Below are 57671 nucleotides of genomic sequence, written 5' to 3' on the forward strand. Positions count from 1 at the left end.
GTACGGACCCTTCGTGATGAATACCAGCGAGGAAATCGAACAGGCCATGCGCGATTATCGCGACGGCGTCTTAACCAGCGCCTAGGCGATTCGCTAAGTAAACTTCAGGCATCTTTGCACCGGCATAGATGCCGTTTAGACCATCGCATTCAAAAACCCCCTAATACTGCACTTTTTCAAAAACTGCATGCCATACTCAAAATAAGCGTAAGCTAAAGACCCAAAGCAAGGACAAATCAATTAATAGTAAAAAACTTTTAATATCATTGCTTTTAATATGTTTACGCTATGAATTAAGGCGAGCTATATTCGCCATTCAACACCTGCAGCTAATACTGCATCGCAAGGTGGGCTAAAACTTGCACCCCACCTTGCACTACAACTACGGAGTGATTTATGACTACATCAATGTTAGTACGCGACGTCATGAAATCGCCGTCGCCAGCGGTTAAACAGGGCACCGATCTCGGCGAAGTAGTAGAAACCCTACTAAAATTCGGCGTGTTTGGACTACCGGTTATTAATGACCAGCGTGAGTTGGTTGGCTTTGTCTCGGAGCAAGACTGCATTCACTCAGTGCTCGTTAGCAGCTACCACTGCGAGGGCGCGCCACTGGTAGATGACGTGATGAGCCGCGAAGTATTAGCCGTGGAAGCAGACTCATCGATTATAGACCTGGCCCAGCAAATGGGTAAGCTCAAGCCCAAGTCTTATCCGGTCACCGAAGACGGCAAGCTGATTGGCCTAATTACCCGCAGCGCCATATTGGCCTCACTCTGGGCCAACCGCGCGAGCTGCGATCTGCCGAACGACAAACTTTAAGACCTAAGCCCTGCGCCGGCCGTGGCGCAACCACAGCGGCGCAATAGCAAGGAAGTCGACCATGACCAGCCAGTTTTGGGCCGCAGCACTGCTTTGCCTAGGCCTATTTAGCCAAGCCGCGCACAGCAACACCCTTAGCAACCTCCATTACGGCCCAGACCCAGCGCAGGTGCTAGACGTGTATTTACCGGCCGCCCCCCCAAACTGGACGGCCGGTTATCTTTATGGTGCACGGCGGTGCCTGGCGCATTGGCGACAAAACCAATCACAGCGTAGTAAAAACTAAAGTGCGGCGCTGGCTGAAGCAGGGCTGGGTGTTTATATCTACTAATTACCGGCTATTGCCCACCGCCGATCCCTATACCCAAGCCGCCGACGTTGCCAAGGCACTAGCATACGCCCAGAGCCACAGCGCAGAGTGGGGCGCCGATGCCAGTAAATTTATTCTTATGGGCCACTCCTCTGGGGCGCATTTGGTGTCTTTGTTGGCGACCGACAGCACCCTTAGCGACCATCTTCAGCTCAGCCCAATTTTAGGCAGCGTATGGCTAGACAGCGCCGCCCTCGACGTTAGCCTTATTATGCAGCAAACCCACTCGCGGTTTTACGACAAAGCCTTTGGCACCTCACCCGCGTATTGGCAAAAAGTCTCCGCCCTTGAACACCTGAACAAAGACGTAAAACCCATCGCGCTCATCTGTTCCACCCAGCGCGACGACAGCTGCCCCCAAGCGCAAAGCCTAGCGATCAAGGCCGAGCAGCTCGGGGTATCGGCAACGTTAATTCGCGCAAACCTTAGTCACCATCAAATTAACGCCACCCTTGGCGACAACAACACTTACACTCATCAAGTAGAGGCGTTTATGCGCGGGCTAAATCCCGCACTCGGCGCCTTTCTCAAACCTGCAAAATAAATATATGCCGAGTCTTAGCCAAATAATCTTACTCACCGCCGCCGGTGGCGCCTGCATTCCACTAGGCGGCTATATTGCCAGCCATAGCAATATTCGGCGGCGCTGGCTGGCGAAGGAATTTAGGCACGCCATTATTGCGCTGGGGGCGGGTATTTTACTCGGCGCGGTGGCCATGGTACTGGTGCCTGAGGCATTGAAACACATGAACTATTCCATCTGGGCGACCGCCTTACTACTGGGCGGCGGCCTGCTGTTTTACGGTTTAGAGCGCTACCTAGACATACATCGCCACGCCGCACCGCAATTTACCGGCATGCTCCTCGATTTTATACCCGAGTCACTCGCGCTGGGCGGGCTCGCCGCAGCAGACGCCGACAGCACGGTATTGCTCGCAGTACTGATTGGTATGCAAAATTTACCTGAGGGCTTTAACGCTTACCAAGAATTGTGTGATGCCGGCTCCTCGCGGAAAAAAGTACTGTGGATGATGCTCGCACTCATTCCGTTGGGGCCGCTCTTTGGGGCGACGGGCTATTATTTTCTCGGTGAATTACCAAACATTTTGGGCGCTATTCTGCTCATTGCCAGCGGCGGAATTTTATACCTGATTTTTCAAGACATCGCCCCGCAGGTTCCACTACGCAAACACCGTAGCCCACCCCTCGCGGCGGTAATCGGGTTTGCGCTGGCCATGCTCGGCACCCTCTTTACGCATTAGCCAGTAGCGCAGAAGAATTTGCAGCCGTGTATGCTGTGTAGTAATCACTATCAACGGCAGGCGACAATGACAGCGCAAGCCGCTCAAAGCTTTGCCAATACCCGTATTTTATAAAGAGGCCAAAAACCTATGCGCTTGTTTTTTCTGCTAATGTCGCTGCTACCCCTAGCAACACTGAGCGCCTGTGGCACCTCACATTACGATCAGTCGCGGGAGTGGCGCCTGCAAGAGTGCGAACGCGTCCTCAACGACGAAGACCGCAGCCAGTGCAAGGCCAATACCCCGCACTACCAATAGGGTATTGCTGTCACTTATAGCCGCCATTCTTAAGAAGCAATGTTGACAGTGAACAAATGGTGCTAAGCTCAAGGCTAAATTCAGACCCAAGTCCGTCACAACGCGCTTTGCGAGCAACGGCTAGCGTTTAACGAGCTATAAGGTCTAACAATAAACCTTCTAACATCAAGAGTGAGATAAGACCAATGGCAGAGTATAAATACGATATCGTGATCTTCGGCGCCAGCAGTTTTGTGGGCGAAATACTCTGTAATTACCTTGCCGGCTGCAAAGAAGAACCCGCACTGCGCTGGGCCATTGCCGGCCGCTCTGCCAGCAAGCTTGAAACCGTTAAAACCAAAATTGGTAAAGCCGACCTCGACATCATCATTGCCGATGCCAGCGACGAAACTGCCTTGCGCAATTTGTGCGGCCAAACTCGGGTAGTTACCACCACCGTTGGTCCCTACGCCCTCTACGGCGAAACCCTGCTTAAAGTCTGCGCCGAAACCGGCACCGATTACTGCGACCTCACCGGCGAAGTACAGTGGATTCGCCAAATGGTAGACCGTTACAACGACACCGCCAAAGCCTCTGGCGCGCGCATCGTCAACTGCTGCGGTTTTGACTCAATTCCTTCAGACCTAGGCGTGTTCTACACCCAGCAACAGAGCCAAGAATTGTTTGGCGAAAGCTGTAATAAAATTCAGATGCGGGTTAAAGCCGCCAAGGGCGGATTGTCTGGCGGCACCTTTGCCAGCCTCATCAATGTAATGAAAGAAGCGGCGGGCAATCCCGCGCTGCGCAAAGAAATGGCCGACCCCTATTCGCTCTGTCCCGGTGAGAGCAACAAGACTCGCCAAATCAACCCCGGTCTCGCCCAGTTTGATACCACCTCAAACTCGTGGACCATTCCCTTTATTATGGCGGCTATAAATACCCGCGTTGTGCAGCGCTCTAACTTCCTGCTTAAACAAGCCTACGCCAAGCCCTTTTTATACGACGAGGCCATGCAAGTCGGCACCGGTATTGGCGGCCGCCTCCGGGCCACCGCCATGGGCGGCGGCTTAGCAGGCTTTATGGTCACCGCTAGCCTCAAACCCGGCCGCTGGTTGTTAGAGCGACTGCTACCCGCACCCGGCGAAGGCCCCAGCCCAGAAGACCAGCAAAATGGCCACTACGATCTGCGCTTTTACGGCAGCACCGCCAAGGGCAAAACCCTCGTCTGCAAAGTTACCGGCGACCGCGACCCAGGCTACGGTTCCACCGCTAAAATGCTTGGTCAAGCCAGTATTTGCCTTGCTCGCGATATTACTAAAAGCGACGTTAGCGGCGGCCTACTAACCCCAGCCAGCTGCTTTGGCGACACCCTAATCGATCGTCTTAAAGCCTACTCCGGCCTCAGCTTTAGCGTAATTGAATAATTAGCGCTGAAGCCTCACCTAAATTCACTCAGTAACTGGCGGCCCTAGCACTTATAAAGTGGCGGGGCTTAGCCGGCAAAAGAGATTTTATATCCACTGAGGCTTTAAGAGATCCCGATACAGCGCAAGAACCAAGTAGCGAAACTGGAAAGCTCGGAAATTATTTAGCGAAGAGTCCGGAGGCGAGCAGGCTATAACAATATTAGTAATTCGGGCGGCATTAGTGATGCGAGAAAGCAGCGCGGCCAGCAATAAACCAGAATGTTTATAAGGCCCGCGCTGCTATCTTTACAGTATTTTGTACTGGCCGTGTTTAGCCAAACGTACCCGCGTCGCGCTCACTCACCCACAGCAGGGCCTCGTCTTTTTGCAGGGGAATGAAGTGTTCAATTTCGATATTGGGGTATACCCGCTTTATTAGCTCAGTGCCTCGATTAAACCAGCGCGGCTCACCAACAATGGCGGTGCGGGTAAGGCGGTTTATATACTTGCTTAAGAATTTAAATTCTTTAAACAGCCCCCGAATTGTGAAGCCGTCGAAATGTTCAAGTTCGATGAGCACACCTAAATACTCTTCGCTGGCAAGCTTGCGCTCAACCTCGGCTAAGATGGTTTCAATATCGGTGTGATTGACCTTGCCGGATACCCTGACACCCACAATATGGGCGAAGGGAAGGGGTAACAACTCCAGCATTTTTATTCCTCCATTAATTCATTACTGCAAGTATAGGCTTGCTGCTTGGAAATGCGTTCCCAAACATGTAATTTTTACCGCTTATCCCTGCACTGGGTGCTAGCCACCATGCAGCAAGGACAATTAATGATCCTTGCGAACTTTGCCTTCGCGGGGGTCGATAAGCGAAACCACGTGTATTTCATCTTCGTGGGCCAGCGCTGGCTCACCCAGTCGCGGGGTGTTCACGCGGGTGGCTGGTTCTTCGATTTTGCCGGTGTCATCGCGAATCGATTCTTTAAAACCGCAGCGCACGCACTCGCGAATTTGCTCAAGATCCGAAATGCGGTACATCACGGTTTTATCCATTTCAGCGCATTTTGGGCACACTGCGCCGGCGATAAACCGGCGTTGGTTAAATACGGTAGCCATTCGCTTAAGCTCCTTTACCGGCAGTAATGCCGGCGTGACGCAGCAGGGCGTCGTTGGCTGGCGCCCGACCCCGGAAGTTTTTAAACAGCACAGCGGCCTCTTCGGAGCCGCCGCGCTCGAGTATTTCTCGGCGGAATTTTTCGCCGACCTGTGGGTTCATCACGCCCTGCTCTTCAAACAGCGAAAACGCATCGGCAGACAAGACTTCTGCCCATTTATAACTGTAGTAGCCCGCCGCGTAGCCGCCCGCAAAAATGTGCGAGAAGCTGTTTTGAAAACGGTTAAATTCTGGAGGCTGGCTCACGGCAACTTGCTTGCGAATGCCGTTGAGCACCGTATCCACTTCGGCTTCGCTGCCAATCTCAGCCTGCATATGCAGGCTAAAATCAAATAATGAGAATTCGATCTGCCGCAGCATTTGCATGCCCGACTGGAAATTTTTGGCGGCGAGCAGCTTATCGAGCATATCAACGGGCAGCGCTTCGCCGCTCTGATAGTGAGCGGAGATATCGGGAATCACCGATTTTTCCCAGCACCAGTTTTCTAGGAACTGACTCGGCAGCTCCACCGCGTCCCAGGCCACGCCGCTAATACCCGACACGCTGAGGCAGTCGATTTGGGTGAGCATATGGTGCAGGCCGTGACCAAATTCGTGAAAGAGGGTGGTCACTTCATTATGGGTAAGCAAGGATGGACGCTCGCTGGTTGGCGGTGAAAAATTGCACACCAAAAACGCCACTGGCTGTTGCACGGTGCCGTCGTCTAGGCTGCGACGCCCCCGCGCATTGGCCATCCACGCGCCGCCACGCTTATTGTTGCGGGCGTATAAGTCTAAATAAAAATGCGCCAGCACCTCGCCGCCGCGCGAGATGCGATAGCACTGACCGTCTTCGTGCCAAAGGTCGACATCCGCTACCGCGGCGATGTCGATATCAAATAACTGGCCGGTGATTTTGAAGAGACCGCTAATGACTTTCTCGGCGGGGAAATAGGGGCGTAAATCTTCTTGGGAGATCGCAAACGAGGCTTCTTTTAATTTCTCACTAAAATACGGCACATCCCAAGCTTGCATATCGTCAACGCCACGGTCGGCAGCAAAGGCTTTTAGCTCGGCGTATTCGCGCTCGGCCATGGGCTTGCTGGCAACCGCTAGCTCTTCTAGAAACGCAATTACTTGGGCGTTGGACTCAGCCATTTTGCTGGCCAGCGAATAGGCTGCGTAGTTGTCGAAGCCCAGTAATTTCGCCTGCTCTTGGCGCAGCTGCAAAATTTCTAACATCAGCGGGCCGTTGTCCCACTTGCCTGCTTGGGGGCCAAGTGCCGAGGCGCGGGTAACGTAGGCCTTATACAATTCCTCACGCAGCTCGCGCTTGTCGGCGTACTGCATAATGGGTAAATAGCTGGGAATGTCTAAGCTTAAACGGTAGCCGCTAAAGCCTTTAGCCGTTGCCGCTTCGCGCAGATTATCCAGCACTGTTGTCGGCACGCCGGCTAAGTCGTCTGCCGATTCGATCAGCTTTTCCCAGCCGTCGGTAGCGTCCAGCACATTGTTTGAAAACGCGGTAGACAGCTCGCTGAGGCGTTGAGCAATAGCCGAAAAACGCGTGGCGTCGTCGCCCTCTAGCGCCACGCCCGACAGGGTAAAGTCACGAAGCATATGGCGGACCGCCTGCTGACGAGGGCCACTCAAACCGGCAAATTCGGCGCTTTCTGCCAGCGCTTTAACCCGCTCAAACAAGGGCCGGTTTTGGCCCATTTCACTGTTATACGCGGTGAGTAGTGGTAGGCAGGCACTGTAAGCACTGCGCCAAGCATCGCCACTTAGCACGCTGTGGCAGTGGCTGAGCGGCGCCCAGAAACGGCCAATTTTGTCGTCTACCTCTTCCAGCGGCGCCATTAAATTTTGCCAGCTAGGTGTCGCCTCGCAGGCGACCACCGCTGCCACGGCTTGGCGCGAGGTATTTAATAGCTGCTCGCAGTCGGCGGCTAATTGCTGGGGGTCGAGACTCGAAAACAACGGTAAACTATTGGCAGTCATAACAACTGAAACCCTGTAATAATGGCAGTGAATGCACCCAGTGTAACAAATCCACTGGCCGCTTAGCGCCTGTATTTAAGCCGATACCGCGAATAACGGGCGGCACAGAAACCCTAGGTTAGAGATGGAGACAAATTGATGACTTACAAGGCCCAAAATTATGTGCGCCGCTTTGAAGAACACCAGCCCAAGCTTGCCGATGGGGTTTTTATTGACCCCAGCGCAGTCGTAATCGGTGATGTAGAAATTGGCGCCGACAGCTCGGTTTGGCCCAATACCACGGTGCGCGGCGACATGCACCGCATTCGCATTGGCGCGCGCAGCAGTATCCAAGACAATAGCATTTTACATATCACCCACGCTGGCCCCTATAACCCCGAGGGTTACCCACTAACCATTGGCGATGAGGTAACAGTAGCCCACAGCGTGACCTTGCACGGCTGCACAATAGGCAATCGGGTGTTGATTGGTATGGGCAGTATTGTGATGGACGGCGCGGTAATTGAAGACGACGTGGTGCTTGGCGCCAACTCGCTAGTGCCACCGGGCAAACGCCTAGCCAGCGGCTGGCTCTATGTGGGCAGCCCCGCCAAGCCAGTACGTGAACTCAGCGAGGGCGATTTTAAGTACTTTAGCTATAGCGCCAACAATTACGCCAAACTCAAAGACCGGCACATTGCGGAACTGGACCGCGACTAAAACTAGACCGAATGAGGGGGTGTTAGAACACCCCTGCGTCGTATGCTAGATAAACAATATAAGCTACGTAGATACCCAGCAAACCGCCGCCCTCGAGGCGAGTGATGCGTCGCGCCTTGCTCGGGCTGCGCGCCACCAAAAAGAAAATACCGGTTAGCAATAACATTACGGGGTAGTCGCGACTCATTACTGCCGCGTCTATTGGCCCAGGCGCCAATACACCGGGAATCGCCATTACGCCAAGCAAGTTAAATAGATTGGAGCCAACCACATTACCGATGGCAATATCGTGTTCATTCTTGCGCGCTGCGGCTATCGACGCCGCCAACTCGGGCAGGCTGGTGCCAATTGCCACTACGGTCAGACCAATAATTAAGTCGCTCAGACCAAAGAAGTGAGCAATATCCACCGCCGACCACACCAATAAGCGCGCCGAGCCAATCAACAGTATTAGACCAAGTAATAGCCAGCCCAAGGCCGCCTTAATGCCCATGTCTTTGGGTATCTCGGCTGCAAATTCCGCTTCAATACTATCACCACTGCTGTGTTTAGCTTCCCACAGTTGGCGCACAATCACCGCCGCAAAACCAAACAGCAATATACTGCCGTCCATCACGCCAAGCTCGCCGTCCCGCATTAAGAAGTAGCCGACCAGCATTACAATAATCAGCAGCGGGATTTCTCTGCTAATTAATTTTGACTGCACGTTCAGAGGAATAAGCAAGGCGGTGAGACCCAGGATCAAGGCGATATTGGTGATATTGGAACCCAGTGCATTACCCACCGCCAAACCGGCTTGGCCGTCGCTAGAGGCAATTGCCGACACCAACATTTCCGGCGCCGAGGTGCCAATACCCACTACCAAAATACCGATAACCAGCGGCGATATGCCAAGAATATTAGCAGTTACTGACGCGCCTATAACAAAGCGATCTGCACTCCAAACCAATAACACCAACCCAATAATCAGGGCGACTACAGTAACTAACATAAAAATATTTCCAGAATTTACATCGTTGTCGTGGTTAAGCTGACAGGGATTGGCGAATTAATTCAATAACGGGTTTGGTGTCTGGCCGCACACCGCGCCAAATACAAAAGGACTCGGCAGCTTGCTCAACCAACATGCCCAAACCATCGGAAACCGCCCAAGCCGTTTCACCCGCCGCCCAGCGCATGAATGGCGTTGGCGCCGCGCCATACATCATGTCGTAGGCACAGCCATCGTTGCTCAGAATATGCGAGGGCAGCGGCGGCAGATCGCCGCTCATGCTGGCGCTGGTGCCATTAATAATCAAATCAAACTGACCACTCGCTAAGCCAGCGTAGCTGCCGCCGGCAATATGACCGAGCTTTTGAAATTGCTGAGCCAGCTCCTGGGCTTTCTCCTCAGTGCGATTCGCAATTAAAACATGGCTAGGCCCCTGTTTTAACAGTGGCCCTAGAATACCGCGCACCGCGCCGCCTGCGCCCAACACCAAAACGCGCCGGCCCTGTATGTCCCAACCTAAGTTGTCGTGAATATCCCGCACCAAGCCCACACCGTCGGTGTTGTCGCCATAGATGGTGCCATCGTCTTGAATCGCTAGGGTATTTACCGCGCCAGCGCGGCGGGCGCGACCACTGAGTTGATCGGCAAATTCAAAGGCATCAAGCTTGAAAGGCACGGTGATATTTAATCCTTTACCGCCGTGCTCGAAAAACTGAGCAGCAACTTCCGCAAACCGGCCCAGCTCAACTTTGTGTGCACGGTAGTGCAACTGCTGAGCGGTTTGTTCGGCAAAGGCCGCGTGTATCTGCGGCGATTTGCTGTGCTTAACGGGGTTTCCATACACCGCGTAATGATCTATTTTTTCCATAAACAGGGTACTACCTTTTATTCTTGGCCTCGGATTCCGAGCTGTAAACTGCCAAATACTACTATTGCGGAGCCAGCCAATCTCGGACTGGCAAAAACTGCGACGTGAGCGCTGCTTCGGCGCTATTGTCTTCGGGCTGCCAATTATACTCCCATCTCACCAAGGGCGGCAGCGACATCAAAATAGATTCGGTGCGACCACCACTTTGCAGGCCAAACAGGGTGCCGCGATCACACACCAGATTAAACTCAACGTAGCGGCCGCGCCGGTACAGCTGAAAATCGCGCTCGCGCTCGCCCCAGGGCGTGTCTTTACGGCGCGCAACAATGGGCACATAGGCTGCAGTGTAGGCATTGCCTATCGCCTGCATAAATTCGAAGCAACGCTGAAAACCACCTTCGTTGAGGTCATCAAAGAACAAGCCACCCACGCCCCGGGCCTCTTGGCGGTGAGGCATATAAAAATACTCGTCGCACCACTTTTTATAGCGCGGGTATACATCCTCACCAAAGGGCGCGCAGGCGTCGAAAGCCGTCTGATGCCAATGGCGACAGTCTTCTTCAACACCGTAGTAGGGCGTTAAATCAAAACCGCCACCAAACCACCACACCGGCGCTTCACCGGGCTTTTCAGCGACAAAGAAACGAACATTGGCGTGACTGGTGGGCACATGGGGATTGAGCGGGTGCATCACTAAGGACACGCCCATGGCCTGATAGCTGCGGCCCGCCAATTCTGGACGGTGGGCGCTGGCGCTGCCGGGCATAGCGTCGCCCTGTACGTGGGAAAAATTTACACCGCCTTTTTCAAACACTGCACCGTCGGTAATCACTCGACTGCGGCCGCGACCCCAGTCGTCTTCAACAAAGTCGGCCTTGCCGTCGAGAGCGCTCAGCTGTGCACAAATACGGCCTTGTAAAGACAGGAAAAACTGCTTTACTGCTTCAATATCAATATCTTGCATTGCTTCTCCCAAGCGACTCGACGGTCGCTATATAGTCAGCTACCACGAAACACCTGCCCAGTAAGGGCGTCGCGAATACCGGTCGGCTGAGCTAGGCCGCCGGTGCGGCCGGGCAAATAATAATCGACGGCCGAGCGAAAATAACGCTGAGCCTCCACTTGGCTGCGAGCTGGCTCCATGCCCGCAGGATTAGCTGAGGTCGACACCAAACAAGTATTGGCCGCCTGGCACAGCGCCACGGTGAGCGGGTGACTGCTAACCCGAATGGCAACACTCTGATGGCTGCCGCGAATCCACTCTGGCGCCCAGCCGGCATCAGGTACTACCCAAGTGTTTGGCCCAGGCCAGCTGGCCATTAATGATTCTTGTACCTCGTCGGGCAGCAGAGGCAGCACGCCTTGAAACCGCGAGACATGATCGGCAACCAAGACCAAGCCCTTGGCGGGGTCGCGCTGTTTTAACTGCAATATGCGCGCCACGGCAGACTGGCTCCACGGCACGCAGGCCAAGCCCCATACGGCTTCGGTGGGGTGAGTAATCACTTTGCCCGCGCGTAGCAGAGCTGCCGCACGGCGCAGACGATATTGGGCAGGCAGATGCATCATGATTAATCCGCAGTGAGAGCGATCAACTTTAATAACAGCAATTGAATGGGGGCAAAGTATACAGTCTTTTGCGATAAGACGAGTCGAAATATGATCCCCAAGGCGGCGGCGAGCCTAGCGACAGCGCTGCCAGCCACCTTGGTATTGTTCGACCCAGCCCTCTACTTCGAGTTCGCTGAGCAAGCTCAATAGTTCAGGCGTGGCGAGGCCAAGGTGCTGGGCGAGGGTATCAGCGGCGGTAGGTTCAAAGCCCAGAGATTGATAGACGGGAGAGTTCGCAGGGGCATTAGGCTGCGCCATGGCGCCGTCAACTACGGGGACTTGCTCTTGCCCTAGCCACCCAGCGTACTCCTCTAAAATATCCTCAAGGCCTTCAACTAGCTTTGCGCCCTGTTTAATAAGGCGATTACAACCTCGGCTGGCAGGGTTGTGAATAGAACCTGGAATCGCAAATACCTCCCGATTTTGCTCCAGCGCCTGCTGGGCGGTAATCAAAGAGCCACTGCGCACCGCCGCTTCGACCACCAATACACCTAAGCTCATGCCACTGATAAGCCGATTGCGGCGCGGAAATTGGTGGCGCAGCGGCGGACTACCCAGCGGAAATTCACTGAGTAGCAAACCCTCATCCGCAATGCGCTCGTACAGCGCTGCATTGCCCCGCGGGTAGCAGCGATCAACGCCGGTACCCAGCACCGCGATCGTCGATGACTTGCCACTTAAGGCACCAAGATGAGCAGCGCCATCGACCCCCAGCGCCATACCGCTCACCACCGTCAGCCCCGCATTACTCAAGGCTTTAGCAAAGGCGTGGGCATCACCGTGACCAATACGGCTGGGCCGACGGCTGCCTACTACCGCAAACAAAGCCTGGCTAAGTAATTCGCCGTGGCCGCGATAATAGAGCAGGGGCGGGGCGTCGTAGATCTCTTTCAAGAGTGCAGGGTAAGCCACGTCGTGCCAGCATAATAAGTTCGCGTTTGCCTTGTATAGGCTTTCGGCAATGGCCTCTTCGGGATTAGGCCGCGACAGTGCTCGCTCTAGCGCACGGCGGTGCTGGCTACTCAATGCCAAGGCGGCGCACTCCGCTGCCGACAAGGTCAGTAGCTGGCGGGGGTCTTCTACACAATCAATTAATTTGCGAAACGCCGCCGGCGGCAGCGCTAAAGCCTGCTGCGTGAGCAGCCAGAGATGAGCGGTATTTTCCACATTCGCATCCTTGCGATCTGTAGGGCGGACCAGTCAAACTGGCCCGCAATATAGTCCTTAGGGATTTTTAACCTTGTCGCCAACTTTCAAAGCTTCTTCAGCCTTTAACACTAGGGCATAGCTAACTTTGTCAAAGCTGCGGAACACCATCAGCAATCCCGCGCGAACATCCGGCGTTTTTACACGTTCATTGGTCACCGGATCGGTCACCACCACACCAGTTGTATAAATCGCCATTACATCACCGGGCTCGACTTGATTGCGCTCGCCGAGGTTCAGGGTCACCACGTCCATGCTGCCGATCTGGGTCAAGCCACCTTCAACCGCAATAATAAAGCCGTTGGTATTGTCGACGGGGGCCTTCGGCTGAAAGCGCGCGTGTAACTGACGAACTTCAAGAGGTAAAAAACGGTCGGCGCGGCGAATTTCTTGGGTACTGCGATTTAAGGTTAGGGTGGCTACGTCTTTTTCAGCCGCCAGCAGGTTAGCCGTGCCTATATCGGTAGCCTCGACACCCAGCACTTCGCCGGTTAGCGGGTCTATATAAACTTGACCACGGCGGTAAATACCGAAGGTTTCCTCGCTACCGAAATCACCGCGACCCAGTACTTGGTCACCAGCACCCGCCACAATATTGCCGCGCTTACCCGCCAGCACGTAGGGCGCTGCCGCCAGCTCTTCGTCAGTGGTGACTCGACTGCGTGTAAGGAAAGGCGCGATCACATCCAGTGGTATCGCTGGGATAGCGTCTTTTACATCAGAGATGCGCATTTGCGGTGAGAGCTTAACAATGCCGTCATCTAGCCCAGGGTTGCGCACCAGTACCGGCTTGCCGTCGATCCACATCAGTTTAAGCACATCGCCCGGGTAGATAAGATGAGGGTTTTTGACCTGCGGGTTGTAGTGCCAAAGCTCCGGCCAATACCATGGGTCATTCAAAAACATCGCCGAAATATCCCACAGGGTATCGCCCTTAACCACCACATAGGTTTGTGGATGCCCGGCTTTCAAAGACAGCACATCCCCAGCCTGAGCAAACGCCATCAGCAGGCCAAGACATACTCCCATTACCGTGTTCTTCATAATCGCTTCCTATAGCACTCTGATCTGGTTGCCAACTACCCGCAATATCGCAAGAATCAGGCATTTCTTAAACGCTCGCTGTATAATATAGAGGATACTCTGCAACAGGCGAATGATTTGTAGAGGAATTGTGGCTTGTTATGCCCACTCAAGTATCATCTTAGCAATACTTACACAACTTACACGAGAAATGGTCACAAACTGTTATGGCTGTACTTGAAATCCTCGAGTTTCCTGACCCGAGACTGCGAACCATCGCAAAACCAGTAAAATCAGTCGACGATCGCGTCCGCACGTTGATCGACGATATGTTCGAAACTATGTACGAGGCGCCCGGCATTGGCTTGGCCGCCAGTCAGGTTAATGTGCATGAGCGGATTGTGGTTATCGACACCAGCGACGACCGCAGCGAGCCACTGGTCTTTATCAACCCTGAAATTACCGTGTTGGATCAAGACACCTTTCAATACGACGAAGGCTGTTTGTCGGTGCCCGGTTTCTATGAAACCGTGGAGCGCCCCCAACATATCCGCGTAAAAGCCCTCGACCGCAACGGCGACGCCTTTGAAATGGAGCCCGAAGGGCTGCTCGCTGTGTGTATTCAGCACGAGAACGACCACCTTCTTGGCAAGCTGTTTGTCGATTATATATCGCCGCTCAAACGCAACCGCATCCGCAGCAAAATGGAAAAACTCCATAAGCAAAAGAACTAGGATTAAACATGAGCGCGCCCTCTTTACGGCTGGTTTTTGCTGGCACCCCCGAGTTTGCCGCCCATCACTTGCAGGCACTCATTGACGACGGCCACCACCAAATCGTCGCCGCCTACACCCAGCCCGACCGGCCCGCCGGCCGCGGTAAAAAGCCCCAAGCCAGCGCGGTAAAACACTGCGCCGAAGCGGCGGGCATTCCGGTCTTGCAGCCGGCTAATTTCCGTGACGCCAGCGATCGCGAGATCCTCGCCAGTCACCGTGCCGATCTGATGATTGTGGTCGCCTATGGCCTACTTCTGCCGCAAAGCGTGCTCGATATTCCGCGTCTGGGTTGCGTTAATGTGCACGGCTCACTACTGCCCCGCTGGCGGGGCGCAGCGCCAATTCAGCGCGCCATTGAAACCGGTGACAGCGAAACAGGGGTGACCATTATGCAAATGGACGCCGGCCTCGACACCGGCGCCATGCTCAGTAAAGTCAGCTGCGTCATTGGCCCCGCCGACAGCGCAGCCGACCTACTTGCGCGGCTGGCTAAGATTGGCGGTCCCGCCCTAGTCAACACCATTGCAGCACTTGCGACCGGCACCGCCCAAGCCGAAATACAGGACGACAGCCTGAGTAATTACGCCGCCAAAATCAGCAAAGCCGAGGCCGAAATTAATTGGCAGCTAGACGCGCTGAGTCTAGACCGGAAAATTCGCGCCTTTAATCCGTTTCCCATCAGCTATACCCGCTTTGCCACCAGCAAGCCCGACGAGCGTATAAAAATTTGGCGCGCCCAGCCCGAGAATAGCGCCAGCAATGGTCAGGCTGCCGGCGAAATTATTAGCGCCGACAAAAGCGGCATCTTAGTGGCCTGCGGCCAAAACAGCCTGCGTATTTTGGAACTGCAAATGCCCGGCGGCAAAGTGTTGGCCGCCCGCGACGTACTCAACTCCCGCGCCGAGCAATTTAGCCCCGGCACCCTGTTTGCCTCTGCACAAGGCTCTTTATGAAATGTCCCCGGGTCGCTGCAGCGCGCTGCCTCGCCAGTATTGCCCAGGAGGGCAGTTCGCTGTCTCGTCAATTACCCCGCGGCGAGCAAGACCTCGACCCCGTGCAGCGGCCCCTGTATAGAGAGCTGTGCTACGGTACTCTGCGCTATTATTGGCGCCTCGACGCCGGCCTCAAGCCGCTGTTCAGCAAAGGCCTTAAACCGAAAGACAGCGATGTAAAAATGCTGATTTTAATCGGCGCCTACCAACTTTTTTACACTCGCATTCCACCCCACGCCGCCATTAATAGCGCGGTTGAAGGCTGCCGCAGCTTGGGTAAAAAATGGGCGGCAGGCATGGCCAACGCCATACTGCGGCGCTGTCAGCGCGAGCAAGACTCGCTGTTTAAAGATTTAAAGCCCGCTGCCGAAGCGGCGTTTCCAGCTTGGCTCTATCAGGCCATTGCCCAAGCCTGGCCCGATCAGCTAACCGGCATCATGGCCGCCAGCAACGCTCATCCACCGTTCTGCCTACGCCTCAATCGCCTGCACCAAGACCGCAATAGTTATTTGCAGCGCCTCGCCGAACAAGAGATGAACGCCAGCCCCTGTGAATTTGCCCGCTATGGTATTCGCCTCGACAAAGCCTGCGCGGTCGATAAGCTGCCCAGCTTTGCCGATGGCCATATTAGCGTGCAAGACGAAGCTGCCCAGCTGTGTACCGAACTGCTTGATTTACACGCCGGCCAGCGGGTCTTAGATGCCTGCGCCGCCCCTGGCGGTAAAACCGGCGCCATACTCGAGGCCGAGCCCGCGCTGGCCGAGCTGGTCGCGCTCGACATCGACGAGCAGCGCCTGAGCCGAATTAGCGATAATTTACAGCGCCTACAGCTCAACGCCAGCTTGGTCGCGGCGGATGCCGCCGACCTCGACAGCTGGTGGGACGGCCGCCATTTTGACCGCATACTGCTCGATGCGCCGTGCTCAGCAACCGGCGTAATTCGCCGCAACCCCGACATCAAGCTCAACCGAGTGGTCAGTGATATTGCGCCGCTGTGCCGCTTGCAGGCGAGCTTGCTCGACCAGCTGTGGCAGTGTTTAGCGCCAGGCGGCGTGTTTGTGTACGCAACCTGCTCATTATTGCCCGTCGAAAACGAGGCGCAGATTAGCGCGTTTCTCAGCCGACAGGCCGAGGCCGAACTGCTGCCCATCGCGGCAGATTGGGGCGTAGATCGCGACGGCAGTCGGCAGTTATTTCCCCAAGAGCAGGGTCACGACGGCTTTTTCTATGCCGTGCTGCGGAAAAAACTGTAAACGGCGCTATTGAGTGCCACACTAGAAGACCACACAATTTATAACATCAGCGATAGCGCAGGCGATAGCGAACGATGAAAATTATAATACTTGGCGCAGGGCAGGTCGGCGGGACCTTGGCGGCGAATCTCGCCAGCGAACACAACGACATTACCGTGGTGGACAAAGACCCTGATCGTTTACGTGAGCTACAAGATCGTCTCGATATTGGCACGGTCGTAGGCCAAGCCTCCCACCCCGATATCCTAGAGCGCGCTGGCGCTGCAGATGCCGATTTACTAATAGCGGTAACCAATAGCGACGAGATCAATATGATCGCCTGCCAAGTCGCCTACACCTTGTTTCGCACCCCAACCAAGATTTCTCGCATTCGCTCCAACGCCTATACCAATGTCGAAAAATTATTTGGCAATGATGCGATCCCCATCGACGTTTTTATCAGCCCAGAAGAGCTGGTCACCCAGTACATTAAGCGCCTACTGCAATACCCCGGCTCCCTACAAGTACTGGACTTTGCCGATGGCAGAGTGCAATTGGTGGCGGTAAAAGCCTATTACGGCGGCCCCATGGTGGGCAATGAACTGGCGGCAATTCGCGAGCACATGCCCACCGTCGACACCCGCGTGGCGGCTATTTTCCGGCGCGGCACCGCCATTATGCCCAGCGGCGACACCGTGGTAGAGGCTGGCGATGAAGTGTTTTTTATCGCCGCCAAAAAGAACATCATGCCCGTGATGAGCGAATTGCGCCGCCTCGACACCCCTTATAAGCGGCTCGTTATTGCCGGCGGTGGTAATATTGGCGAGCGCTTGGCCAGAGCAGTGGAAAGTCGCTACCACGTTAAAATTATCGAGCGCAGCTACGATCGCTGTCGCGCCCTGTCCGAGCAGTTGTCGAAAGCCATCGTGCTCCACGGCAGCGCCTCTGACCACGACTTACTCGCCCAGGAAAACATCGAAGAGACCGATGTCTTTCTCGCGCTAACCAATGACGACGAAGCCAATATCATGTCGTCGCTGCTGGCGAAGCGCATGGGCGCGAAGAAGGTAATTACCTTGATCACCAATCCCGCCTATGTGGATTTGGTGCAGGGCGGCGATATCGACATTGCCATCTCACCCCAGCAAATCACCATTGGTAGCCTGCTAACCCACGTGCGGCGCGGCGACATTTACAATGTTCACGCCCTGCGCCGCGGCGCAGCCGAGGCCTTAGAAATTATTGCCCACGGCGACAGCCGATCGTCAAAGGTTGTTGGCCGCCGCTTAGATGAAATAGTGCTGCCCGAGGGCGTGAGTATCGGCGCCTTGGTGCGCGGTGAAGAAGTGATGATCGCCCACAGTCATTTAACGGTGGAGCCAGAGGACCATTTGATTTTATTCCTTGTCGATAAAAGCAAAATCAAGCTGGTCGAAAAACTCTTCCAAGTCGGCTTCAGTTTTTTCTAATGATAAATTACGCCGCTAAAGGCCACGCATGCATCTAAGTATTATTTGCCGAATTATCGGTATGCTATTGATGATATTTAGCCTGACCATGGCGGTGCCGGCGGTGCTGTCTATTGTATTTGGCGACGGCGCCTTACTCGCCTTTGTGTGGGCATTCACCCTAACCTTTTGCAGCGGCCTACTGCTGTGGGTGGGCAATTTAAAGAAACGCCAAGAGCTAAGTATTCGCGACGGATTTTTAGTGGTCTCACTGTTCTGGACAGTACTCGGCCTATTCGGCGCGCTGCCCTTTTACTTAGCCGAGAGCCCCGGCCTATCTATTAGCGAGTCGGTATTTGAGTCGATCTCGGGGCTTACCACCACCGGCGCCACGGTAATTACCGGCCTCGACGAATTGCCAATTTCTATTTTATTTTATCGCCAATTTTTACAGTGGCTGGGAGGCATAGGGATTATTGTTATCGCCGTTGCCATATTGCCGATACTGGGCATTGGTGGTATGCAGCTATACCGCGCCGAAACTCCCGGTCCAGTTAAAGACAATAAACTCACGCCCCGCATTACCGGTACCGCCAAAGTCTTGTTCCTAATGTACTTGGCCCTAACAGGCGTGTGCGCACTAGCATACTGGCTGGCGGGAATGAGTATCTTTGACGCCATTAGCCACTCATTTTCCACCGTGGCGATTGGCGGTTTCTCGACCCACGACGCCAGTATGGGCTATTTTCAGAGCCCACTTATTTTAATAATTTGCAGTGCCTTTATGCTTTTTGCTGGCATGAGTTTTACCATCCACTTCCATGTCTGGCGGGCGCGCTCGGTAAAGCAGTACTTTCGCGATTCTGAAACCAAATTTTACTTATCGGTTATTGGCATTGCGATTTTAACCATCTCGATTTACTTGTTTTTCAGCGGCACCTACAACCTCAACGAAAGTATTGTGCACGGTATATTCCACACTGTGTCGGTTGCCACTACCGCCGGTTTTGGCGCCGAAGACTTTTCGATATGGCCAAGCTTTTTACCCGTTGCGGTTATTATGCTGTCGTTTATGGGCGGTTGCGCTGGCTCCACCGGTGGCGGTATGAAAGCGGTGAGAGTGATGTTGGTTGCCAAACAGGGCATGCGCGAAATGAACCAACTAATTCACCCCAACGCGGTTATCCCGCTAAAAATTGGCGCCCACCGCGTAGAGGCCAAAGTCGTTAGCGCAGTGTGGAGCTTCGTTGGCGTGTATATGATCTCCTTTATCATCATTACTCTTGCGATGATGGCCTGCGGCTTGGACTCCCTCACGGCTTTCTCGGCTACTGCCGCAGCAATTAATAATATGGGACCAGGCCTAGGCGAGGTTGCCGCGAGCTACCGCAGTGTTAGCGACACCGGCAAATGGATTTTATGCTACGCCATGCTGTTGGGACGCTTAGAAATCTTTACCCTGCTGGTATTATTGATGCCTGCATTCTGGCGACGATAAACATGGACAGCCAGCAGCCAAATATTAGCAACCGAGAAAAATGGAACCAACGCCACCACCAGCGAGAACTGCCAGTCGCCGCTTGCCAAGTATTACAGAACCACTCCGGCTTACTGCCGAGCACCGGCCGCGCACTAGATGTCGCCTGCGGCCTTGGCGGCAATGCGGTGCTGCTCGCCCGAGCTGGGCTTGAATGCGAGGCCGTGGACATTTCCGACGTTGCGGTTACGCGCTTAAATGATTTCGCCCAGCGCCAGCAATTACGCCTAACTGCGCGACAAGCCGACATCGAGGCCAATGGCCTAGGTTTAACACCTAACTCAACCAGCAAGCAATACGATGTCATTACGGTTAGCTACTTTTTATACCGGCCTTTATTTCCCGAGCTTATTGCGGCTCTTAAGCCCGGCGGCTTATTGTTTTACCAAACATTCGTAAACACCGCTGCGGGAGAGATGCGCGGGCCTAAAAATTCAAATTTTTACTTGCGAGAAAAGGAACTGCTATCACACTTTGATGGTCTGGAAATACGTTACTATTGTGAAGGTCCACATGACCGTAACGAAAAAACCGCAGCGGAAGCGGAACTGATTGCACGCAAACCAAGCTCGTTGAACTCATCCGCCGGCATTCTAGCCTCGAAAAATCGCTCTTCTAACTAGGTGGCACATGGGATATCTTTTTCTGGCTATTGGCTTACTCATATCTGCCGGCGTGTCGGCAGCAAGCTATTTTGTCCTAGAAACTCCCTACCAACCCGCCTTGCTCGCACTTGCGACCCTCACCGCGTGCAGTATTTTTCTGTGCTTTTGTATTTGTATTTATCTCGACATTCAAGGCCGCTGGTATCAGGCAAGTCAGCGCGAAAACCAGCAACTTAAGATGCTTTTGGAACACGGTTCCTCGGCCATGTTACTGCTTAATCCTCAGTTGGAACCCCAGTATATTAATCACCGCCACGCCACCCTCGCTAAACTCAATATAGAAGATCCCAAAAAGCTTATAAATACCAGTAAGTGGAAACAGCATGTCGCAGTGGAAACACGGCGCCGTATACGCGAAGCGATTGCTGAGGGTAAGGCATGGCAGGGTGAGCTACGCTTTGGCGATACCGAAAACGATAATTTTCTGTCGACTTCGATTACTCCTATATACGATCGCGTGGGAGAGCTGAGTAATATTATTGTGTGCTGCGAAGATATTTCCGAACACAAAGCCATTGCCGATCGTCTGTTTATTCGTGAGCACTATAATGTATTAACCGGCCTACCCAATCGCCAATTTGCGCTGCGCAGCTTGGGCGCCACCATCGACAAATGCGCAGAACTAGAACAAAAATTTATTCTGATTCACATTGATCTAGATCGCATTCGCTACATCAATGAATCACTAGGCCACTCGGTGGTTGATAAAATATTAATTGAAACCGCCGAACGTCTGCGGCGCGCCGTACACGACGAACAATTACTCACTCATCTTGGCGCCGATGAGTTTTTAATTATTCTTGACGCTGCCAGCGATAGTGACGATGCAAACCGCTTGGCCGAGGATCTATTAGCGCGCTGTAGCTCACCATTTTATATTGAGCAACATGAGGTCAATATCTCTGCCAGCATTGGTCTAAGTCAGTATCCCACTGACGGCAGTAACAGCAACACCTTGATGCGTCGCGCCGAAGCTGCGATGTTCGCGGCTAAACTTGACAGTGGCAATCGCGTTTGTCGCTACGATGAAAGCATGAGTCATCAGGCAGATCGACGACTAGATTTAGAAAACCATTTACGCCACGCCATCGCCCGCAACGAGCTAGAACTATATTATCAGCCGGTAATCAATTTAACCGATCATCAACTCGTTGGTGTTGAAGTATTACTGCGCTGGCACAATAGCAAACTCAACAACCCCAGCCCTGCGGAATTTATTCCAGTGGCGGAGCATAGTGGTCAAATGGCAGCTATTGGCAATTGGGTGCTTGAACAGGCTTGCAAGCAAATAGTGGGCTGGTCACAATCCGGATTTGCCAATTTAAATGTGGCTGTTAATATTTCGAATAAACAATTTTCCGATGGCGACATTGTTAAAAATGTTTCCCAGGCACTAAAAACAAGTGGTTTGCCTGCCCGCCAACTGGAGCTAGAGATAACCGAAGGCTTGTTAATCAATGACACGCCGGCCGTGAGAAAACAATTCAAAGAGCTTAAGTCGCTAGGAGTACATCTCTCTCTAGACGATTTTGGCACCGGCTATGCGTCGCTGAGTTACCTCAAGCGCTATCCCTTTGATACTTTGAAAATAGATCGCAGTTTTGTTAAAGACATTGATCACTGCGGCGACAGTATTGCGCTAACCAATGCCATTATCGCCATGGCCCACAGCTTTAAAATGAAAGTAATTGCCGAAGGCGTAGAGAATTTAAATCAGCGTAGAATTTTGCGCGAGCGCCACTGCGATATGGTGCAGGGCTATCTTTATTCACCAGCCTTGCCCGCTGGACCATTTATTGAATGGGCGAAGCGCTACGGCGATATGCAGCACAGCAAACATGTTTGATCGTTCATTTTTCTTGCGGGCAAGCTAATACCAATAGCCATAAACAATAATTGACTGGAGCGCTAGGGAGATGAAAAAGCCGGTTGCCATCGCCATTTTTGCCATCGTCGCCGCCTACAGCTGGTATCAACAAGACCCCAGTGCAGCGCAGGATTTTTTCGCAAGTACTAGCAACAACTCAACCATCCGTTCGCCATCAGCAGCAGAGTATAAGGACCGACTCACGCAAGCCTATCGGCAGCAACTAAGTGACATTCAAATTGAAGGGCAGGGCAAGGTCGAAAAAATATTAGCGGATGATACCAAGGGCAGTCGCCACCAAAAATTCATCCTTCGCATCAGTGCTGAACAAACGGTATTGGTGGCCCATAATATTGATCTCGCGCCGCGTATTGCCGGCCTAAAAGAAGGCGACGAAGTTCGCTTTTATGGTGAGTACGAATGGAATCAGCGCGGTGGCGTAATACATTGGACTCATCGCGATCCCGCAGGCCGCCATCCCCATGGCTGGCTAGAGCTTCGCGGTCGTCGCTACCAGTAAGCGCTTAAATTAATGCACGCCACAAGCCCAGCATGCTAATCGCCAGTAATGTGCCACCTAAGAACCGAAAGAAAAGCGGGGTTTCGGCTTTTAGCATATGCCGATGGAAGCGCAGTCCGATGACATGTCCTATCCCAGCACAGGGTAGCAACCATAAATGGTGAATTAGCTGTAAATCAATACCGGCGTAAATAAAGGCGCCTAATTTTATCGCAACAAAAATAAACCAAAGAGCAAACAAAGTGTCGCGCAGTTGCTCGCGAGCAACGTGCTGCGCCGCAACCGCAATAATGAGGGGCGCGCCAATCAGCGAAGTACCGCTAATGTATCCGCCAACAATTAAGAACACGGCATCGATAAATTTGCTATTACTTTTAAAGGGTTTGTTCACCATATACGAGATGGCGTATATCGAGACGATAGAAAAAATGATAATACTAAGGGTGTCGGCCGGTAAGGTGATTAAACCCAAAACCCCCAACAATTTGGGCACAATCATAATACCGAGCATATAACGCAGATATGGCCAATCTACGGTGCTGGCGTGCTCGCGGCCAATTGACTGACTGCTCCGATTATTTAATACCAAGGTAATTGAGGAAAAGATCAACAACTGCACCGAAATCAGCGGCAAAAAAACCAGTGGCTGGTTATCTACCAACAGCAGGAAAGGCAGGCTGAGTACCGCGCCGCCAAAGCCCAGACCAGAGCGCACAAAGCCGCTCCAAATAAAAATAATACCGATCAGCAGGTACTGATAGAGGGCGAGGTCGGCCATGAAAATCCTGTTTAATCGAGAGGTAAAGAAAACGGCGGGCAGTATGCAGATTGTAATGGTCTGCACACTAAAATCCTAGTTGAGCGGAGCCGCCCGTATTATGACGTTTTAGCACTCATTACGACATAGACCGCTATGCAGCTTGCAATCTACGGCCCATACCCCCACTAATAGATGTGCTGAACTCTAATTAAAGGCTGATTCAATGTCTGCTCAGAACAATAACGGCGCCAAAGACCCCTGGGGCTCTGGTCAACAATCACCCCCCGATTTAGACGCTATTATAAACAGCGCCATCAAAAATTTGAAAAGCAAATTTTCGGGTGGCGGTGGCAAAGGGAGCGGCGCCGGCGGCCTCAGCCGGGCCCTGCCATTGATTTTACTGTTTGGCGCGGGCATTAGCCTATGGTCAGCTTATTACACTGTGCCCAGCGATTCAGTCGCGGTAGTGCAGCGCTTTGGTATGTACCTAAAAGAAGTACCGCCAGGATTACACTTTAAACTGCCGTTGGGTATTGATAAATCGACAATAGTGCCGGTAAAACGTCAGCTCAAACAGGAGTTTGGTTTTTCTACACCGGGCGCCAGGGACGCTTATCAAGGCAGCCGCGACGGCAACCTAGAGACCCAAATGGTAACAGGTGATCTGAATGCGGCCTTAGTTGAGTGGGTGGTGCAGTATCGGATATCAGATCCCGTAAAATTCTTATTTGCGGTTCGCGAGCCGGCAGAGACCCTGCGCTACGTGTCGGAATCGGTCATGCGCTCAGTGGTCGGTGACCGCACTGTCGATGAAGTGATTACTATTGGCCGCCAAGAAATTGAAGTCGAAGCCCTCGTAAAAATGCAGAAGTTATCCAGTAAGTACGAGATGGGCATTAATATCGATCAAGTTCAGCTCAAGAACATCAACCCGCCACGCCCGGTGCAAGAATCCTTTAACGAGGTGAACCAAGCCCAGCAGGAAAAAGAGAAGCTCATTAACGAAGCGCGCCGAGAATACAATAAAGTTATTCCCCTCGCTGAGGGTGAGAAAGATCAGCGCATTCGCGAGGCCGACGGCTATCGTCTAAAACGCATCAACGAGGCCGAGGGTGATGTTGCCCGCTTTAATGCCTTGTTTACTGAATATCGCAAAGCGCCCGAAGTTACACGGCGGCGAATTTATATAGAAACCATGCAGGAGATTATGCCCAATATCCAAAACAAAATTTTGGTCGATGACGATATGAGTGGTTTGCTACCGCTATTAAACATTGGCGAACAAAAGGGCAGCAAAAAATGAAAAATTTTAAATCTGTTGCGGCCATGGTAATTGTATTTGGCGGTTTATTTGTCTTGCTGAGTTCAGCCTACACTGTTGATGAAGTTGAGCAGGTCATTATTACTCAGTTCGGTAAACCCGTTGGCGAACCGGTTACTGAGGCAGGGCTTAAATTTAAGGTGCCGTTTATTCAAGAAGTAAATCCCATCGACAAGCGCGTATTAGAGTGGGACGGCAAACCCTCGGATATGCCCACCAAAGACAAACTCTACATCTCGGTTGATCTGTTTGCGCGCTGGCGCATTGTAGATCCGCTACAATACTTTTTGCGGCTGCGTGATGAACGCAGTGCACAATCGCGCTTGGACGACATCCTTGGCAGTGAAACCCGCAATGCGGTGGCCAAGCACGAGTTAATTGAGATTATTCGCACCACCAAAGATCGCGTTCCCCTGCGCGATGCGGTGATGGCATCCTCATCGCAGGGGCTAAACATGGGCGCTTTAGTGCCCATCGAAAAAGGCCGGCAATTAGTGGAGCAGGAAATATTTAAGGAAGCCGCAGAGAAGGTGGGCGTGTTTGGGATTGAATTGCTCGACATTCGTTTTAAGCGCATTAATTACAACGCCAGCGTACGCCCCAAAATTTACGACCGCATGATTAGTGAGCGACGTCAGATTGCCGAGCGTTTTTTGTCTGAAGGCAACGGCGAGGCAGCGCGGATTAGAGGTAACCGCGTTAGGGAGTTAAACAAGATCCAGTCTGAAGCCTATCGCGAGGTAGAAGAAATTCGCGGCTTGGCCGACGCTAAAGCTACCGAAATTTATGCAAGCGCCTATAATCAAAGCGCGCAGTCGGTAGAGTTTTATGAATTTACCCGAACGATGGCGGCCTACTCGTCACTGGTTGATAAGCAGACCACTTTAGTACTGTCTACCGACAGTGATTTGTTCAAGTTCCTAAAAGGTATGACGCCGCAACCGGCGAAGTAACACCACCGCGTAAAGGAGCATTGCCATGAGTAAAGAACAAAAGAGTAATAAGGAAACCAAAAAGAAAGCGGTCTTGTCGCAAAAAGAAAAGCGCCAAGTTAAAAAGGCCAAGACAAGTTCAAGACCGGATCCTTTCGCTAAACTTTGATGTAGCAGGGCGGTGGCGCGCAAGCGCCCCGCATTAAGCCCTAATCAATCCTTACTCCCCCGCAAAACACAATTAATAGTATTTCTTAAGACTTGTTCTCAGACAGCTGCGCCGGTATTTTCTTGACGCCCGTTCTGATGAAGTTCTGCAAGTAAACCATCCTTCTCAAGCCACAACTCCGACACCCACTGTTGAAATTCGCTGCGAAATTGCTCGTCATTCAAATAGTCGCGACTTAAAAAGCGCTGCGCGATGGTCTGTTTTTCTACCCGCACCACAACATGCTTAACGCGGCCAGACAGAAAATGCCAAAAACTGCGGTCGTCACTGGGGTAGTAAATAGTGAGGTTGAGCATAGTGTGCAATTGCTCACCCATTGCACCCAGTACAAAGCCGGCGCCCCCGGCCTTAGGTTTTAACAAGTACTGGTAAGGCGATTGCTGATGTTGATGCTTGGCAGGAGTGTAGCGCGTACCCTCTAAGAAATTAAACACGGTAACTGGCGTGTATTTAAACTTTTCGCAGGCTTTCCGCGTTGTTTCCAAGTCCTTGCCCTTTAGTGCGGGGTTCTTGGCAATCTCTGCGGCAGAGTAGCGCTTCATAAACGGAAAATCTAAGGCCCACCAAGCCAAACCAATAACCGGCACCCATATCAACTGCTGTTTAAGGAAAAACTTGAGCATGGGTATTTTGCGAAATAAGACTTTTTGCGCGACCAAAATGTCGGCCCAAGACTGGTGATTACAGGTCACAAAATACCAATCCTGAAGGCTTAAATCCTCGACACCCTCAATATCCCAATGAATATCATTAACAACATCGAGCAACACATTATTAAAGCCCACCCATAAATTAGCGATTTCAATTGATACCACCGTACACCAGCGCCGCCACGGAGCAATTGGAATCAATAACTTAAGCACCGCCACCAACAGCAGGAAGGGTACCAATACTAAGGTAGAGCAAATAATGAGCAGCATGGTCAGGCAGCCGCGCAGCCAGTGGGGAAGAAAATTCAGCATGAGTTCTTATCTGTTATCAACATGGATACCGCCATTGTAACGCATGAACACATTCTTGCAGAGCATTGACTTGTTCCCCGCGAATAATGCTCTTATCACGTACGTTGCACGATAATCGCGAGCGTAGCCGCCAATAATGCCCAGCGTATCGAGCATACTTTGCGACGAATTCAAAACTAAGAGGGTCTATTGCGTATTGGTCTTTGCACCTTGGCCTAGGGCTTGCTAGTTTTAATGAGCGGGCTAGATGCCCGAGCATTAGATCCGACACATCATTAGCCATACATTACCACTACAGGCGCACCATGAGCTTCAAAATTCGCTTTGGCCAGCAAGGCTACCATTTTGCCGATTTAAAGACCCTGCTGGCCAAAGCGAGTCCCGCGCGCTCGGGTGATTATCTGGCGGGACTTGCCGCCACCAGCCACGAGGAGCGAGTCGCCGCGCAGTGGGCGCTCGCTGATTTACCGCTTCGGCACTTTCTGAATGAATTGCTTATTCCCTATGAGAGTGATGAGATCACTCGACTTATTGTCGACAGCCATGATCTAGTCGCCTTTGCGCCGGTGGCCCATTTAACGGTTGGCGGCTTTCGCGATTGGTTATTATCGGACGCCGCCGACACTGCGGCCATAACCGCCCTCGCGCCGGGTTTAATGCCCGAAATGGTGGCTGCGGTCAGCAAACTGATGCGGGTCCAAGATTTAATAGTGGTCGCTAAAAAATGTGAAGTAATCACTTACTTTCGAAATACCATTGGCTTAAATGGCCACTTTTCAACGCGCCTGCAACCAAACCACCCCACCGATAATGAAGCGGGCATAGCGGCCAGTCTCATCGACGGCCTGCTCTATGCCAGCGGCGACGCCGTCATTGGCATCAACCCCGCCTCAGACAATACCCAAACTGTGGGTAGATTACTGGGCCTGCTAGACGAATTCATTCAGCGCTTTGAAATTCCCACGCAAGCCTGTGTGCTGACCCATGTAAGCACTACCTTAGAATTGATGAATCGGGGCGCGCCGGTGGATTTAGTCTTTCAATCCATTGCAGGTAGCGAAGCGGCCAATAGCAGTTTTGGCATTAATATTTCCATGCTCCGCGAAGCCCATAATGCAGCTCAGGCACTGGGGCGAGGCACAGTCGGGAATAACGTGATGTATTTCGAAACAGGGCAGGGTAGCGCGCTGTCGGCCAATGCCCATCACGGTGTCGATCAGCAAACTATCGAGACCCGCGCCTACGGGCTAGCCAGAGCATTTTCGCCGCTGCTAGTGAATACCGTGGTCGGCTTTATCGGCCCTGAGTATCTGTATAACGGCAAACAGATTATTCGCGCCGGCTTAGAAGATCATTTCTGCGGAAAATTGCTGGGGCTGCCGATGGGTTGTGATATTTGCTACACCAATCACGCCGAGGCAGATCAGGATGATATGGACATGTTACTGGTGCAATTTGCCTTGGCCGGAGGTAGCTTTATTATGGGCGTGCCAGGTGGCGACGATATTATGCTGAATTACCAAAGTACCTCTTTTCACGACGCCCTCGCTATTCGCAGACTCCTAAAGCTGCCACCCGCGCCAGAGTTTTTCCATTGGCTAAAAAATACCGACATTATGGATGCCGAGGGCAACTTACTGTGCGGACCGCATTTGCCGGCCGTTTTTGCCAAGGCACTGAACTTTGCGGAGGCTAGCCATGGACAGTAGCGCTAGTGACCATTGGAGCGCCCTGCGAGAATACACCAGCGCGCGAATTGCCCTGGGGCGAGCCGGGGTCGCCACCAATACCTCAGTAAACCTTCGGTTTCAGCTCGATCACGCCAAAGCCCGAGACGCAGTGCTGCAAGCTCTAGATGTGAACACGCTAGCCGACGACTGCGCCACTATGCTGGCCAATAGCAATGGCGATCAGCACAAGCAACTATTTCCTGCTATGCAGCTGTGCAGCCTTGCTGAGGATCGTCATTGCTATTTACAGCGCCCAGATTTGGGGCGTCAACTGCCAGAAACGCAGTGGCAGGCCTTAGCAGAGCACGCCGCGACCCGTGCGCCCATCGACGTAGCCCTAATTATTGGCGACGGTTTGTCCTCTGTCGCCATCAGCACCCACGCGGCTCCGGTTTTAGCTGCACTGACTAGCGGCTTGGCTGAACTTGGCTTGCAGCTTGGGCCGCTGTGTATTGCGCGTCAGGCCCGAGTTGCGCTGGCCGATGATATTGGCGAAGCCCTCGGCGCGAAACTGACTGTTATCCTCATTGGTGAACGTCCAGGCTTAAGCTCGCCAGACAGCCTTGGCTTGTATATTACACACTCACCAAAACGCGGGCGCTCAGACGCCGAGCGCAATTGCATCTCAAATATTCGCGGGGCGGGTATGAGCTACCAACACGCGGTGAATACCGCCTTATACCTAATACGCAATGCACTGGCCAAAGGATATAGCGGCATCAACTTAAAAGACGATTCCGCAACCCTAAGTACGGATGTTATCGGCGTGCCTTTCCTCAAATAAGCTGATATATCAAGTTGTTGGCTTAAGTTTTGACCATTTAACGTCAGTACCACTACCGTTGGTAGTGGTAAGCCCGTATGTAATAGTGACGCAGGTCTCGCCACAATATTGGTCTAAGTAAATAGTGCTTAATAGTGTCGTCGCCAAAAAAACGGCTATCAACACATGGTGAGCTTTTTTCACGGCTATACTGAAATTCAGAATCGCGGCATTTTCGTATTACGAACATAAGGCGTAATCTGGTGCTAATAATGGATGATTGGCTGTAAACACCATACTGAGGTGATTTATGATTGCTCCTGAAATTCCTGAGAATGAAGTCGAGCGCCTAAAAACACTTCGTGCCGTAAATATATTGAACACACCTTTTGAAGCGCGCTTTGATCGCCTGACTCGGATGGCAAAACGCCTTTTTGATGTGCCAATAGTCGCGATTAGCCTTGTTGATAAAAACCGGCAATGGTTTAAATCTGCTGTCGGTTTAGATGTGCGTGAAACACCTAGAGATATTTCTTTTTGTGGCCACGCCATTCTAAAGGACGACATCATGCTGGTACCCGATACTAGTAAAGATGAGCGTTTTTTTGATAACCCGTTGGTGGCCGGTGGCCCCAATATCGGATTTTATGCTGGCTGCCCAGTGCGCGCACTGGATGGCCAAATTTTAGGCACATTGTGCATAATCGATACCAAACCACGAGCCATGTCGAGGGAAGACTTGGATATGTTTCGCGATCTAGCGCAGATAGTTGAAGCTGAAATTGCTGTCGAAAATAAATATTTACCCCTTTAAACGACGCGTAGACGACTATATTGCAGAGGTGATTTGTGAAAGCCCCAAAGCTACCAGAAAATGAAAATGAGCGATTAGAAACCCTTCGTGCACTGGGTCTGTTAGACACGCCTATGGAAGAGCGCTTTGACCGCATTACCAGACTGGCACGGCGTTTATTCGACATTCCAATTGCTCTAGTAAGCCTAGTTGATGAGAATCGGCAATGGTTTAAATCCTGTATGGGCTTAGACGTGCGGGAGACGCCACGGGACATTTCTTTTTGTGGTCATGCCATTCTTGGCGACGACGTGATGGTGGTAGAAAACGCAGGCACCGATGCGCGTTTCTCCGACAATCCCCTAGTAGCTGGTGATCCCAACATTGGCTTTTATGCGGGCTACCCTATCCACGCCAGCAATGGGCAAGCAATTGGCACCTTGTGTTTAATTGACACCAAACCACGAAATTTATGCGCAGAAGAATTAGAAATATTTCGTGATTTAGCTTTGATTGTCGAGCGCGAAATTACCGCAGTGGAACTCGCTACCCTCGACGAATTAACCAGTATCAGTAATCGACGCGGATTTTTAATGCTCGCGGAGCACGGTTTAAATATGTGCGTGCGCCGTAATCTGCCAGCATCGCTGATGGTTCTCGATATTGATAAATTTAAAGCGATAAATGAAACCTTTGGTCGGCGCGAGGGCGATCGTGCGCTGCGCAGCTTTACCGAACAAATGAAAAATAATCTGCGCGCCTCCGACCTATTTGCACGCATTAGCGGAAATGAATTTGTTATACTGCTAACCAATACCGAATTGGCCCAAGCCATGCAAGTAATGACTGACTTTACCGACATATTGAGCGAATTTAATAACCGCGTTTGTAGAGGCTATGATCTGGCTTTTTCCTACGGTGTAGTTGATTTTAACGCCAGCAAACACTCCACCGTTGAAAAAATGCTCAGCGATGCCGACATCATTATGTACGACCAAAAGAAACAAAAACGCTATTCTCAACGCCGCGCAGAAAAAGTCTAAAGCATCGCCCTCTCCCGCCAACAAGGTAGTGGCGGAAACTCCTATCCTTACACTGAATGGCTGTATTCCACTAGCCGCCGGCGTTACTATTCGTAAAATACCGCATGCACACCCTACGGTGAACAACTAAAGAGCGGTACCACGAAGGAGTGACGAAGTGAGTAACATTCAATACCCCCTAGAAGGCTCCTGCCAGTGCGGCAATATTCGCTATCAATTATTAGCTCCGCCCTTAAAAATTATGGCCTGTCACTGCAAAGAGTGCCAAAAGCTGTCGACCAGCGCCTTTAGTATTACCGCTTTGATCAATGCAGATACACTTATTGTGCAAGGGGAATTGGCCCAGTGGGAGCGCCTTGCCGAAAGCGGCAATAAAAACTACGCCAAGTTTTGTCCACACTGCGGCAATCGAATTTATCACTTTAATCCCGATCAGCCGGCGACGATTAAACTCAAGGCGGCCAGCCTCGACGACACCCGTATTCTCAAACCCGAAGCGCATATTTGGGTTTGTCAAAAACAAGACTGGTACCAGATTCCTGAAGGGGTAGCCCAGTTCGACAAACAGCCCTAGGCTTAACGACAGAGAGGCTGAAAGTCATGTTGTATCGTTTTCACCACGGCGATAATTAGAAACTTAAATTTTGGGTCACGGCACCACATGCCGGACACATCGCAAGTCCTCCCTGGGAGCTTTAACAGCATAAGCCTGCGACATCATGTCGCATTGCTGTTGGCCGTTTAATCTCTAGAATGTGCAGCTCAAATTTGAGGTGCACATGTCAATTTCCTTCCCACGCTGTTTATTACTCGGCACTGCGCTCGTAAACTTATCGGCTTTTGCCGAGCACTCGACGCTTGAAACGGTTTTAGTTACTGCAACACGCGCACCTCAGCACTTGGCAGACGTTGCCGCCAGCGTGGGCGTTTTAGACCAAGCGACCATCGAAGCACTCAATCCCAGCCATGCCAGCGAATTGATGAACCGCATTCCCGGCGTCAATATTGTACAGCTCGGCTCTGGCGGCGAAGGCGTGGCCGCGGCCATACGCCAACCCGTGTCTTACAACCCTGTTTATCTGTATTTAGAAAACGGTGTGCCCACGCGTTCTGCGGGATTTTTTAACCACAACGCCCTCTATGAGGTAAACACCGCCTTGGCTAATGGGGTAGAAATTATAAAAGGCCCCGGTTCAGCGCTGTACGGCTCCGATGCCATGGGCGCGGTCATTAATAGCCTGGTTGGTCAGCCCGCAACAGAAGACCGCAGCACAATCACACTTGAAGCCGGTGAATTTGATCATTACCGCAGTCAGTTACGAGCCGCTCGTGTTAGCGACCACAATAGTTACACCGCTAATGTGTCGGTGGGCAAAAACGGTAGCTGGCGAGACAATAACGACAGCGAGCGCCAAGAGTTGGTGTTGGGCTGGTTTCGCCAGCTCGATTCCGCGTGGCAGGTTAACACCGTGTTGAGCGCCAGCAAGGTCGCCATGGCCACCGGCGGCTCGGCGCTGAGTTTGGCCGACTTCTATAGCCAGCCAGAAAAAGCCGGCAATACCATTGGCTACCGCGATGTGAGCGCGCTGCGGCTGTCTTCGGCATTTGAGTTTAGTGGCGACGATCACAGCCTTAGTATTACACCGTTTATTCGCAGCAATGCTCTTACCTATGTGGCAACGTGGGCCTTAAACACCGGTCGCGTGCAGCCCGCGCCAGCGTGGTGCCCGAGTTGTTCACCCGCGCTAGACTCTCAAGACGCCCATATTAATGAAGACGGCCACGACTCCATCGGCGTACTGCTGAACTATCGCCAAGACCTCTCTGAGTACAGCTTCGTCATTAGTGGCGTAGACATAGATCGCAGCCGCGGCGAACAAACCCAGTTTTATATTGAGCGCACAGACAATGACCCCGGCCAGTATTGGTTAAGCTACCAAAAAGCGGGGCGTTTATACGATTACACCGTTGATTACCTCTCGGTATCGCCGTATATCCACGCCGAGAGTCAGTTGACTGAGCGGCTGCGGGGCAGCGCGGGCCTGCGTTACGACGCGATTGCCTACGACTATCAAGACAATATTGCCAGCGCCCCCCAAGATCCTGGGCACTTGCGACCGCTAGATCAAAGCTTAGATTTTGAGCACCTAAGTCCAAAACTGGGATTGGTTTACGATTTCTCAGACTCCATCAACGGTTACACATCATACCGCCACGCGTTTCGTATTCCCTCGGCTTCACAACTATTTCGTGCTGGCGACACCGCCGATTCCACCGCCTTGGCGCCAGTAACAGCCGACAGCATTGAATTTGGCCTGCGAGGTAATTTAGATGCCGCCAGCCGCTTTGATCTGGCGGTGTATTACATGCGCAAACAAGATGAAATTTTATCGATAGCCGATCCGCAAACCGGCACTAGGCGCAATGCCAATGCCGGGGAAACCTCCCATCGCGGTATTGAATTAGGACTGGAGCGAGATATTAGCGAACGACTGGATATAGGCCTTGCCTACACGCGCTCCAAACATCGTTATGAAGAGTGGATTGACCGCAGTGGCGATTACAGCGGCAATACCATGCCAGACGCGCCAGAAAGCTTCATCAATGCGCGGCTCAATTACCGCCCTGAACTGTTAAACGGCGGTTATATCGAGTTTGAGTGGTTGCGCCAAGGTGAGCATTGGCTGGATGAAAAAAATGATAATGACGGTATCGCGGGAGATCGGGATAAATACGACGGCCACAACTTGCTGAATATTCACGCCGAATATCAGCTCAATGCCCAGCTGAGTTTTTATACCCGCATTTATAATGTGACCGACCGCCGGTACGCGGAAACCACCAGCAAATACGGCCCCGCATTTACCCCAGGCAGCCCCCGTTTGGCGACCATTGGTATGCGGGTGGACCTGTAATGACGGCCAACCAAACGCGTCCAAATAAACTTATTGCCATACTGCTGCGCTGGCACGCGCGGGTCGGCATGGTGGTCGGCCTAGCCATAATTGGCTGGGGATTGAGCGGGCTATCGCATCCGATTATTTCGCGCATCCAGCCGGTTGCCGACGCCTTTATTTACAAGCTAGACGCGCTACCCACGGCAGATTTACTCACGGTGGCCCAAGCGGCAGATCGCGCAGGTATTACTGGCAACGCTTCGGCGCTGCGCTTGCTCGCGTGGCAGGGTCGGCCTTGCTATCGCCTCGTTGTGGCCGGCGAGCCGGTATGGCTAGATGCCCGCAGCGGCGAGATTATTGAGCAGGGCGAATCCGATTACGCGGTACACCTTGCTAGGCATTATTTGGGGGATCAGCACAGCGCCATCCGCTCCGTTCAGTTGCAAACCGATTTTGATGAAGACTATGTTTACGTAAATCGCTTGCTGCCGGTGTGGCGGGTAAATTTTGCGCGAGACGACGGCATGCGGGTTTATGTGGATACCGCCAGCGACCGCCTCGGCACGGTAGTGAATAACACCAAGGCCCTTACCAGCGCGTTTTTTCGCAATGTTCACTCTTGGGTTTTTATTGAAAACACCAATTTACGCTTAAGCATAATGACTACCTGCCTGCTTGGCGGGGGGCTAATCGCCCTTGCTGGCCTTGTGCAATATTACCTGCAGTGGCGGGCCAATCGCGGCTGGCGGCAGCGCTCGCGCTTATTGCGTCTGCACCGCAGCCTTGGCCTCACTGTGGCAATAACGGCGGTCACGTTTACTGGCAGCGGTTTATACCATTTATGGCAAAAGCAATTTGTGGCAAGCGCTGCGACGGTATCGCCAATGACCGCGCCGCTTGTTAGCCTAAATTTAGATTGGTCTGCCCAAGGCGCCAGCGTGGTTCAGGCCGACCTAGTGAATATCGGCGACGACTATTACTTTCGGGTTTGGCCAGGCGGTGAATTGGCATACCGCAGCGCCGTGAACGGTGAACTACTGGCCAACGGCGAGGCAATTCACGCCCAAGCGATTGCACAAGCTTATATGCCAGTGGCGGCGCCGCTATTGGCAATGCGCACCGTAACGGCCTTTGCCGATGAATACGGCTTTGTGAACAAACGCCTGCCCGTGATTGCCCTCGATTACGACAATGCCGAGCACCTTAGTGTGTATGTAGAGCCGCGCAGTGGCGCCTTGGCCGCAGTGGTTCGCGACAGTGATCGCCTTGAAGGCCTGAGCTTTTCAGTGCTGCATAAATGGCATTTTATAGATGGCTTGGGCCGCACCGCCCGAGACAGTATTTCGGCGCTCTTTGCCGCGGGCATCGCGCTGGTGTTTGCCCTGGGTATGATCATGTATCTGCGTCGGGCCCTTCGCCGGCGCAAGTAAAACCCGCCGTTAATGTTTCGGGCTTGAAAAAGCCCGCCGCAACAGTCAGGCTGCTCTCACAAACAAAATGACGAGACCAACCATGGCCAGAAAATCCATAGACCTCCCCGAGCGCTTTCTATTCACCACCGAATACGTGGTTTTGTACTCTGACGTAAATGTGGCCAACCATCTCGCCGCCGATCGCATTCCCTCCATCGCCATTGAAGCCCAACTGCGCTTTATTATTGCCTTGGGTTATGAGCACGCCACTGCATTTGAAGAGGCGGGCTTAATTATGGCCCACTCGGAAATTTCCTATCTCACCGAGACTGATTACGGCGATCGCTTAGAAATAGACGTAACCGCCTGTAACTTCACCACCAAGAGCTTTGATCTGGTGTTTAGATTACGCAATTTAAGCAAAGGCACCGAAACCGCACGCCTAAAAAATACCATGCTGTTTTTCGATTACACGACAAAATCTGTCTGCCCTGTGCCAGCGAGTTTTAAGGCTAAAGTGGCAAACATGTGACCCAAGCTTGCAGACAAGCGCAAGCGTATACGAGGCTAACAGCGTGCAAATAAAAACGGCAATCAGCTTACTGGCGGTGGGGCTATTACTCAGCTTTGCCACTCAGGCCGAGGTATCATCACCCACCGGCCCCCTGCCTAAGTGGGAGTTGGGCGCTGGCGTGGCAGGCTTGAGCCTGCCCGACTACCCTGGCGCAGATCAGAGCAGCAGCTATGTACTGCCCTTTCCCTACATAATTTATCGCGGTGAGCGCATCAAGGCTAATCGAGACGGCCTGCGCGGCCTGCTAATTGAACATCGCCGCTGGGATTTAGATATTTCCGTCGGTGGCAGCCTGCCAGTCAATAGCAGCGACAACGACGCCCGCGCCGGCATGGAGAGCCTCGACTTTAGCTTTGAACTTGGGCCATCGCTGCGCTTTAAATTCTACGATACGCCAAGCCAAAATCTGCAATTACGCTTCAATTTACGGGCCTTGCTCGCCGTGGATGGTTTTCCGGCCTTCAACTACGAAGGCTGGCTGTTTAACCCCGAATTGCGCTGGCGGCAGCACCTAACCGACTCGCTAACCTGGGGCGCAAGCCTACAGATGCGCTATGGCAGCGACGACTATCACCAGTATTTTTACGGTGTGGCAAACCGTTTTGCCACCGCCAGCCGGCCAGCCTATCAAGCGGAAGAGGGTTACAATAGCAGCGGGTTTGGGCTTAATTTGCGCTGGCTTGCCAATGCCGACTGGCGACTCAATGTGGCCGCTGCCTATATTGATTTACACGATGCCAGCTTTAACGGCAGCCCCTTATTTAAGCAAAACAATGGTGTGTATTTTGGCTTGTCGGTATCGCGTATTTTATGGCGGGCAAGCACGCGGGTAGGGGCTGACCCAAGCGACTGAGCCCAGCTGAACTGCCCGCGTGATTGGGCTACAATAGCCGGCTTAGTACCTGCACCAGCCGCTAGTTAATCTTGGAAATCCGGTTTTATGCCCCACTCAACATCCCCAACTGCCGTCGTTATTGGCGGCGGCCCCGCGGGTTTAATGGCCGCCGAGCAGTTGAGCGCAGCGGGGCATGTGGTGGCGGTGTACGACAGTATGCCAACCGTGGGGCGCAAGTTTTTACGGGCCGGTATTGGCGGCCTCAATCTCACCCACAATGAAGCTTGGCCAGACTTTGTCGCCCGCTTTGGCGACCGCGCGCCGCTATTGCAACCCTGCCTAGATGCCTTTAATGCCGATGCGCTGCGCGAGTGGGCGGCGGGCTTAGGCGTCGAAACATTTGTTGGCAGCTCAGGGCGGGTATTCCCCATCGAAAAGAAGGCCGCGCCCTTACTGCGCCGCTGGCTGCAAAAACTGCGCGCCAGCGGGGTGAAAATTCATCACCGCCACCACTGGCAGGGTTGGAGTGAAGAGGGCGCGCTGCTCATCCAAGGGCCAGAACATACGCTAAGCCTTAACCCAGACATCACCGTATTCGCCTTGGGCGGCGGCAGCTGGTCGGCATTGGGTTCCACCGGCCAGTGGCTAAATCTATTTGAGCAACGCGGTATTCAATGTGCGCCGTGGCGACCTAGCAACTGTGGTTTTGAATACCCTTGGCGCCCCGAGTTTATTGCCGAGCACAGTGGCGCGCCCCTCAAAACCATTGAAATTAGTGTGACTGACCACAAAGGTCGGCGCTGGCAGCAGCGGGGCGACGCCGTTATTTCTGCCTACGGTATCGAGGGCGGGCCAGTGTATGGGGTGTCGGCGGCCATTCGCGACGGTATTGCCGAGCGCGGGGAATGCACGATGTACTGGGATCTAGACCCCGACCGCAGCCTAGAAAAATTACAACAAGCCATTGCCAAGCGCCGCCCCAAAGACTCCCTCGCCAATGTGCTGCGCAAGCAATGTGGTTTGTCTGGCGCCAAGCTGGCACTGCTAAAAACCCTCACCAGCAAGGCGCAAATGGCAGATATTGATGCCATCCCCGCCTTAATCAAAGCCCTGCCGCAAACCTTCAACAGGACCCGCAGTTTAGACGAGGCAATTAGCACGGCGGGCGGGCTGTGTTTCAGCGAATTAGATGAGTATTTCATGATCAAGAAGCTACCAGGCAGCTACTGCGTAGGGGAAATGCTCGACTGGGAAGCGCCGACTGGCGGCTACTTATTAACGGCTTGTTTTGCCAGTGGCCGCTGGGCCGGCCGAGCAGCGAGTGGAAAATTCGCACGTGCATAAACACGCCGCTACGCACCGCGTATTCATTTTATAAAACGGAGACCTTAACATGGCGATGATCGAATTTTCACCCGCAGAAAAAGACCTCATAATCGATAAGGTCCAGCGCTATTTTGTGGCTGAATTAGATCAGGATATTGGCAAGTTCGACGCAGAGTTTCTCATCGACTTTTTTTCAGAAGAGGTCGGTGCGTATTTCTACAATCGCGGCTTGAACGATGCAAAGATGGTGTTAGAAGCTAAGTTAGCGTCAATATCCGATGACTTGTATGAGATTGAAAAACCCACCAGCTTTGTTCGCTAGTTTTATACCTTGCCAATTACTACTCGCAAGACACTTCCAAACAAAAACCCCAGACAAAAAAAAGAGCGCTCAAATGAGCGCTCAAATATACCTAGAGTAGGAGACTTCAAATGATTAGAGGGAGCCTATGCTAGAAAGTTCAGCCGCGGAGGGCGCAAACCAATAACTTCCGCTAACAGGTGTGGAAAAATCGGTTAAATGGTCGTGAATACCGTCGTCTGTGCAGCCAAACATACTGGCTAAAATGCGGTCAAATCGCTGAATATCGCAGCTAAAAGCCAGAAAATACAAGCCATGTTCTAGCACACCACCGTAGGGCACGCTGCGCCGATACAATTTTTGGGCCTCACCATTTATTTTCACATCACTGCGGCTAACATGGGAGTTTTCGGGCATACGCTCGTCGTCAAGCTCAATACTGTCGGGCTTGGTGCGGCCAATCACCTCTTCCTGCTGGCTTTGGCTAAGGGCGTGAAAACTGGCCAGATTGTGTATCCACTGCTGACTCATCACAAAGCTGCCGCCAGCGCCCACTTCGCCCTCAGGAATCAGAGCTACTAACTGCTGACCGCGACCTTTGGGGTTTTCGGTGCCATCAATAAAACCCGACAAATCGCGGGAGTCTTTATACAGAAAACCAATTTTCTCAAGGCATAAGCTCGCCACCGCGGCCAGTGCCGAGCTGATAGCCATCGCCGCGTCAAAATTGGCACTGTGATTATTGCCGTGTAACCACAGTAAAATACTGTGCTGAGTAGCTGGGGCAAGTCGCTGGCCGCTGCCAATAGTCGCAAAGGGTTTCAGTGCGCTAGGCACGCAGGCAGGGGCAAGCTGTTGCCAGCAATCTGCACCAAAGGCCCAAACGCTGTTGACCTCGTCGCTAAGTGGCAGCGCAATGGCCTTGGCTAGGGTAGAACGCAACTGCTGTTCACTTAGCCCTTCAATGAGCTGGTATTCCAGAAAGAAGTGCGAGGCAGCTCCCTCTATAAAAATACCTGCTTGCGGTTCTGACATACGCAGTCTCCTATTTTGTTTATGCTTATCGCCATACTTTTTAGTATTAAGCCTATTTATGAACATGACAAACACGTCATCAACAATGCTTGTTAGTAGCTTAGTGCGGATTTACACTGAGCGGCCTTTTTATGCTCCGCAGAGGATGCCATTTTGACCGCATCGTTAGAACAAAGATTGGCATTTTTCGCAGAAGAACCCAAGCAGCACTTACTGCGCCAAATCCTGCGCGGTATCGAGAAGGAAAGCCTGCGCGCCGACCCCGACGGCATGTTAGCGCAAACGGGGCATCCCGCTGCCTTTGGCTCGGCGCTATGTCACCCCTCTATCACCACCGACTTCTCGGAAGCGCTACTTGAATTTATCACCCCGGTCAGCCCCTCTATTGACGAGACCCTTGGCGAGCTGGATGCCATCCATCGCTTCGCCAATAGCGAACTCAACGATGAGATTATCTGGAATGCCAGTATGCCCTGCCGCTTGGGTAAAGGCGACGAGGCGATACCCGTAGCCCGCTACGGCAGCAGCAATACCGCGACCATGAAAACTCGTTACCGGCTGGGGCTTGGCCACCGCTACGGTCGCAAAATGCAGACCATTGCCGGCATTCACTACAATTTCTCGCTGCCTAAGTCACTGTGGGCCGAGCTGCACGCCGCCGATGACAGCGAGCTGCTGCTAGAAACTTATATTACCAATAGCTATTTCGGTTTAATCCGCAATTTCCGCCGTTACGCTTGGCTGCTGGTATATTTATTTGGCGCCGCGCCCGCCGTTTCCCGCTGTTTTTTAAACGGTCGCCCACATAAATTGCAAGCCTGTGGTGAGTACACCCTTTACGGGCCCCACGCCACCTCACTGCGGATGGGCGATTTGGGCTACCAAAGTGATGCCCAGCAAAACCTCAATATTTGCTATAACCACCTCGACTTCTATGTAGAAACGCTGCGCAAGGGTATTACCACATCACACCCCGACTACGAAAAGATTCCGCAGAACGAACAGCTGTCGAGCGGCTTGCTGCAGATAGAAAATGAATTTTACAGCCCGATTCGCCCCAAGCGCGTCACCCAAAGCGGCGAAATTCCAATTGGCGCACTGCGCCGCGCCGGTGTTGAGTATATTGAGGTGCGCTGTTTAGACGTAAATCCAATGCTGCCACTGGGTATCAACGCCGAACAAATTCGCTTTATCGACGCCTTTTTACTGTTCTGCCTATACCAAGACAGCCCGCCCTGCGACGACGATAACAACGCTGAAATCAGCGCTAATTTATTAGAAGTAGTTAACCGCGGCCGAGAGCCTGACCTCCAATTAAGCCAGCACGGTCAGCCCCGCGCGCTACAGGATTGGGCCGAGGAATTGATTGGCGACATCAGTAAAATCGCTGCGCAATTAGACACTGCTCACCGCAGCTCAGACTACACTGCGAGCTGTGAACAGCAACTGGCCAAAGTCCACGATTCGGCGCTCACGCCATCGGCGCAGATCGTTGCCGAACTCGAGAATGGCGTGGAGTCCTACTACCACTACGCCATGGCACAGTCGCAAATCCACGCCAAAGATTTCCGCGAGCGCGGCCTCCGCCAAGCCGAAAGTGTCCGCTTTAAACGCCTGCAGGAGCAGTCGCTCGCTGCCCAAGCAAAACTGGAAGCAGAGCAAGCTGGCGAAGATTTTGAGGATTACCTTGCCCGCTTCTACGAGCAATATAAAGAGCTGTGAACTATCTCGCCCATTTCCTGCTCGCTGATCAGCTAGCCCAACGCTGCCAACTAGATGAGCAGGGCTTGTTAATAGGCGGGCTATTAGGCGACTTTGTAAAAGGCCCACTGCGTGGCGACTACCCCAGCGCGTGGGAAACAGGAATTCGCCTACATCGGCGCATCGATGCCCTAACCGACAGCCACCCGCTGGTAACCGAGTGCTTAGACGCGCTGCCCAAAGACTATCGTCGCTTTGGCGGCATCATGCTCGATGTGTGTTTTGATCACTGCCTCAGTATTAACTGGCATGACTTTCATCACCAGAGCATTGGGACCTTTAACGCCCAAAGTTATGCCAACTTGCTCGACAACAGCAGCGCCTATCCCAAGGCGGCCAAGCGCCAAATTCAATTTTTTGCCGAATACGATGTACTGAGTAAAATGCACAACTGGCCTAATATTGAAGCCATGCTCGGCCGTATTGGCCAGCGGGTGAAACGCGACAACCCACTAGGCCACTGTGGCCCAGAATTGGCACGACTGCTGCCTTTAATCGAGCAGCAGTTCAAGGCATTATACCCAAGCTTAAGCGCCCAATTATGCGACGAGTTCGCTACGCGCTAGCACTAAACACCACGACTAAGGTCGGACTTGTCAGTTTTTGAATATTCCCCTACTGTAAGGCGCTCACGGAGAGACTCACTATGCCACTCACACCCCGCTGGATTTACGCGTTTATTGTATCCAGTTGCAGCGCGCTATTGGGCTACGCGCTATATACCCAGTATTTCGACGGGCTGCACCCATGCCCGCTGTGCATCACCCAGCGCGCATTTTTTGTTTTAACCGCGCTCGTTGCGCTTGTTGCGCTCATTATTAATCCCCATCAAAAAGGTCGCTATCTCAGCGCCGGTTTAATGGCGTTATTTACGACCCTAGGCGGTGCCGTAGCCTACCGGCAAGTGTGGCTACAAAGCCTGCCCGCCGACCAAGCGCCAGCCTGCGGCCCGAGCCTTGAATATATGTTTGCCAACCTACCCTTTAGTGAAGCCTTTAGTACGCTCATGATTGGCGACGGCAATTGCGCAGAAATTGTGTGGACTCTATTTGGCCTAAGCATGCCCAACTGGTCTTTATTTGCCTTTATCGGGCTAGCCTTGTGCGCTATAGCCAGCGCACTGCCGATGGTTAAGCGCTGATGCTGGCAGGTTTACTCACCTTACTCGGCTGCCAACTGGCGGGCGAGTTTTTACAGCGTGCGCTAAACCTGCCCTTACCCGGCCCCGTGCTTGGCATGCTGATATTATTTGGCGGGCTGTGCCTGCGCGGCAGCGTACCCAAGGATTTAGAAGCGGGCAGCCAACGCTTAATTGAATTACTACCCTTATTATTGATGGCGCCAGCGGCGGGGGTGTTTTTTCTTGGCGCTAGCTTTGCCGATCAGTGGCCGGGCTTTATCGCCGCAGTCAGCCTTGGCACTGTTTGTACACTGGTATTCTGCGGTTTGCTAATTCGTTTTTTACAGCGCCGAAATAGCCGCCCATGATCGACTTATTCCACGGCCCGCTGTTTGCGATCACCCTGACCTTATTGGCATATCAAGGCGCCATGTTTCTGTACTTGCGCAGCGGCCGCGCTGCGATTTTACACCCCACTATTAGCGGCGCCAGCCTCATCGCCATTGCCCTAATATTGCTCGGCCAGGACTACCACGCCTATTACAGCAATATAGATTGGCTAACCTTTTTACTGGGCCCAGCCACCGTGGCACTGGCAGTCCCGCTCTATCGGCAATTGCATTTACTGCGCAATATGGCGGGGCCGCTGCTAATTACGGTTAGCGTTGGCGCTGTTTTTGCCTCGGTATCGGCGCTGCTATTAGCGTGGTTATTCGGCGCCAATCAAAGTACTTTACTGTCGCTGACCACCAAATCAATTACCACACCCATTGCGATCACGGTGACCCAAGATATTGGCGGCATTACCACCATCGCGGTGGCCTCGGTAATCTTAACCGGTGTGGTCGGGATCACCACCATTACGTGGTTATTCAATAAATTGGATATTCAAGACGATCGCCTGTGGGGGTTTTGTTTGGGTTTAGCGGCCCACGCCATTGGCACTTCGCGGGCGTTTGAACGCAGCCCCGTCGCGGGGGCATTTTCGAGTTTGGCGCTGTGTTTAACTGGTACCTTTACCGCTGTGTTTGTGCCCATTGCTGCGCGCTGGTTTTTATAATTCGCGCATAATAATACTTACTGTCACGAGCTAGCCTTTAATAACTAAAGGTCAGCGGCTCGCTATTATCGCTTTTCACTGTCACCGGCAGCCGGAAGTCTGCGGGCATTTTTTTCACAGTATAACGCTGGCCACGAACAGCATGCTTATACGTGAAATAGCTGTCGCTTAAAGATTCGATGGCATAGGCATCATAGTGATCAGCATTTGTTGCATCAGCGGGTTTCATTCCCGTAACCGTCACCCAGCCTCGGAATATGCGGAAATAGATACCGCCAGATACCCCCCAAAAGCCGACTTCAGACTGAGAGCGCACATCACCGTTCTTGGCAATAAACCGGAAGTCGACGCGATAGGTACCATCCGCCGAGCGTTCAGTAAGCCACTCTTTTTGGCCACCGTTGGCGGTTTTACGAATGCCATACCATTTGCCTAACAACATATTACGGCTATTACTGGTGGCAAATTTTTGCGCTGGTGTGGGCACATCTGCTTGAACGTCTTCCGCAAGCGTCTGTACGTGGGCCTCTAAATTAATCGGCTGCGAGGTTTGCGGTTTATTGGCTTTAAACTGACTACAACCCGCCAGCAATACCGACAACACACCGAAATAAAGCGCTTGTTTCATGTAAAAACCATTCCCAAATACGACCAATACGGCCGCTAAATAGCCAATTAAACACCCACGCCCTGTTTCGGGCTTACCCAAACGCTTAAATTTCTTCCAATACCAGCAAACGCTGATGAGCAGGGAAATACAGCGCCGTCGCGATCGCGCATTCTACCCCAGTTGCCCGTAAAGCTTGTGCATAAATTCGCATTTTTGCACTATATCTTTCCGCTTGCGCGTCTAAAAACGCGTCGACGCTGCCACGGCTACTGGCTGTTTTATAATCCACAATCCAGCAGCGCCCATCGTCGATAAAAACGCGGTCTAAAATTAGGGTCTGCCACTGACCACCAAGCATACGGCGAATGGTCTGCTCGCTGTCCTGCCATTGGTAGCTCGCCAATATCCACTGACCCTTGGGGCAGCTGAGCGTATTGTTTAATAAACTCAGCACCCGCTCAACGCTATCTTGTAACGCCGGTTCCGGGTGACAGTGATGGCGCAGACGCTGAATAACTCCCTGCCGTAAACGGCTTTCGTCTGCCGTCCAACTCGCGCTATCGCCACCGCGGCCAAGCCGCTCCATCAGTTCATGAAACACAATACCGACTGCGCGGTCTTCAATATTATCTTCCAACACCGCGTTCTCGGTTTGCCGCTGAGCGCGTTGCAAGGGCGACGCCACCGGCTCTGGCGGCTGCCACGCGGGGCGAAGCTCAACACGGTAGTCTCGCAAACGCGGCGCCAGCGGCACCCGCATTGGCGCTACAACGTCGTCTTGCTCAATAATGTCGGCACGTTCAAAGGCATCACCGACGCTATGCCACAAGCGCGCCAGTACGCTGCCGGATTTGGCCGCCACATCGCCTTTACTGTTTATTTGGCAAACCCCAAACAAATGTAGCTCACGCTTGGCGCGGGTCAAGGCCACATAAATTAGCCTGTCCATTTCCTCGTCTAGGGCGCGGCGCTGGCTCTCGCTCATATAGTTATAGAGTTTGTCTGCTGCCTTATCACCATTATTGCGCTGGGGCTTGGGGGCGAAAATCATATGGCCCCGCAGGCGCTGCCACGCCAATAGGTCGCGGTCGGCATTGCGGCCCGCGGATCCCAAACCGGGCAGGATTACTACGTCGAATTCCAGACCCTTGGATTTATGAACCGTCATTAATTCGATGTGGTTGCTAGGCGGCGCGGCGTATAAACGCGCTAAAGCGCGCTCGAGCCCCTGAATATCTTCCAGTAAACCCGCAGGGGCGTAGTCGTCTAAAAGCCGCAGCACCCGATCGATATCACTTTGCTGATGGGCTTCGATACAGGCGGGGCCACCCAGTAAATGCCACGCACTGCGCAGCGCCCAGCGCAGGTCGCGACTTTCGGGGCAACTCTCCAACCACTGCATGGTGCTGCGCAAGCGGTTCACCGCGAGCTGGCCGTCCTCACTGAGCTGGGCGGCTAAGGCCTCGTCCATAATGGCATCACGGAGTAGGCCAGTGCCGTCACGCAATTGCAGCACGTCGTCCCAGCTCAAACCCACAAAGGGCGCGCGCAACACGCTGGCCCACGCCACATCGTCGGCCTCGTGCCACAGCGCCCGCAGCAGGGCCATAAAATCCATTACCGCGGGCGTGGTGCCAAGACTGTCGATGTCTTGACCAGAAAAACCCAAATCCGCCGCTTTGAGCGCCGGAATAATCTGTTTTAAATGGCTGCGACTGCGAACCAGAATCGCCACCGACGACGCCTTGCCGACCTCGGCATCCCGAGCCTGTAAAGCGACAAGATAATCAGCGATCTGCTTGGCCTCTGCCAGTGCTGCACCTGCCTTGCCATCCACGCCCTTGGCCAACACCTGGGGATGAATTTTCACCAAGCCTGCATTGCTACGCTGGGGCAGGGCCGCTTCGTAATGACGGCCACGGTCGGTAAACAAAATTTTAAAGGCGTCGTTCACCCAGTTAACCAAATCGGGTGAGGAGCGGAAATTGGCCTTAAGCTGCAAAGGCACAAGGGTTTTTCCGGCAAAGCTACCACGCTGCATAAGTTCGTCAAACAAACTCACCAAACTGCCCCGAAATGCGTAGATAGATTGCTGTAAATCGCCACAGAAAAACACACTGCGGCCGTCGCGTTCTTCCCAGCCCTGACATAGGGCCTCAAGTAATTCGATTTGGCTCACCGAGGTGTCTTGCATCTCGTCCACCAAAATGTGGCGAACACGATCTTCTACTAATAGCGCATCGCCAATGGCTTCGCCGTGTTCAATAGCGCCTTCGCTGCTTAACGCAATAATCGCGCGCTGGGCGATTTCGGCAAAATCGACACCGCCCTTGCGCTCAAAGCTGAGCCGTAAATGCGCCAGTAAATAGGCAAGGGCAAGACGGAAATGACCAACCAGTTCACGGCTGCTATCAGGGAAATACGGTGGCGGCAAATTGGCGATGCAGGCGAGGCGTTCGGATACCTGCGCAAACTGATCGGTGTCTTCGAGGTTTTTCAACCAGGCCTTGGCCTCGCTGGTGCCTGGCTGACCAGCTTTGAGTCCGGCGTAGTTCAAAGAGCGCGGCTTATACAACTCACCCTTGCCGCTGAGCATGGTGCTCGCCAAGGTTTGAATTATCTCAAAATCATCCAAGCCCAAATCGTCAGCTGAGCGCAGATCTGCCGCCCAGGCATGGGCTTCATTACTGCCAGAAGATTCGATAAAACCGCGAATTAATTGATCGATGTTTAAGGCCTGCAACGCTTCCCAAGCGGGTTCAAACTGACTGGCTACTTCCTCGGCAAGCGCCTGCTCCATGGCATCTATATCGCCACTGAGCACGTCCTTTAGCCACTGATCGCGCTTAGACAGCAGCGCGGCAAGCAAGGGCAATAGGGTTTCTATACGGTTGCTGCCATAGGCCAATAAACTCTGCAGGGCCTCGGCCAAGGCGGGCGGGCAATTGGCCGCGTCCATTTGCCTAAACAGGCTGAGTATCGCCTCCCGATAAAGGGCGTCAGCATCGCTAAGCGGCGCGGCGGCGCCCAAACCCGACAGCAAGGGCAGGCGGCGCACCAAGCTGCCGCAAAAACTATCGAAGGTTGTTATACGCAGGCGGGCGCTGTTCTCTAGCAGGGACCAATGTTGGGCAGCGTCGTGGGCCAACACCTGATTCACGGCATCCTGAATATCTTCTTCAAAGCCTGAGCTAGGCGGCTCGCTACTATCACCGCTCTGGGACTTGGCGCCGGCTTGCAGGGCGTGGATAACCCGCTCTTTAATTTCACCTGCCGCTTTATTCGTAAAGGTGATGGCGACCACTTTTTCTGGCTGGTCGACGGTGAGCAGGCAGCGCAAATAGCGCAGCAGCAACACGCCGGTTTTACCGGAGCCAGCAGGAGCGCGTACCAATACTGAGTGGCTGGGGTCAACGGCAAGCTCGCGCTGATCTTGGTCCGGCGGACGCGGAAAATTGCTCATTCGGCATCCTCCTGTTCGACGGTATCGCGCAGCAGGGGCAGTAAAAATTGACTAAAACTGCGGCCGTAATTCTGGCTGTAATCATGCTGGATATTGCCAGCCAAAATGCCTTCGGCCATGCCTTGCAGTGCGGTTGACCACGCATCGAGTTCCGCCTGCCATTTATCGGGGCTGTCTACGTCATTGTCTTTGTCTGGGCGTTTTGCAATCACGCTATTGGCCCAATTACTGCGCATATGAATGGCTAAGTCCTCTGGGCTTTTAAGCTGGGCGAGCATGACACCGTCGATATGCAGTGAGTCCTTAGTTTCATCTCCCGACTGCACCAAGGCATAAATCGGTAACTGGGGTTCGGTCAGGCTATCGACATTAAGTGAGCGGCCATTAATACTGCCGGTTTTATAGTCGATCACCAGATGCTTGCCGCCAACATTATCAATGCGATCCATGCGCAGGCGCAGGGGGATACCCGCTAATTTGGTTTCAATTAATTGCTCAACCGCGATCACTTCAAAATATTGCAGGCGCTGTTTTTCTTTTTCTTCTAACCAGCTGCACACCAAGCGAATCACGCGCTCTTTTTCAATATTTAATAAGGATTCGCCAAAGCGGGCGACGCTAAACTCTGGGCCTGCTAATGCCTGTTCACAGCAGCTGCGCACGGCGGCCTCTAGCTGCACGCTATTTAGAGCATCGAGAGCCGCCTTGTTTCTTAAACGCTCCCAAACATGCTGCATGGTGTCGTGAACCAAAATGCCCTGTACCCGATGATCTAAACCTTCGGCGGGCTGGGGGAACTCCCGCAGATTTAAGCGGTATTTTAAAAACGCGAAAAACGGACTGCTGGCGTATTCCTTGAACAGGCCGGTGCCGCCGCGAATACTGTCGCGCTGGGCAGGATCAATCGCCCGCACATCATCGCTGGCAGGTGTAAGCACTTGGCCGCTGGCTTGGTAGCGATTGCCAATCTCTCGCTGCTCGTCGTCCTGCCACTGAGGCAGCAGTGAACAGAGGCCTTGGGGACTGCCGACTTCGCTCTCGCGGCAGTGGCTAATTTTTACCAGCGGCGCCGAGGCTAATAAACTATTGAGCAAGGCGCGGTCGCGCTGCAAACACAGGCTGGGATCGCTGTCTTCTAGCCCCGCTCGCTGCTGTAATTCCAGTGGCAAAAATGGCGAGGGTTCAACCCGGCGCGGCAGGGCGCCGTCATCAAGACCCATAATCCACACTGCGTCAAAGCGCAGGCCGAGAGCATCGTCGTATTGCATAATTCGCACAGGGCAAGCCCAGTCGCGACTGACTGAAAAGCGTTTGGTACTGAGAATATGTTGCAGCCAAGACAGGGCGCTGTCGTGGCTCACCGGCCCCAGTTGTCGGTCGAGGGCGCGAAACACATCCATGGCCTGACTAAAACCTCGGCGGCATTGTTCCACCACGGGGTCGTCATCATCGGCATTGGGCCAGCCCGCACTGAGCAGCAACTGGTCAAAAAATCGCACCCACTCCGAGGGCAATTGCGCGCTCGGCATAGTCTTGAGCTGGGCGGCTAAATGGTGAAGAAAATCACTGACCTGCGGCTCGTCTTGCTCGATCTTTTTTGCCAAGGCCAGCGCGCTTTTGAGGGTGGTCTCTGGGCCGAGGCGATCTCGCCAACGCAAATCTAGCCGCGCCCGCACGCTGCGCGCCGCTGGCCAACCGCGCACAAAACGCGAGCGCAGCACGCGGCTAAATTGCTCTAGTGGCAATGCCTTAGAAGCGAGTGAGATCAAATCCCACGCTGATTTAATCAGCGGGTAAGACAAGAGTGTTTCGCTGCCATCAAACAGCCAAGGTTCACGGGTCTGAGTGTTTGCCGCCGGAAACAGGCCGCTGGGATAAAGCTGACGTTGCAATACCGCCTGCAATACCGGCTGGTATTGATTTATATCTGGCACCAATACCGCGAGCAATTTCTTGCTGTGTTCGCCCTCTGCGCTCAGGTAATCTCCCAACCACGCGGTGAGCGCTTCGCACTCTTGCTCTAATTGCGCAGCAGATTGAAAAAGCGGGGTGGCGCTAAAGCCGTCGATTGTCAGTTGTTTAATCGACAGTACTTCAGCGCACTGCTCAATAAAATGCCGTGGCGCAGGACTCAGACTTAACTCCGTGCTCAAAATTAATTGATCGGGCAGGTCTAGGCAGCCCCCAGCTAACATGGGCAATAAGGCCGCCGGCAATTGCTGGGCACTCAAGGCCTGTTGTTCGTCTAGCTTTGCCTGCAAATCTTGCTGCCAATGGTGAAAAGCTTGGTACTCTTGGGAAAATAAATAATATTCGCGGTCGCCGCTCAGGCGGTACTGAGCGTGGAGCTGAAAAGCGTCTACAAACTGGCGGGCAATCGCCATGCTATTCAGGCAGTTGTCTGGAAAGTAATCGCTGGATTCAATAATATCTCTGGCCAAGGCCAGCAGTTGAATAGGGCGCAGCACTTGCTTAGCCGGAAAACTGGCATCCCATAACTCGGCAAACCACTGATCCAAGGGCATCACCGTAATGGTTTCGATAAATGCCTGATCGTGACTGCCCCGCAGCTGGGCGATGCGCTCACGGCATTGGCGAGCGCTGGCGTCGCTGGGCATCAGCACCACACTGCGACCAGCAAAGGTCAGTAATTCCGCTATGTTGAGCTGTTCCAAATGCGCGTCCCTTCTCATTAGCGAGCCTTAATTTTAGCCGCTAATGATAACGCACTCGCCCAGCGAAAACCTGAGTGACTTTAGCGTATTCGCTCTGGCAGGTTCCTCATTAATCCTTCTAGCGTGGGGCCAAAAGGTCAAGTTAGTGCTACGAATTAAGAATATGCTAACTATGGGCCGGTCATGTGTATCGACTTGCGCATTAAGCTGTATTTATATACAGTACACAGCAACCGATAAATACCGTTCAACAAGTAAACGAGGTGGAGTATGGCGGTAGTAGCGAAGTGGATGTGTGACAGGGACAATACTATGTTTGATAACAAAAAAGACGCTGACGCCTATGACAAAATGCTGGAACTGGCAGAAGGTTTTAGTGCTTTGTTACTGCAACACATTCCCAGTGTCGACGAAGCCCGGGCTGAGGAATTTGGTATTTTCCTAGCCAAAAACAAAGAAGCGGTGATGCAAGCTTGTAAAGGCAGGGTAGAGGCGCTGGAAGAAATAAACGGCGATGCCAGTCCAAGCAATGTTAGCCCGCTAAGCGCTCAAGCGTAATAACCACTCCCACGCTCATTGCTTACATTAAGCATTGAGCGCTAAACCGTGGCGGTGCTGGCTGGTTAAGCTGCACCACTGCGGGCTATTTTTTCCGGCTGTTTTTAATCAACTCATAGGCCGCCTGTATTTCCTGGGCTTTTTCGGTTGCCAATTTAAGCATGTCTTCGGGCACACCTTTGGCAATCAACTTGTCGGGATGATGTTGGCTCATTAATTTACGATAAGCGCGCTTTAATTCCGCGTCAGTCGCCGCCTCTGTTACCCCAATCGCCTGATAGGCCGCCTTTAACTCATTGCCACGACTGGCGCTCGATTGCTGCCCGCCGGCACCGCGACCATGAAACTGTCGCTGGGCCATCGCCATATCGAGTAAGCGCTGAAAGTCCCGCGCTGAAATCCCGATATAACCCGCCACTTTTAGCAAGATATCGCGCTCGGCCGCATCGACGTCGCCATCTGCAAGGGCCATGGTCAGCAATGCCTCTAAAAGCATTTGGCGCAGCAGCGGCTGGGATTTAGCGACCAGCATAAAGTCTGAAATCTGCGGTTCTAATTCAAAACTGTCGGCGATGCCTTCTTTAAAGCGGCTAATCGCTTCCTCGCGCCGCGCCCCAACTAAACCAAACTGGGCAATAATCGCTTCGGCCTGCGCCACCTCGGATTCACACACACGGCCATCAGCCTTGGCGACATGACCCATAACCCGAAATACAGTTTCAAATACAATACCCTGAATACGCTCGCGTTGAGCCCCGTAATTAAAGCCCATCGCCTGCTTTAGGCCGCGATCGAACATCATACCGACGCCAAAGCCCAATAGCGCAAAAAGGGGGCCGCCCATCAAATAACCCAAAAATGCGCCGATAAATTTTGCCATTGCCAATAATCCTTTCAAATCTGAGGGCCGATCATAGCAAGTCGTGATGGTCGGCGGCCAGAATCATCCTTAGCCTTAGCCCACAGCCTCGCAACTCTGTATAATTCCCCTCTTTATTTATTCTATGGGGAACGCCGTGAGCAAGGCAGACGTCAGCACCTTTCAGGGGCTAATCTTGGCATTGCAACAATACTGGGCCGAGCGTGGCTGTGTGCTGTTACAACCACTCGACATGGAAGTAGGGGCCGGTACTTTTCATCCAGCCACTTTTTTGCGGGCAATCGGTCCGGAAACATGGAACGCCGCCTACGTTCAGCCCTGCCGTCGTCCTACCGACGGTCGCTACGGCACCAACCCCAACCGCCTGCAGCATTACTATCAGTTTCAAGTGATTATGAAACCTTCGCCCGCCAATATTCAGGAGCTGTATTTAGACTCACTGAAAATGCTGGGTATTGACCCCGAGGTTCACGACATCCGCTTTGTTGAGGATAACTGGGAATCGCCAACCCTCGGCGCCTGGGGCTTGGGTTGGGAAGTATGGCTAAACGGGATGGAAGTGACCCAGTTTACCTATTTCCAACAAGTTGGCGGCTTAGAGTGCTACCCCGTTAGTGGCGAGATCACCTACGGGCTTGAACGCATAGCGATGTACTTGCAGGGCGTAGACAGTATTTACGATTTGGTTTGGACCAGAGGTCCCGCCGGCGATGTCACCTACGGTGATGTGTTTCACCAAAATGAAGTTGAAATGTCGCACTTCAATTTTGAAGAAGCGGACGTTACGCAATTATTTGCGCAGTTTGATCACTGTGAAGCCGAGAGCGAGCGCCTGATTGGCAAGGGCCTGCCACTGCCAGCCTACGAGATGGTAATGAAGGCTTCTCACGCGTTTAATCTCCTCGACGCTCGCCATGCAATTTCTGTCACCGAGCGTCAGCGTTTCATTCTGCGGGTACGGAGCTTGGCGCGAGCAGTAGCGCAAGCCTATTTTGACGCCCGTTTAAAACTTGGCTTCCCATTGGCCCCAGCACATCTGCGCGACGAAGTTATCGCTGCCGCCGAGGAGAACAAGTAATGAGCACCCGTGATTTATTAATCGAAATTGGCACCGAAGAGCTGCCACCCAAGGCCTTAAAAACTTTATCTGCGGCGTTTAGCGACAGTATCGCCAAGCAACTTGGCGCGATGGAGCTGAGCTTTACAGGCCTTAAAAGTTTTGCCACGCCACGCCGCTTAGCTGTACTGATTAGTGACTTAACAGAGCGCGCACCCGATCGTGAAATAGAAGTTTGGGGGCCGCCGGCAAAAGTAGCCTTCGATGCCGATGGCAAGCCGACCAATGCCGCAATGGCCTTTGCCAAAAAGAATCAACTCAATACTGATGACTTGCAAAACCACATAGCCAATGACGGCAAACAGGACAAACTTTGCTATCGCAGCCTTGTTAGCGGCGCCAATAGCGTTGATGTATTTGGCGATTTAATTAACAAGGCATTAGCGAGTTTGCCAATCGCCAAGCGTATGCGATGGGGCGCATCCCGCGCCGAGTTTGTGCGACCAATCCACTGGCTGTGTATTGTTTACGGCGAAGAGGCAATTGCCGAAACGGTTTTTGATTTGCGCGCCGACCGTATTAGTCGCGGCCATCGCTTCCACTGCAATGAAAGCTTAAATATCACGTCGGCCAGCGCCTACGAGACAATCTTGCAGGAGCAGGGAAAGATAATTGCAGACTACGATAAACGTCAGCAGCTTATTCGTCAGCAAGTGAGTGACTTGGGTAACGGCCTAGGTGGCACGGCGATCATTGATGACGATCTATTAGATGAAGTTACCTCGCTGGTCGAGTGGCCAGTGGCTTTAGCGGGCAGCTTTGAGCAACGCTTTTTGAAAGTACCGCCCGAAGCCTTGATCTCGTCAATGAAAGAGCATCAAAAATATTTCCACGTAAGAGATGCTAACGGCAAGCTTATGCCGAACTTCATTACCGTGGCCAATATTGTAAGTCGTGAGCCGCAGAAGGTTATTGATGGCAATGAGCGGGTTATACGACCACGTCTCAGCGACGCTGCATTTTTCTTTGAAACCGACTGCAAAACCAGTTTAGAAAGTCGCCGCGAGCGCCTGCGCAGTATTGTCTTCCAAGCCAAGCTTGGCACCATCTACGATAAGACCGAGAGGGTGGCAGCACTCAGCGCCGAAATTGCGCAGCTAATCGCCGCCGATGCGGCAAGCGCCGTGCGCGCTGCGAAACTCAGCAAGAGCGATCTCGTCACCGAAATGGTGCTTGAATTTGATGATATGCAGGGTATTGCGGGCTACTACTACGCCCAGAACGATGGCGAAGCTGCTGACGTTGCACTGGCAATGAATGAGCAGTATATGCCGCGCTTTGCCGGCGATGTATTACCCCAAACGGCCACAGGCACCATCGTCGCCCTAGCAGACCGCCTTGATACCATTTGCGGTATTTTCGCTATTGGTCAAATCCCGAGCGGTTCCAAAGACCCCTTTGCGTTGCGCCGCGCCTCGCTTGGCGTGCTACGTCTTATTATTGAAAACCAACATCCCCTAGATTTACGCCAGCTAATAGAATTAGCGATTAGCCAGCACAATGGCATTAAGGTTGCCGCCGACTTAGCCGACACCGTTCTAAATTATATTTTAGAGCGCTTAAAAGCGGGCTATGAAGACAATGGCATCGCTGCTGAAGTTTTTATGGCGGTCAGCGCCAAACAGCTTAGTGCGCCGCTGGATATCGAGCACAGGGTTAATGCCGTGCAGGCCTTCTGCCAATTGCCCGAGGCCGCAGCACTCGCTGCAGCCAATAAGCGGGTAACTAATATTCTCGCTAAAGTGGATGGCGGTATTGCGGACCAAATCGATACTAATCTTCTAGTTGAGGCCGCGGAACAAACCTTAGCCAAGCAGCTAAATGAACAACAAGTTATTGTTGCGCCGTTATTTGCTGCAGCTCGCTATGAAGAGGGCTTAAAATCACTGGCCGGGCTTCAGGCTGCGGTCGATGGCTTCTTTGATACGGTAATGGTAAACGCCGACGACCTGGCCTTGCGTAGTAATCGGCAGGCCTTGCTCAAGCAGCTGCAAGGCTTGTTCCTTGAGGTTGCTGATATATCCCAACTGGTAAGCGCGAAGTAGCCTGCTCGGCTATTGCGCTAATGTTTCAGCGCAATAGCCAACATTGGTATGACCAGCTTGTAGGTAAAATTCACGGACAGGATTTTTCAATGACGTTTTTGGCAAAAAGTATTTTGGCGTTTCGCTCGGCCCTGTTTTTTACAAGCTATGCGCTGATTACCATTTTTATCAGCGTTAGCGGTTTATTGTTCACTTGGTTTTTACCTTTCCATATTCGTGGCCGCTACTTCGTTTTGGGAAATGCCGCGATCATATTCATGTTGCGGCTTCTCTGCGGCGTGAAAACTGAAATACGTGGCGAGCTCCCCAAACAACAAGTTTATGTCGCCATGGCTAAACACCAGAGCCAGTGGGAGACTTTTTATTTACAGTGGTATCTCTTCCCTGTGGCGACCGTCGTTAAGCGTGAGCTGCTGAAAATACCTTTTTTTGGTTGGGCGCTGCAGGTAATGAATGCCATTGGCATCGACCGCAGCAACCCCCGCGCTGCAATGCGCCAAATCACTGAGCAGGGTTTAATTCGCCTACGCAATAATTACAGCCTTTTGATTTTCCCCGAAGGCACCCGCACCGAGCCAGGTGTTCGTGGTCGCTACGCACGCAGTGGCGCTAGTCTAGCCATCGCGGCCGGTGTGCCTGTACTACCAATAGCGCACAATGGGGGTCTTATCTGGCCAGCGAAAAGCCTATTAATTCGGCCCGGAACCGTCACGCTAATTATTGGCGAAGCCATCGATACCACTGGTCGTGAAAGTAAGGAATTGACCCTTGAAGTGGAAAACTGGATAGAAGATCAGTGCGCGGCAATCCATCAAGCCGCCTAAAAACAGGCGCAAAAGATTAAGTGAATACTCACTCACAAAAATCACAGTGGAAAACTGTGGCTAGCCTAGCTAAAGAACAGAGAAAGCAGGGGAGCGATTAATAATTAGGAAACCTGACCCTATGCAAAATATTGTATAGGGTCAGTAGTAACAGGTATTAAATGTCGAGGTTTGCGACTTTTAGGGCATTAGTCTCGATGAACTCACGACGAGGCTCGACATGGTCTCCCATCAGGGTAGTAAAGATCTGATCTGCCGCTACGGCATCCTCAATCGTCACTCGCAACATGCGCCGCGCCTCAGGATCCATTGTAGTTTCCCAGAGTTGCTCGGGGTTCATTTCGCCCAGCCCTTTATAGCGCTGTACATTAAGACCGCGTTCCGCCTGCGCCATCAGCCAAGTGATCACCTCATCAAACTCAGTGACCTCTAAGCGTTTTTCTCCCCGCTGTATATAGGCTCCATCTTCGAGTAAGCCATTAATATTTTCACCGAGGCCCAATATCGCCTGGTAATCCGCTGACTTGAAGAAGTCGCGACCAAACAGATAGTGATCACTCACGCCGTGAGAAATAATATCGATGCCCGGCAAGAAAATATGCAGCTCTGGATCTTCTACAATACGAACATCGTAGCGGTGTTGTTGATCCTTAAGCTCTAGCTCAACAGTGACTTCCGCCAGTGCCTCACACCACTTAGCCACAATAGCGCGATCGGCCAAGTCTTCCACCGCCAGTCTTGGAAGATAAGTGAGTTCACGTAAAACACTTGCAGGGTATAAGCGTGATAAACGCTTAATAATTCCATCTATTTTTCGATACTGCGTTATCAAATCTTCCAAGCCCGCACCGTTTATTGGCGCGGCTTCAGGGTTCACATAAAGCGCAGCACCCTCGAGTGCATTTTGAGTTAAGTAATTAGCAAACGCTGGCTCATCTTTTAGGTATTGGTGTTGCTTGCCACGGCCAATTTTAAAGAGTGGCGGCTGGGCTATGAAGATGTGGCCATTTTCAATGAGAGACGGCATTTGGCGGAAGAAAAAGGTTAGCAACAAGGTTCGTATATGCGAACCATCGACGTCAGCATCCGTCATGATAATAATGCTGTGATAGCGCAGCTTTTCAAGATTAAACTCATCTTTACCAATACCGCAGCCAAGTGCAGTAACAATCGTGCCCACTTCCACAGAGGAGATCATTTTATCGAAGCGCGCTTTTTCAACGTTCAGAATTTTACCTTTCAAAGGTAAAATTGCTTGGGTCCGACGATCGCGCCCCTGCTTTGCCGAGCCACCTGCCGAATCACCCTCGACTAGGTAAAGTTCGGAGAGGGCAGGGTCTTTTTCTTGACAATCCGCTAATTTACCCGGCAAGCCAGCAATATCTAATGCGCCCTTACGGCGGGTCATTTCACGGGCTTTGCGAGCAGCCTCGCGAGCGCGAGCAGCATCCATCATTTTCTGAACAATCTGCTTGGCCTCATTGGGGCTTTCCATAAGGAAATCACCAAATTTAGCGGTCATCGCTTGCTCGACAATGGTTTTTACTTCACTGGATACCAGCTTATCTTTGGTCTGCGACGAGAATTTTGGGTCTGGCACTTTTACTGACACTACCGCGGTGAGGCCTTCACGAGCGTCATCACCGGTTGTCGCAACTTTAGCTTTTTTAGCTAAGCCCTCGCGCTCAATATAAGTATTCAGGTTTCGGGTAAGACCAGCGCGGAAGCCCGCTAAATGGGTGCCGCCGTCACGCTGAGGGATATTATTAGTAAAGCAATACAGGTTTTCTTGGAATCCATCATTCCACTGTAGGGCAACTTCCACCACCACGCCATCTTGCTCGGTAGTGAAGTGGAAAACCTTATTGACCGGCGTCTTATTGGTATTAAGGTACTCAACAAATGCGCTTAAA

General features: G+C 52.6%; 55 protein-coding genes (2 of these 55 running past the window's edge). 38 read left to right on the forward strand and 17 right to left on the reverse strand.

The window, feature by feature from the left end; genetic code table 11:
* From AB4876_RS03735 to AB4876_RS03760, 6 genes are all read left to right on the forward strand, one after another.
* A protein-coding gene (locus AB4876_RS03735; RefSeq protein WP_368380305.1) for a pirin family protein crosses the window boundary here: on the forward strand, nt 1–85 show its end. It extends 779 nt beyond the left edge of the window; 85 of the gene's 864 nt are visible here — the last part of the coding sequence; the start codon falls outside the window, past its left edge; its stop codon occupies nt 83–85.
* A 311-nt stretch (nt 86–396) separates the two neighbouring features.
* Complete coding sequence (locus AB4876_RS03740; protein WP_368380306.1) at nt 397–822, forward strand: CBS domain-containing protein; 426 nt, start codon at nt 397–399, stop codon at nt 820–822.
* Between the two features lie 182 nt (nt 823–1004).
* Nucleotides 1005–1736, forward strand: a complete 732-nt coding sequence (locus AB4876_RS03745; protein WP_368380386.1) for an alpha/beta hydrolase — start codon at nt 1005–1007, stop codon at nt 1734–1736.
* Nucleotides 1737–1740: 4 nt separating this feature from the next.
* Nucleotides 1741–2454, forward strand: a complete 714-nt coding sequence (locus AB4876_RS03750; RefSeq protein WP_368380307.1) for a ZIP family metal transporter — start codon at nt 1741–1743, stop codon at nt 2452–2454.
* Between the two features lie 129 nt (nt 2455–2583).
* The gene (locus AB4876_RS03755; protein ID WP_368380308.1) at nt 2584–2751 is read left to right on the forward strand and encodes a hypothetical protein; all 168 of its coding nucleotides are present in this window, start codon (nt 2584–2586) and stop codon (nt 2749–2751) included.
* A 185-nt stretch (nt 2752–2936) separates the two neighbouring features.
* Nucleotides 2937–4154, forward strand: a complete 1218-nt coding sequence (locus tag AB4876_RS03760; RefSeq protein ID WP_368380309.1) for a saccharopine dehydrogenase family protein — start codon at nt 2937–2939, stop codon at nt 4152–4154.
* 313 nt (nt 4155–4467) lie between these two features.
* Here AB4876_RS03760 and AB4876_RS03765 read toward each other — a convergent pair whose 3' ends face one another.
* From AB4876_RS03765 to AB4876_RS03775, 3 genes are all read right to left on the reverse strand, one after another.
* Nucleotides 4468–4848, reverse strand: a complete 381-nt coding sequence (locus AB4876_RS03765) for a SpoIIAA family protein (RefSeq protein ID WP_368380310.1) — start codon at nt 4846–4848, stop codon at nt 4468–4470.
* Between the two features lie 123 nt (nt 4849–4971).
* The gene (locus AB4876_RS03770) at nt 4972–5259 is read right to left on the reverse strand and encodes a YheV family putative zinc ribbon protein (RefSeq protein WP_368380311.1); all 288 of its coding nucleotides are present in this window, start codon (nt 5257–5259) and stop codon (nt 4972–4974) included.
* 4 nt (nt 5260–5263) lie between these two features.
* Nucleotides 5264–7297 carry a M3 family metallopeptidase gene (locus AB4876_RS03775; protein ID WP_368380312.1) on the reverse strand — a complete coding sequence of 678 codons (2034 nt, stop codon included), beginning with the start codon at nt 7295–7297 and terminating at the stop codon, nt 5264–5266.
* A gap of 138 nt (nt 7298–7435) precedes the next feature.
* On the opposite strand from AB4876_RS03775, the gene AB4876_RS03780 reads away from it, so the two are divergent.
* Nucleotides 7436–7996: a gamma carbonic anhydrase family protein gene (locus AB4876_RS03780; protein WP_368380313.1), complete on the forward strand. Its 561-nt coding sequence runs from the start codon at nt 7436–7438 to the stop codon at nt 7994–7996.
* A 22-nt stretch (nt 7997–8018) separates the two neighbouring features.
* Here the strand turns inward: AB4876_RS03780 and AB4876_RS03785 are convergent, their stop codons facing one another.
* The 6 genes from AB4876_RS03785 to AB4876_RS03810 form a co-directional block, all read right to left on the reverse strand.
* Nucleotides 8019–8987, reverse strand: a complete 969-nt coding sequence (locus AB4876_RS03785; RefSeq protein WP_368380314.1) for a calcium/sodium antiporter — start codon at nt 8985–8987, stop codon at nt 8019–8021.
* Between the two features lie 34 nt (nt 8988–9021).
* Entirely contained in the window at nt 9022–9855 is an 834-nt protein-coding gene (gene aroE / locus AB4876_RS03790; protein ID WP_368380315.1) for a shikimate dehydrogenase, read from the reverse strand.
* Nucleotides 9856–9916: 61 nt separating this feature from the next.
* A complete protein-coding gene (gene hemF, locus AB4876_RS03795) occupies nt 9917–10819 on the reverse strand; it encodes an oxygen-dependent coproporphyrinogen oxidase (RefSeq protein ID WP_368380316.1) in 903 nt (300 codons plus the stop codon).
* Nucleotides 10820–10854: 35 nt separating this feature from the next.
* Entirely contained in the window at nt 10855–11424 is a 570-nt protein-coding gene (locus AB4876_RS03800; RefSeq protein WP_368380317.1) for an L-threonylcarbamoyladenylate synthase, read from the reverse strand.
* 114 nt (nt 11425–11538) lie between these two features.
* Nucleotides 11539–12633, reverse strand: a complete 1095-nt coding sequence (gene dprA / locus AB4876_RS03805) for a DNA-processing protein DprA (RefSeq protein WP_368380318.1) — start codon at nt 12631–12633, stop codon at nt 11539–11541.
* Between the two features lie 57 nt (nt 12634–12690).
* Nucleotides 12691–13716 carry a LysM peptidoglycan-binding domain-containing protein gene (locus AB4876_RS03810; RefSeq protein WP_368380319.1) on the reverse strand — a complete coding sequence of 342 codons (1026 nt, stop codon included), beginning with the start codon at nt 13714–13716 and terminating at the stop codon, nt 12691–12693.
* 206 nt (nt 13717–13922) lie between these two features.
* Between AB4876_RS03810 and def the strand changes: the two genes are divergently transcribed.
* From def to AB4876_RS03850, 8 genes are all read left to right on the forward strand, one after another.
* On the forward strand, nt 13923–14429 hold the full coding sequence (gene def / locus AB4876_RS03815; protein WP_368380320.1) for a peptide deformylase: 507 nt from the start codon (nt 13923–13925) through the stop codon (nt 14427–14429).
* An 8-nt stretch (nt 14430–14437) separates the two neighbouring features.
* Nucleotides 14438–15424: a methionyl-tRNA formyltransferase gene (gene fmt / locus AB4876_RS03820; RefSeq protein ID WP_368380321.1), complete on the forward strand. Its 987-nt coding sequence runs from the start codon at nt 14438–14440 to the stop codon at nt 15422–15424.
* Nucleotides 15421–16716 carry a 16S rRNA (cytosine(967)-C(5))-methyltransferase RsmB gene (gene rsmB / locus AB4876_RS03825; protein ID WP_368380322.1) on the forward strand — a complete coding sequence of 432 codons (1296 nt, stop codon included), beginning with the start codon at nt 15421–15423 and terminating at the stop codon, nt 16714–16716. Before fmt ends, rsmB begins: the two co-directional genes overlap by 4 nt.
* Before the next feature lie 74 nt (nt 16717–16790).
* The gene (gene trkA / locus AB4876_RS03830; RefSeq protein WP_368380323.1) at nt 16791–18164 is read left to right on the forward strand and encodes a Trk system potassium transporter TrkA; all 1374 of its coding nucleotides are present in this window, start codon (nt 16791–16793) and stop codon (nt 18162–18164) included.
* A gap of 28 nt (nt 18165–18192) precedes the next feature.
* Entirely contained in the window at nt 18193–19641 is a 1449-nt protein-coding gene (locus AB4876_RS03835; RefSeq protein WP_368380324.1) for a TrkH family potassium uptake protein, read from the forward strand.
* Nucleotides 19642–19643: 2 nt separating this feature from the next.
* Nucleotides 19644–20303 (forward strand): class I SAM-dependent methyltransferase, encoded by a 660-nt coding sequence (locus AB4876_RS03840; protein ID WP_368380325.1) that lies wholly within the window; start codon nt 19644–19646, stop codon nt 20301–20303.
* Between the two features lie 7 nt (nt 20304–20310).
* On the forward strand, nt 20311–22191 hold the full coding sequence (locus AB4876_RS03845) for a putative bifunctional diguanylate cyclase/phosphodiesterase (RefSeq protein WP_368380326.1): 1881 nt from the start codon (nt 20311–20313) through the stop codon (nt 22189–22191).
* A 70-nt stretch (nt 22192–22261) separates the two neighbouring features.
* The gene (locus AB4876_RS03850; RefSeq protein ID WP_368380327.1) at nt 22262–22732 is read left to right on the forward strand and encodes a DUF3465 domain-containing protein; all 471 of its coding nucleotides are present in this window, start codon (nt 22262–22264) and stop codon (nt 22730–22732) included.
* A 4-nt stretch (nt 22733–22736) separates the two neighbouring features.
* On the opposite strand, the gene AB4876_RS03855 is transcribed toward AB4876_RS03850, so the two are convergent.
* Nucleotides 22737–23510 (reverse strand): TSUP family transporter, encoded by a 774-nt coding sequence (locus AB4876_RS03855; RefSeq protein ID WP_368380328.1) that lies wholly within the window; start codon nt 23508–23510, stop codon nt 22737–22739.
* Nucleotides 23511–23715: 205 nt separating this feature from the next.
* Between AB4876_RS03855 and hflK the strand changes: the two genes are divergently transcribed.
* Genes hflK through AB4876_RS03870 form a run of 3 tightly spaced genes read left to right on the forward strand, consistent with a single transcriptional unit; the run spans nt 23716 to nt 25914 of the window.
* Complete coding sequence (gene hflK / locus AB4876_RS03860) at nt 23716–24795, forward strand: FtsH protease activity modulator HflK (RefSeq protein ID WP_368380329.1); 1080 nt, start codon at nt 23716–23718, stop codon at nt 24793–24795.
* Nucleotides 24792–25766 carry a protease modulator HflC gene (gene hflC, locus AB4876_RS03865; RefSeq protein WP_368380330.1) on the forward strand — a complete coding sequence of 325 codons (975 nt, stop codon included), beginning with the start codon at nt 24792–24794 and terminating at the stop codon, nt 25764–25766. The genes hflK and hflC overlap by 4 nt, the downstream gene beginning before the upstream one ends.
* 25 nt (nt 25767–25791) lie before the next feature.
* Nucleotides 25792–25914, forward strand: coding sequence for a hypothetical protein (locus tag AB4876_RS03870; protein WP_368380331.1), 123 nt, complete (start codon nt 25792–25794; stop codon nt 25912–25914).
* A 98-nt stretch (nt 25915–26012) separates the two neighbouring features.
* On the opposite strand, the gene yihG is transcribed toward AB4876_RS03870, so the two are convergent.
* Entirely contained in the window at nt 26013–26936 is a 924-nt protein-coding gene (yihG, locus tag AB4876_RS03875; RefSeq protein WP_368380332.1) for a 1-acylglycerol-3-phosphate O-acyltransferase, YihG family, read from the reverse strand.
* A 305-nt stretch (nt 26937–27241) separates the two neighbouring features.
* Between yihG and AB4876_RS03880 the strand changes: the two genes are divergently transcribed.
* From AB4876_RS03880 to AB4876_RS03930, 11 genes are all read left to right on the forward strand, one after another.
* On the forward strand, nt 27242–28645 hold the full coding sequence (locus tag AB4876_RS03880; RefSeq protein ID WP_368380333.1) for an ethanolamine ammonia-lyase subunit EutB: 1404 nt from the start codon (nt 27242–27244) through the stop codon (nt 28643–28645).
* Nucleotides 28635–29450, forward strand: a complete 816-nt coding sequence (gene eutC, locus AB4876_RS03885; RefSeq protein WP_368380334.1) for an ethanolamine ammonia-lyase subunit EutC — start codon at nt 28635–28637, stop codon at nt 29448–29450. The genes AB4876_RS03880 and eutC overlap by 11 nt, the downstream gene beginning before the upstream one ends.
* Before the next feature lie 289 nt (nt 29451–29739).
* Nucleotides 29740–30243, forward strand: coding sequence for a GAF domain-containing protein (locus tag AB4876_RS03890; RefSeq protein ID WP_368380335.1), 504 nt, complete (start codon nt 29740–29742; stop codon nt 30241–30243).
* Nucleotides 30244–30278: 35 nt separating this feature from the next.
* On the forward strand, nt 30279–31265 hold the full coding sequence (locus AB4876_RS03895) for a GGDEF domain-containing protein (RefSeq protein ID WP_368380336.1): 987 nt from the start codon (nt 30279–30281) through the stop codon (nt 31263–31265).
* A gap of 157 nt (nt 31266–31422) precedes the next feature.
* Nucleotides 31423–31839, forward strand: coding sequence for a GFA family protein (locus tag AB4876_RS03900; RefSeq protein WP_301029958.1), 417 nt, complete (start codon nt 31423–31425; stop codon nt 31837–31839).
* A gap of 205 nt (nt 31840–32044) precedes the next feature.
* A complete protein-coding gene (locus tag AB4876_RS03905) occupies nt 32045–34180 on the forward strand; it encodes a TonB-dependent receptor (RefSeq protein WP_368380337.1) in 2136 nt (711 codons plus the stop codon).
* Complete coding sequence (locus tag AB4876_RS03910; protein ID WP_368380338.1) at nt 34180–35592, forward strand: PepSY domain-containing protein; 1413 nt, start codon at nt 34180–34182, stop codon at nt 35590–35592. Before AB4876_RS03905 ends, AB4876_RS03910 begins: the two co-directional genes overlap by 1 nt.
* 82 nt (nt 35593–35674) lie before the next feature.
* On the forward strand, nt 35675–36106 hold the full coding sequence (locus AB4876_RS03915) for a thioesterase family protein (RefSeq protein ID WP_301029955.1): 432 nt from the start codon (nt 35675–35677) through the stop codon (nt 36104–36106).
* A 43-nt stretch (nt 36107–36149) separates the two neighbouring features.
* Complete coding sequence (locus AB4876_RS03920) at nt 36150–37001, forward strand: MipA/OmpV family protein (RefSeq protein WP_368380339.1); 852 nt, start codon at nt 36150–36152, stop codon at nt 36999–37001.
* 87 nt (nt 37002–37088) lie between these two features.
* Complete coding sequence (locus AB4876_RS03925) at nt 37089–38327, forward strand: BaiN/RdsA family NAD(P)/FAD-dependent oxidoreductase (RefSeq protein ID WP_368380340.1); 1239 nt, start codon at nt 37089–37091, stop codon at nt 38325–38327.
* A 49-nt stretch (nt 38328–38376) separates the two neighbouring features.
* Nucleotides 38377–38631 carry a DUF2164 domain-containing protein gene (locus AB4876_RS03930; protein ID WP_301029952.1) on the forward strand — a complete coding sequence of 85 codons (255 nt, stop codon included), beginning with the start codon at nt 38377–38379 and terminating at the stop codon, nt 38629–38631.
* 114 nt (nt 38632–38745) lie between these two features.
* On the opposite strand, the gene AB4876_RS03935 is transcribed toward AB4876_RS03930, so the two are convergent.
* Complete coding sequence (locus AB4876_RS03935; RefSeq protein WP_368380341.1) at nt 38746–39645, reverse strand: Dyp-type peroxidase; 900 nt, start codon at nt 39643–39645, stop codon at nt 38746–38748.
* A gap of 153 nt (nt 39646–39798) precedes the next feature.
* Between AB4876_RS03935 and gshA the strand changes: the two genes are divergently transcribed.
* The 5 genes from gshA to AB4876_RS03960 all read left to right on the forward strand — a co-directional run bounded on the left by gshA (nt 39799) and on the right by AB4876_RS03960 (nt 43586).
* Nucleotides 39799–41367: a glutamate--cysteine ligase gene (gene gshA / locus AB4876_RS03940; protein ID WP_368380342.1), complete on the forward strand. Its 1569-nt coding sequence runs from the start codon at nt 39799–39801 to the stop codon at nt 41365–41367.
* Entirely contained in the window at nt 41364–41972 is a 609-nt protein-coding gene (locus AB4876_RS03945) for an acyl carrier protein phosphodiesterase (RefSeq protein WP_368380343.1), read from the forward strand. Before gshA ends, AB4876_RS03945 begins: the two co-directional genes overlap by 4 nt.
* A gap of 80 nt (nt 41973–42052) precedes the next feature.
* Nucleotides 42053–42547 (forward strand): disulfide bond formation protein B, encoded by a 495-nt coding sequence (locus tag AB4876_RS03950; RefSeq protein WP_368380344.1) that lies wholly within the window; start codon nt 42053–42055, stop codon nt 42545–42547.
* Complete coding sequence (locus AB4876_RS03955) at nt 42547–42894, forward strand: CidA/LrgA family protein (protein WP_368380345.1); 348 nt, start codon at nt 42547–42549, stop codon at nt 42892–42894. The genes AB4876_RS03950 and AB4876_RS03955 overlap by 1 nt, the downstream gene beginning before the upstream one ends.
* Nucleotides 42891–43586 (forward strand): LrgB family protein, encoded by a 696-nt coding sequence (locus AB4876_RS03960; protein WP_368380346.1) that lies wholly within the window; start codon nt 42891–42893, stop codon nt 43584–43586. Before AB4876_RS03955 ends, AB4876_RS03960 begins: the two co-directional genes overlap by 4 nt.
* A 37-nt stretch (nt 43587–43623) precedes the next feature.
* Here the strand turns inward: AB4876_RS03960 and AB4876_RS03965 are convergent, their stop codons facing one another.
* The 3 genes from AB4876_RS03965 to AB4876_RS03975 form a co-directional block, all read right to left on the reverse strand.
* On the reverse strand, nt 43624–44214 hold the full coding sequence (locus AB4876_RS03965) for a hypothetical protein (RefSeq protein ID WP_368380347.1): 591 nt from the start codon (nt 44212–44214) through the stop codon (nt 43624–43626).
* 85 nt (nt 44215–44299) lie between these two features.
* Nucleotides 44300–47659, reverse strand: coding sequence for a UvrD-helicase domain-containing protein (locus AB4876_RS03970; protein WP_368380348.1), 3360 nt, complete (start codon nt 47657–47659; stop codon nt 44300–44302).
* Nucleotides 47656–50352, reverse strand: a complete 2697-nt coding sequence (locus tag AB4876_RS03975) for a PD-(D/E)XK nuclease family protein (RefSeq protein WP_368380349.1) — start codon at nt 50350–50352, stop codon at nt 47656–47658. The genes AB4876_RS03970 and AB4876_RS03975 overlap by 4 nt, the downstream gene beginning before the upstream one ends.
* A 252-nt stretch (nt 50353–50604) precedes the next feature.
* Between AB4876_RS03975 and AB4876_RS03980 the strand changes: the two genes are divergently transcribed.
* Nucleotides 50605–50892 (forward strand): YebG family protein, encoded by a 288-nt coding sequence (locus tag AB4876_RS03980; protein WP_368380350.1) that lies wholly within the window; start codon nt 50605–50607, stop codon nt 50890–50892.
* 85 nt (nt 50893–50977) lie between these two features.
* On the opposite strand, the gene djlA is transcribed toward AB4876_RS03980, so the two are convergent.
* On the reverse strand, nt 50978–51772 hold the full coding sequence (djlA, locus tag AB4876_RS03985) for a co-chaperone DjlA (protein ID WP_368380351.1): 795 nt from the start codon (nt 51770–51772) through the stop codon (nt 50978–50980).
* A 136-nt stretch (nt 51773–51908) separates the two neighbouring features.
* On the opposite strand from djlA, the gene glyQ reads away from it, so the two are divergent.
* The 3 genes from glyQ (at nt 51909) to AB4876_RS04000 (ending at nt 55758) form a co-directional block, all read left to right on the forward strand.
* Nucleotides 51909–52850, forward strand: coding sequence for a glycine--tRNA ligase subunit alpha (gene glyQ, locus AB4876_RS03990; protein WP_368380352.1), 942 nt, complete (start codon nt 51909–51911; stop codon nt 52848–52850).
* The gene (glyS, locus tag AB4876_RS03995; RefSeq protein WP_368380353.1) at nt 52850–54934 is read left to right on the forward strand and encodes a glycine--tRNA ligase subunit beta; all 2085 of its coding nucleotides are present in this window, start codon (nt 52850–52852) and stop codon (nt 54932–54934) included. Before glyQ ends, glyS begins: the two co-directional genes overlap by 1 nt.
* A gap of 89 nt (nt 54935–55023) precedes the next feature.
* A complete protein-coding gene (locus AB4876_RS04000; RefSeq protein WP_368380354.1) occupies nt 55024–55758 on the forward strand; it encodes a lysophospholipid acyltransferase family protein in 735 nt (244 codons plus the stop codon).
* Nucleotides 55759–55915: 157 nt separating this feature from the next.
* Here the strand turns inward: AB4876_RS04000 and gyrB are convergent, their stop codons facing one another.
* On the reverse strand, nt 55916–57671 hold the 3' portion of the coding sequence (gyrB, locus tag AB4876_RS04005; RefSeq protein WP_368380355.1) for a DNA topoisomerase (ATP-hydrolyzing) subunit B. Its footprint extends 662 nt past the window's final position; 1756 of the gene's 2418 nt are visible here — the last part of the coding sequence; its start codon lies off the right edge, out of view — the gene reads right to left on this strand; its stop codon occupies nt 55916–55918.

The organism is Zhongshania guokunii, assembly GCF_040892635.1.
Lineage (GTDB): Bacteria > Pseudomonadota > Gammaproteobacteria > Pseudomonadales > Spongiibacteraceae > Spongiibacter > Spongiibacter guokunii.

Coding starts and splice junctions, on each gene's coding strand:
- AB4876_RS03740 (WP_368380306.1), top strand. CDS start 397: ATGACTACATCAATGTTAGTACGCGACGTCATGAAATCGCCGTCGCCA.
- AB4876_RS03750 (WP_368380307.1), top strand. CDS start 1,741: ATGCCGAGTCTTAGCCAAATAATCTTACTCACCGCCGCCGGTGGCGCC.
- AB4876_RS03755 (WP_368380308.1), top strand. CDS start 2,584: ATGCGCTTGTTTTTTCTGCTAATGTCGCTGCTACCCCTAGCAACACTG.
- AB4876_RS03760 (WP_368380309.1), top strand. CDS start 2,937: ATGGCAGAGTATAAATACGATATCGTGATCTTCGGCGCCAGCAGTTTT.
- AB4876_RS03765 (WP_368380310.1), bottom strand. CDS start 4,848: ATGCTGGAGTTGTTACCCCTTCCCTTCGCCCATATTGTGGGTGTCAGG.
- AB4876_RS03770 (WP_368380311.1), bottom strand. CDS start 5,259: ATGGCTACCGTATTTAACCAACGCCGGTTTATCGCCGGCGCAGTGTGC.
- AB4876_RS03775 (WP_368380312.1), bottom strand. CDS start 7,297: ATGACTGCCAATAGTTTACCGTTGTTTTCGAGTCTCGACCCCCAGCAA.
- AB4876_RS03780 (WP_368380313.1), top strand. CDS start 7,436: ATGACTTACAAGGCCCAAAATTATGTGCGCCGCTTTGAAGAACACCAG.
- AB4876_RS03785 (WP_368380314.1), bottom strand. CDS start 8,987: ATGTTAGTTACTGTAGTCGCCCTGATTATTGGGTTGGTGTTATTGGTT.
- aroE (WP_368380315.1), bottom strand. CDS start 9,855: ATGGAAAAAATAGATCATTACGCGGTGTATGGAAACCCCGTTAAGCAC.
- hemF (WP_368380316.1), bottom strand. CDS start 10,819: ATGCAAGATATTGATATTGAAGCAGTAAAGCAGTTTTTCCTGTCTTTA.
- AB4876_RS03800 (WP_368380317.1), bottom strand. CDS start 11,424: ATGATGCATCTGCCTGCCCAATATCGTCTGCGCCGTGCGGCAGCTCTG.
- AB4876_RS03810 (WP_368380319.1), bottom strand. CDS start 13,716: ATGAAGAACACGGTAATGGGAGTATGTCTTGGCCTGCTGATGGCGTTT.
- def (WP_368380320.1), top strand. CDS start 13,923: ATGGCTGTACTTGAAATCCTCGAGTTTCCTGACCCGAGACTGCGAACC.
- fmt (WP_368380321.1), top strand. CDS start 14,438: ATGAGCGCGCCCTCTTTACGGCTGGTTTTTGCTGGCACCCCCGAGTTT.
- rsmB (WP_368380322.1), top strand. CDS start 15,421: ATGAAATGTCCCCGGGTCGCTGCAGCGCGCTGCCTCGCCAGTATTGCC.
- trkA (WP_368380323.1), top strand. CDS start 16,791: ATGAAAATTATAATACTTGGCGCAGGGCAGGTCGGCGGGACCTTGGCG.
- AB4876_RS03835 (WP_368380324.1), top strand. CDS start 18,193: ATGCATCTAAGTATTATTTGCCGAATTATCGGTATGCTATTGATGATA.
- AB4876_RS03840 (WP_368380325.1), top strand. CDS start 19,644: ATGGACAGCCAGCAGCCAAATATTAGCAACCGAGAAAAATGGAACCAA.
- AB4876_RS03845 (WP_368380326.1), top strand. CDS start 20,311: ATGGGATATCTTTTTCTGGCTATTGGCTTACTCATATCTGCCGGCGTG.
- AB4876_RS03850 (WP_368380327.1), top strand. CDS start 22,262: ATGAAAAAGCCGGTTGCCATCGCCATTTTTGCCATCGTCGCCGCCTAC.
- AB4876_RS03855 (WP_368380328.1), bottom strand. CDS start 23,510: ATGGCCGACCTCGCCCTCTATCAGTACCTGCTGATCGGTATTATTTTT.
- hflK (WP_368380329.1), top strand. CDS start 23,716: ATGTCTGCTCAGAACAATAACGGCGCCAAAGACCCCTGGGGCTCTGGT.
- hflC (WP_368380330.1), top strand. CDS start 24,792: ATGAAAAATTTTAAATCTGTTGCGGCCATGGTAATTGTATTTGGCGGT.
- AB4876_RS03870 (WP_368380331.1), top strand. CDS start 25,792: ATGAGTAAAGAACAAAAGAGTAATAAGGAAACCAAAAAGAAAGCGGTC.
- yihG (WP_368380332.1), bottom strand. CDS start 26,936: ATGCTGAATTTTCTTCCCCACTGGCTGCGCGGCTGCCTGACCATGCTG.
- AB4876_RS03880 (WP_368380333.1), top strand. CDS start 27,242: ATGAGCTTCAAAATTCGCTTTGGCCAGCAAGGCTACCATTTTGCCGAT.
- eutC (WP_368380334.1), top strand. CDS start 28,635: ATGGACAGTAGCGCTAGTGACCATTGGAGCGCCCTGCGAGAATACACC.
- AB4876_RS03890 (WP_368380335.1), top strand. CDS start 29,740: ATGATTGCTCCTGAAATTCCTGAGAATGAAGTCGAGCGCCTAAAAACA.
- AB4876_RS03905 (WP_368380337.1), top strand. CDS start 32,045: ATGTCAATTTCCTTCCCACGCTGTTTATTACTCGGCACTGCGCTCGTA.
- AB4876_RS03910 (WP_368380338.1), top strand. CDS start 34,180: ATGACGGCCAACCAAACGCGTCCAAATAAACTTATTGCCATACTGCTG.
- AB4876_RS03915 (WP_301029955.1), top strand. CDS start 35,675: ATGGCCAGAAAATCCATAGACCTCCCCGAGCGCTTTCTATTCACCACC.
- AB4876_RS03925 (WP_368380340.1), top strand. CDS start 37,089: ATGCCCCACTCAACATCCCCAACTGCCGTCGTTATTGGCGGCGGCCCC.
- AB4876_RS03930 (WP_301029952.1), top strand. CDS start 38,377: ATGGCGATGATCGAATTTTCACCCGCAGAAAAAGACCTCATAATCGAT.
- AB4876_RS03935 (WP_368380341.1), bottom strand. CDS start 39,645: ATGTCAGAACCGCAAGCAGGTATTTTTATAGAGGGAGCTGCCTCGCAC.
- AB4876_RS03950 (WP_368380344.1), top strand. CDS start 42,053: ATGCCACTCACACCCCGCTGGATTTACGCGTTTATTGTATCCAGTTGC.
- AB4876_RS03955 (WP_368380345.1), top strand. CDS start 42,547: ATGCTGGCAGGTTTACTCACCTTACTCGGCTGCCAACTGGCGGGCGAG.
- AB4876_RS03960 (WP_368380346.1), top strand. CDS start 42,891: ATGATCGACTTATTCCACGGCCCGCTGTTTGCGATCACCCTGACCTTA.
- AB4876_RS03965 (WP_368380347.1), bottom strand. CDS start 44,214: ATGAAACAAGCGCTTTATTTCGGTGTGTTGTCGGTATTGCTGGCGGGT.
- AB4876_RS03970 (WP_368380348.1), bottom strand. CDS start 47,659: ATGAGCAATTTTCCGCGTCCGCCGGACCAAGATCAGCGCGAGCTTGCC.
- AB4876_RS03975 (WP_368380349.1), bottom strand. CDS start 50,352: ATGAGAAGGGACGCGCATTTGGAACAGCTCAACATAGCGGAATTACTG.
- AB4876_RS03980 (WP_368380350.1), top strand. CDS start 50,605: ATGGCGGTAGTAGCGAAGTGGATGTGTGACAGGGACAATACTATGTTT.
- djlA (WP_368380351.1), bottom strand. CDS start 51,772: ATGGCAAAATTTATCGGCGCATTTTTGGGTTATTTGATGGGCGGCCCC.
- glyS (WP_368380353.1), top strand. CDS start 52,850: ATGAGCACCCGTGATTTATTAATCGAAATTGGCACCGAAGAGCTGCCA.
- AB4876_RS04000 (WP_368380354.1), top strand. CDS start 55,024: ATGACGTTTTTGGCAAAAAGTATTTTGGCGTTTCGCTCGGCCCTGTTT.